43 protein-coding genes and 1 pseudogene (1 of these 44 running past the window's edge) are annotated in these 57,671 nt (G+C 70.0%); 14 read left to right on the top strand and 30 right to left on the bottom strand.

The genetic code is table 11. The annotated features are described in order from the left end of the window. Positions 1-431: 431 nt before the first annotated feature. From ACIBK0_RS39720 to thyX, 3 genes are all read right to left on the bottom strand, one after another. Positions 432-2,117 carry a ribonuclease J gene (locus ACIBK0_RS39720; RefSeq protein WP_399091216.1) on the bottom strand — a complete coding sequence of 562 codons (1,686 nt, stop codon included), beginning with the start codon at positions 2,115-2,117 and terminating at the stop codon, positions 432-434. Positions 2,118-2,255: 138 nt separating this feature from the next. Beyond that, entirely contained in the window at positions 2,256-3,155 is a 900-nt protein-coding gene (gene dapA, locus ACIBK0_RS39725) for a 4-hydroxy-tetrahydrodipicolinate synthase (protein ID WP_399091220.1), read from the bottom strand. A gap of 210 nt (positions 3,156-3,365) precedes the next feature. Continuing rightward, positions 3,366-4,106, bottom strand: coding sequence for an FAD-dependent thymidylate synthase (gene thyX, locus ACIBK0_RS39730; protein WP_399091223.1), 741 nt, complete (start codon positions 4,104-4,106; stop codon positions 3,366-3,368). A gap of 243 nt (positions 4,107-4,349) precedes the next feature. Here thyX and ACIBK0_RS39735 point away from each other — a divergent pair, with 243 nt between their 5' ends. Together ACIBK0_RS39735 and ACIBK0_RS39740 are read left to right on the top strand one after the other, a co-directional pair. Further along, complete coding sequence (locus ACIBK0_RS39735) at positions 4,350-4,589, top strand: hypothetical protein (RefSeq protein WP_399091226.1); 240 nt, start codon at positions 4,350-4,352, stop codon at positions 4,587-4,589. A 122-nt stretch (positions 4,590-4,711) separates the two neighbouring features. Beyond that, on the top strand, positions 4,712-5,269 hold the full coding sequence (locus ACIBK0_RS39740) for a hypothetical protein (RefSeq protein WP_399091229.1): 558 nt from the start codon (positions 4,712-4,714) through the stop codon (positions 5,267-5,269). Between the two features lie 96 nt (positions 5,270-5,365). Here ACIBK0_RS39740 and ACIBK0_RS39745 read toward each other — a convergent pair whose 3' ends face one another. The 5 genes from ACIBK0_RS39745 to rpsO all read right to left on the bottom strand — a co-directional run bounded on the left by ACIBK0_RS39745 (position 5,366) and on the right by rpsO (position 10,891). Continuing rightward, positions 5,366-5,818: a hypothetical protein gene (locus tag ACIBK0_RS39745; protein ID WP_399091232.1), complete on the bottom strand. Its 453-nt coding sequence runs from the start codon at positions 5,816-5,818 to the stop codon at positions 5,366-5,368. A 31-nt stretch (positions 5,819-5,849) separates the two neighbouring features. Beyond that, entirely contained in the window at positions 5,850-6,602 is a 753-nt protein-coding gene (gene dapB, locus ACIBK0_RS39750) for a 4-hydroxy-tetrahydrodipicolinate reductase (protein WP_399091235.1), read from the bottom strand. A 46-nt stretch (positions 6,603-6,648) separates the two neighbouring features. Then, positions 6,649-8,028, bottom strand: coding sequence for a M16 family metallopeptidase (locus tag ACIBK0_RS39755; RefSeq protein WP_399091238.1), 1,380 nt, complete (start codon positions 8,026-8,028; stop codon positions 6,649-6,651). Then, complete coding sequence (locus tag ACIBK0_RS39760) at positions 8,025-10,241, bottom strand: polyribonucleotide nucleotidyltransferase (RefSeq protein ID WP_399091242.1); 2,217 nt, start codon at positions 10,239-10,241, stop codon at positions 8,025-8,027. The genes ACIBK0_RS39755 and ACIBK0_RS39760 overlap by 4 nt, the downstream gene beginning before the upstream one ends. Before the next feature lie 362 nt (positions 10,242-10,603). Continuing rightward, entirely contained in the window at positions 10,604-10,891 is a 288-nt protein-coding gene (gene rpsO, locus ACIBK0_RS39765) for a 30S ribosomal protein S15 (protein ID WP_037741887.1), read from the bottom strand. A 266-nt stretch (positions 10,892-11,157) separates the two neighbouring features. On the opposite strand from rpsO, the gene ACIBK0_RS39770 reads away from it, so the two are divergent. After that, positions 11,158-11,454, top strand: a complete 297-nt coding sequence (locus ACIBK0_RS39770; protein WP_399091245.1) for a DUF397 domain-containing protein — start codon at positions 11,158-11,160, stop codon at positions 11,452-11,454. A 231-nt stretch (positions 11,455-11,685) separates the two neighbouring features. Here the strand turns inward: ACIBK0_RS39770 and ACIBK0_RS39775 are convergent, their stop codons facing one another. Continuing rightward, positions 11,686-13,167 carry a PQQ-binding-like beta-propeller repeat protein gene (locus tag ACIBK0_RS39775; protein WP_399091248.1) on the bottom strand — a complete coding sequence of 494 codons (1,482 nt, stop codon included), beginning with the start codon at positions 13,165-13,167 and terminating at the stop codon, positions 11,686-11,688. 392 nt (positions 13,168-13,559) lie between these two features. On the opposite strand from ACIBK0_RS39775, the gene ACIBK0_RS39780 reads away from it, so the two are divergent. The 6 genes from ACIBK0_RS39780 to ACIBK0_RS39805 all read left to right on the top strand — a co-directional run bounded on the left by ACIBK0_RS39780 (position 13,560) and on the right by ACIBK0_RS39805 (position 23,358). Next, positions 13,560-17,090, top strand: a complete 3,531-nt coding sequence (locus ACIBK0_RS39780) for an SCO5717 family growth-regulating ATPase (RefSeq protein ID WP_399091251.1) — start codon at positions 13,560-13,562, stop codon at positions 17,088-17,090. Positions 17,091-17,405: 315 nt separating this feature from the next. Beyond that, positions 17,406-19,277 carry an ABC transporter substrate-binding protein gene (locus ACIBK0_RS39785; protein WP_399091254.1) on the top strand — a complete coding sequence of 624 codons (1,872 nt, stop codon included), beginning with the start codon at positions 17,406-17,408 and terminating at the stop codon, positions 19,275-19,277. Positions 19,278-19,344: 67 nt separating this feature from the next. Then, entirely contained in the window at positions 19,345-20,412 is a 1,068-nt protein-coding gene (locus tag ACIBK0_RS39790; RefSeq protein ID WP_189189082.1) for an ABC transporter permease, read from the top strand. A 23-nt stretch (positions 20,413-20,435) separates the two neighbouring features. Then, positions 20,436-21,374, top strand: coding sequence for an ABC transporter permease (locus ACIBK0_RS39795; protein WP_399091453.1), 939 nt, complete (start codon positions 20,436-20,438; stop codon positions 21,372-21,374). Then, entirely contained in the window at positions 21,371-22,348 is a 978-nt protein-coding gene (locus ACIBK0_RS39800; protein ID WP_399091258.1) for an ABC transporter ATP-binding protein, read from the top strand. The genes ACIBK0_RS39795 and ACIBK0_RS39800 overlap by 4 nt, the downstream gene beginning before the upstream one ends. Then, positions 22,345-23,358 carry an ABC transporter ATP-binding protein gene (locus ACIBK0_RS39805; RefSeq protein WP_399091262.1) on the top strand — a complete coding sequence of 338 codons (1,014 nt, stop codon included), beginning with the start codon at positions 22,345-22,347 and terminating at the stop codon, positions 23,356-23,358. Before ACIBK0_RS39800 ends, ACIBK0_RS39805 begins: the two co-directional genes overlap by 4 nt. Before the next feature lie 55 nt (positions 23,359-23,413). Here ACIBK0_RS39805 and ACIBK0_RS39810 read toward each other — a convergent pair whose 3' ends face one another. The 9 genes from ACIBK0_RS39810 to rimP all read right to left on the bottom strand — a co-directional run bounded on the left by ACIBK0_RS39810 (position 23,414) and on the right by rimP (position 36,018). Next, positions 23,414-24,367, bottom strand: coding sequence for a bifunctional riboflavin kinase/FAD synthetase (locus ACIBK0_RS39810; RefSeq protein WP_399091265.1), 954 nt, complete (start codon positions 24,365-24,367; stop codon positions 23,414-23,416). Positions 24,368-24,496: 129 nt separating this feature from the next. Then, the gene (locus ACIBK0_RS39815; protein ID WP_399091268.1) at positions 24,497-28,696 is read right to left on the bottom strand and encodes a trypsin-like peptidase domain-containing protein; all 4,200 of its coding nucleotides are present in this window, start codon (positions 28,694-28,696) and stop codon (positions 24,497-24,499) included. A 255-nt stretch (positions 28,697-28,951) separates the two neighbouring features. Further along, positions 28,952-29,857, bottom strand: a complete 906-nt coding sequence (truB, locus tag ACIBK0_RS39820) for a tRNA pseudouridine(55) synthase TruB (protein ID WP_399091271.1) — start codon at positions 29,855-29,857, stop codon at positions 28,952-28,954. After that, positions 29,854-30,303: a 30S ribosome-binding factor RbfA gene (gene rbfA / locus ACIBK0_RS39825; RefSeq protein WP_399091274.1), complete on the bottom strand. Its 450-nt coding sequence runs from the start codon at positions 30,301-30,303 to the stop codon at positions 29,854-29,856. Before rbfA ends, truB begins: the two co-directional genes overlap by 4 nt. A 33-nt stretch (positions 30,304-30,336) precedes the next feature. Beyond that, positions 30,337-30,630 carry a DUF503 domain-containing protein gene (locus tag ACIBK0_RS39830; protein WP_189189075.1) on the bottom strand — a complete coding sequence of 98 codons (294 nt, stop codon included), beginning with the start codon at positions 30,628-30,630 and terminating at the stop codon, positions 30,337-30,339. 247 nt (positions 30,631-30,877) lie between these two features. Next, positions 30,878-33,994, bottom strand: a complete 3,117-nt coding sequence (gene infB / locus ACIBK0_RS39835; protein ID WP_399091278.1) for a translation initiation factor IF-2 — start codon at positions 33,992-33,994, stop codon at positions 30,878-30,880. 147 nt (positions 33,995-34,141) lie between these two features. Beyond that, the gene (locus ACIBK0_RS39840; protein ID WP_399091281.1) at positions 34,142-34,420 is read right to left on the bottom strand and encodes a YlxR family protein; all 279 of its coding nucleotides are present in this window, start codon (positions 34,418-34,420) and stop codon (positions 34,142-34,144) included. 102 nt (positions 34,421-34,522) lie between these two features. Continuing rightward, a complete protein-coding gene (nusA, locus tag ACIBK0_RS39845) occupies positions 34,523-35,509 on the bottom strand; it encodes a transcription termination factor NusA (RefSeq protein ID WP_399091284.1) in 987 nt (328 codons plus the stop codon). A 2-nt stretch (positions 35,510-35,511) separates the two neighbouring features. Beyond that, complete coding sequence (gene rimP / locus ACIBK0_RS39850; RefSeq protein ID WP_399091287.1) at positions 35,512-36,018, bottom strand: ribosome maturation factor RimP; 507 nt, start codon at positions 36,016-36,018, stop codon at positions 35,512-35,514. Between the two features lie 368 nt (positions 36,019-36,386). On the opposite strand from rimP, the gene ACIBK0_RS39855 reads away from it, so the two are divergent. The 3 genes from ACIBK0_RS39855 to ACIBK0_RS39865 all read left to right on the top strand — a co-directional run bounded on the left by ACIBK0_RS39855 (position 36,387) and on the right by ACIBK0_RS39865 (position 38,386). Then, the gene (locus tag ACIBK0_RS39855) at positions 36,387-36,932 is read left to right on the top strand and encodes a hypothetical protein (protein ID WP_399091290.1); all 546 of its coding nucleotides are present in this window, start codon (positions 36,387-36,389) and stop codon (positions 36,930-36,932) included. 74 nt (positions 36,933-37,006) lie between these two features. Then, positions 37,007-37,447: a ferritin-like domain-containing protein gene (locus ACIBK0_RS39860; protein ID WP_399091456.1), complete on the top strand. Its 441-nt coding sequence runs from the start codon at positions 37,007-37,009 to the stop codon at positions 37,445-37,447. Between the two features lie 27 nt (positions 37,448-37,474). Then, positions 37,475-38,386, top strand: a complete 912-nt coding sequence (locus ACIBK0_RS39865) for an aminoglycoside phosphotransferase family protein (RefSeq protein ID WP_399091293.1) — start codon at positions 37,475-37,477, stop codon at positions 38,384-38,386. A 535-nt stretch (positions 38,387-38,921) separates the two neighbouring features. Here the strand turns inward: ACIBK0_RS39865 and ACIBK0_RS39870 are convergent. The 10 genes from ACIBK0_RS39870 to ACIBK0_RS39915 form a co-directional block, all read right to left on the bottom strand. After that, positions 38,922-40,613, bottom strand: a complete 1,692-nt coding sequence (locus ACIBK0_RS39870) for a proline--tRNA ligase (RefSeq protein ID WP_399091296.1) — start codon at positions 40,611-40,613, stop codon at positions 38,922-38,924. A gap of 72 nt (positions 40,614-40,685) precedes the next feature. Next, the gene (locus ACIBK0_RS39875; protein WP_399091299.1) at positions 40,686-41,255 is read right to left on the bottom strand and encodes a GNAT family N-acetyltransferase; all 570 of its coding nucleotides are present in this window, start codon (positions 41,253-41,255) and stop codon (positions 40,686-40,688) included. Between the two features lie 53 nt (positions 41,256-41,308). Next, on the bottom strand, positions 41,309-42,157 hold the full coding sequence (locus tag ACIBK0_RS39880) for a GNAT family N-acetyltransferase (RefSeq protein WP_399091302.1): 849 nt from the start codon (positions 42,155-42,157) through the stop codon (positions 41,309-41,311). A 248-nt stretch (positions 42,158-42,405) separates the two neighbouring features. Next, entirely contained in the window at positions 42,406-43,563 is a 1,158-nt protein-coding gene (gene ispG / locus ACIBK0_RS39885) for a flavodoxin-dependent (E)-4-hydroxy-3-methylbut-2-enyl-diphosphate synthase (protein ID WP_399091305.1), read from the bottom strand. Positions 43,564-43,725: 162 nt separating this feature from the next. Continuing rightward, the gene (locus ACIBK0_RS39890) at positions 43,726-45,030 is read right to left on the bottom strand and encodes a M50 family metallopeptidase (RefSeq protein WP_399091308.1); all 1,305 of its coding nucleotides are present in this window, start codon (positions 45,028-45,030) and stop codon (positions 43,726-43,728) included. Next, positions 45,027-46,283 (bottom strand): 1-deoxy-D-xylulose-5-phosphate reductoisomerase, encoded by a 1,257-nt coding sequence (gene dxr / locus ACIBK0_RS39895; protein ID WP_399091311.1) that lies wholly within the window; start codon positions 46,281-46,283, stop codon positions 45,027-45,029. The genes ACIBK0_RS39890 and dxr overlap by 4 nt, the downstream gene beginning before the upstream one ends. A gap of 92 nt (positions 46,284-46,375) precedes the next feature. Beyond that, positions 46,376-49,138 carry a preprotein translocase subunit SecA gene (secA, locus tag ACIBK0_RS39900; protein ID WP_399091314.1) on the bottom strand — a complete coding sequence of 921 codons (2,763 nt, stop codon included), beginning with the start codon at positions 49,136-49,138 and terminating at the stop codon, positions 46,376-46,378. Positions 49,139-49,165: 27 nt separating this feature from the next. Then, a complete protein-coding gene (locus tag ACIBK0_RS39905; protein ID WP_399091318.1) occupies positions 49,166-49,561 on the bottom strand; it encodes a hypothetical protein in 396 nt (131 codons plus the stop codon). A 214-nt stretch (positions 49,562-49,775) separates the two neighbouring features. Beyond that, on the bottom strand, positions 49,776-51,713 hold the full coding sequence (locus ACIBK0_RS39910; protein WP_399091321.1) for an acyl-CoA dehydrogenase family protein: 1,938 nt from the start codon (positions 51,711-51,713) through the stop codon (positions 49,776-49,778). A gap of 164 nt (positions 51,714-51,877) precedes the next feature. Then, a complete protein-coding gene (locus tag ACIBK0_RS39915) occupies positions 51,878-52,804 on the bottom strand; it encodes an endo-1,4-beta-glucanase (RefSeq protein ID WP_399091324.1) in 927 nt (308 codons plus the stop codon). A gap of 94 nt (positions 52,805-52,898) precedes the next feature. On the opposite strand from ACIBK0_RS39915, the gene ACIBK0_RS39920 reads away from it, so the two are divergent. Continuing rightward, positions 52,899-53,909 (top strand): LacI family DNA-binding transcriptional regulator, encoded by a 1,011-nt coding sequence (locus ACIBK0_RS39920; RefSeq protein ID WP_399091327.1) that lies wholly within the window; start codon positions 52,899-52,901, stop codon positions 53,907-53,909. 216 nt (positions 53,910-54,125) lie between these two features. Beyond that, entirely contained in the window at positions 54,126-56,177 is a 2,052-nt protein-coding gene (locus tag ACIBK0_RS39925) for a TIM-barrel domain-containing protein (RefSeq protein WP_399091330.1), read from the top strand. 49 nt (positions 56,178-56,226) lie between these two features. Here ACIBK0_RS39925 and ACIBK0_RS39930 read toward each other — a convergent pair whose 3' ends face one another. Further along, on the bottom strand, positions 56,227-56,940 hold the full coding sequence (locus ACIBK0_RS39930) for a hypothetical protein (protein ID WP_399091333.1): 714 nt from the start codon (positions 56,938-56,940) through the stop codon (positions 56,227-56,229). A gap of 35 nt (positions 56,941-56,975) precedes the next feature. After that, positions 56,976-57,671 (bottom strand): annotated as a pseudogene (locus ACIBK0_RS39935) (glycosyl hydrolase family 95 catalytic domain-containing protein) (its annotated part continues 729 nt past the right edge of the window); the annotation flags it as partial.

Here is a 57,671-nt window from a genome sequence, read left to right on the forward strand (position 1 = left end):
GGAACGGACGCTTCCTTTGTACTCACCCGAGAGACTCTCTCAGGCTTTCCTCCGGGCGCTTCCCTTCGGTCTTGCGTTTCCGACTCTATCAGATCCTTTTTCCGATCCGATTTCCTCGGTGCTTTCCAGGTTTCCGCTTCAGCGTTTCCCTTTCCGGCGGCTCCGACTTTATCAGAGATTCTGAGTCGGAATTTCCGTCCCTCTCGGAGTGTCCTGGCACGCAGTAGTGCCGGGTTCCCGTTCAGGCGGAGCCGTAAACGTACTGGAGCGGGGGGGGGGGGGGGGGCGGCGGGGGGGGCCGCCCGCGGGGGGGGGGGGGGGGGGGGGGGGGGGGCGGGCGCCGCCCGCGGGGCGGGGGGGGGGGGGGGGGGGGGGGGCCCCCCCCCCCCCCCCCCCCCCCCCCCCCGCTCCGGGTTGGCGCGTACGAGGGGTCAGACCTCGACGACGACCGGGAGGATCATCGGGCGTCGGCGGTAGTTGTCCGACACCCACTTGCCCAGTGTGCGCCGGATGAGTTGCTGCAGCTGGTGGGGCTCGACCACGCCGTCTTGGGCCGAACGCTCCAGGACCTCCGTGATCCTCGGGATGACGTCGGCGAAAGCAGAGTCGTCGATGCCGGAACCACGGGCGTGCATGTGCGGGCCACCCGTGATCTTTCCGGTGCTGGAGTCCACCACGACGAAGACCGAGATGATGCCCTCGTCGCCGAGGATCTTGCGGTCCTTGAGTGCGGGCTCGCCGACATCACCGACCGAGAGGCCGTCGACGTACACATATCCGGCCTGGACCTTGCCGGAGATCTTGGCCTTGCCCTCGACGAGGTCGACGACGACACCGTCCTCGGCGATCACGATGCGATCGTGCGGAACGCCGGTCAGGGCTCCGAGCTCGGCGTTGGCGCGCAGGTGGCGCCATTCGCCGTGGACCGGCATCAGGTTCCGTGGCTTGCAGATGTTGTAGAAGTACAGCAGCTCGCCCGCGGAGGCATGGCCGGAGACGTGCACCTTGGCGTTGCCCTTGTGGACGACGTTGGCACCCCAGCGGCTCAGGCCGTTGATGACGCGGTAGACCGCGTTCTCGTTGCCGGGGATCAGGGACGACGCCAGGATCACCGTGTCGCCCTGGACGATCCGGATCTGGTGGTCCCGGTTGGCCATCCTCGACAGGGCAGCCATCGGCTCACCCTGGGAGCCCGTGCACACGAGCACGATCTCGTGGTCCGGGAGGTCGTCCAGCGTCTTGACGTCAACCACCAGGCCCGGCGGGACCTTCAGGTAGCCGAGATCCCGGGCGATGCCCATGTTGCGGACCATCGAGCGGCCGACGAAGGCGACCCGGCGGCCGTACTCGTGCGCCGCGTCCAGGATCTGCTGAATGCGGTGGACATGGCTGGCGAAGCTCGCCACGATGATCCGCTTGTGGGCGCCGGCGAAGACCTGGCGCAGCACGTTCGAGATGTCACGCTCGGGCGGGACGAAGCCCGGGACCTCGGCGTTCGTGGAGTCGGAGAGAAGGAGGTCGATGCCTTCCTCGCTCAGCCGCGCGAAGGCGTGCAGGTCCGTGAGGCGGCGGTCCAGCGGGAGCTGGTCCATCTTGAAGTCGCCGGTGTGCACCACCATGCCCGCGGGGGTGCGAATGGCGACCGCCAGCGCGTCCGGGATGGAGTGGTTGACCGCGACGAACTCGCAGTCGAAGGGGCCGATGCGCTCGCGGTGACCCTCGGCCACTTCGAGCGTGTACGGACGGATGCGGTGCTCCTGGAGCTTCGCCTCGATGAGGGCGAGGGTCAGCTTGGAGCCGATCAGCGGGATGTCCGGCTTCTCGCGCAGGAGGAAGGGGACGCCGCCGATGTGGTCCTCGTGGCCATGGGTGAGGACGATGCCCTCGATGTCGTCGAGGCGATCTCTGATGGACGTGAAGTCCGGCAGGATCAGGTCGATTCCGGGCTGCTCCTCCTCGGGGAAGAGCACTCCGCAGTCGACGATCAGCAGGCGGCCGCCGTATTCGAAGACCGTCATGTTCCGGCCGATTTCACCGAGGCCGCCGAGCGGGGTGACGCGCAGGCCACCCTCGGGGAGCTTCGGCGGCGGGCCGAGTTCAGGATGCGGATGACTCAAAAGACTCTCCTCACCACGCGCGCCACGTACCTGGCAAGGCACGTGGCGCGCGTGACGTTCGTGCAGTAGCAGTTGTCTGTGTGGGGTGCAGGCCCCATGGCCTGCGTGGTCGTACGTATTCAGTTGTGAAGTCTTTGGTTAGAGCTCTACCCCGCCGGCGGCAAGATCGATCTTGAGCTGGGCGGTCTCCTCGGGCGACAGCTCGACCATCGGAGCGCGCAACGGTCCGGCGGGCAGGCCCTGGAGGTCGAGCGCTGCCTTGGTCGTCATGACGCCCTGGGTGCGGAACATGCCGGTGAAGACGGGAAGCAGCTTCTGGTGGATCTCGGTGGCCTTCTGGACGTCGCCCGAGACATACGCGTCGAGCATGGCGCGCAGCTCCGGAGTGACGACGTGGCCCACGACAGAGACGAAGCCGACCGCGCCCACCGAGAGCAGCGGCAGGTTCAGCATGTCGTCGCCGGAATACCAGGCGAGGCCGGAGCGGGCGATGGCCCAGCTGGCGCGGCCCAGGTCTCCCTTGGCGTCCTTGTTGGCGACGATACGCGGGTGCTCCGCCAGACGCACCAGGGTTTCGGTGTTGATCGGTACGCCACTGCGGCCGGGGATGTCGTAGAGCATCACCGGCAGTTCGGTGGCGTCGGCGATGGCCGTGAAGTGCCGGTACAGGCCCTCCTGCGGGGGCTTGTTGTAGTACGGCGTCACGGTGAGCAGGCCGTGCGCGCCGGTCTTCTCGGCGGCGCGGGCGAGCTCGATGCTGTGGTGGGTGTCGTTCGTGCCGACGCCGGCGACGATGTGGGCGCGGTCGCCGACCGCCTCCAGTACGGCTCGTACGAGATCCGATTTCTCCGCGTCGCTGGTGGTCGGGGACTCGCCGGTGGTGCCATTGATGATCAGGCCGTCGTTGCCTGCGTCCACCAGGTGGGTGGCGAGCCGCTGAGCGCCGTCGAGGTCGAGTGCGCCGTCCGCCGTGAAGGGCGTGACCATGGCGGTGAGGACCCGCCCGAAGGGGGTCTGCGGAGTGGAGGTCGGAGCCATGGGTAACACGCTACTCGCTGCTCAAGGCGGGGTCTGCCCTCGGGGCAGGCGACAAGTCGTGACAAAAGTGGAGCCCGGCACTGCCTGCTCGGGGGTTCAAGCAGTGCCGGGTCCGTTTGATCAGGCTAGATGAACTTCGCGAAATGCCGCAATACGGACACTTCGCTCGGTTGATCCGTACATCTGTGCCGGATGGCGTGCGGAAGCTCGCTACGGCGCCACGCGCCCGTTGGCGTTGAAGGCCGCGTATGTGAGCGGCATCAGCTTGGCCCACTCCGACTCCATCTTCTCCCCGACCATCTCGATCTCGCGCTGTGGGAAGGACGGGACCTTGGCCAGCTCGTGCTGGGTGCGCAGGCCGAGGAAATGCATCAGCGAGCGGGCGTTGCACGTCGCGTACATCGACGAGAAGAGGCCGACCGGGAGCACGGCGCGGGCCACCTCACGGGCTACGCCGGCCGCGAGCATTTCCTGGTACGCCTCGTACGCCTGTCGGTAGGAGTCCTCCATCACACGGCCCGTGAGCTCCTGCTGGGCCTGAGTGCCCTCGACGAAGACGTATTTGCCGGGGCGGCCCTCCTGGACCAGCTTGCGGGACTCGTCCGGGACGTAGAAGACGGGCTGGAGCTCCCTGTACCGGCCCGATTCCTCGTTGTACGACCAGCCCACGCGGTGCCGCATGAACTCGCGGAAGACGAAGATCGGGGCGCTGATGAAGAACGTCATCGAGTTGTGCTCGAAGGGGCTGCCGTGCCGGTCCCGCATCAGGTAGTTGATCAGGCCCTTGGAGCGCTCCGGGTCCTTGTGCAGCTCGTCCAGGGACTGCTCCCCGGCGGTGGAGACACGGGCGGCGAACAGCACATCGGCGTCGGACGCGGTGTGCTTGATCAGCTCGACGGTGACATCGCTGCGGAAGCTGGGCTTGAGGTCGTCGGCGGGGGTGTCGGTCACGGTTCGGAAGGTCCTTCCCATCACAGGCTCGGGCGGCGCCCACTCTACGGCCCGGCACTGACAACGGGGCGTTCGGTACCTTGCCGCGACATTCATCGGCGAACTTCTGCGAATTCGGTGATTCTGGGCACCTCTTGGGGCATTCGCTCGTCTGTACTGGTGACGGCGACCTCGTTCGAGTCGCCGGTCGCCGGGCAGCAGATCCCTGCTCCCCTACGAGTGTCCAGAGGAGAAGCGACCCCCATGTTCCGTCGGCGCGAGCCTGTTCCGTTCGCCTTCATCGCCGAAGCCGACAAGTTCCGCAGCAATGTCACTCCCCCACCCCGCGAGCGCGCGTCCGCCGGACAGATAGCCGGCCGGTTGCTCATAGGCCTCACCGTGGTCGCGGGGATCGCCGGCTCCCTGATACTGGGCATGCCGGCCCTGTCACAGGACCAGTCACCTGCGACGACGCAGCATTCCGAGGCGTCGGACGGCCGCTGATCCTGCCCCACCGCCCACGTGGTGTGGGGGCACCCCCATGGCCCCCCACGGGTGGTGGGCACGCATCCGGCTCGATAACCTCACCGGGCACAGCCCGTGCGTGGATTGAGTGAGGATCAGTCGTGCCCCTGCCCTTCTTGACGGCGGACCGCGCCTTTGACGAGGCGGCGGACGATCTCGCGCTGCCCTACGACAACCGTGACCGCTGGCGGCGTCCCTACCGGCCCGGGCCGTGCCGGGTCGGCGCGGCCGCGCTCGTCCTGCTGCTCGCCTCGTATGTGCTCGTCGCCGCGGTGGTCATCGCGGTCGCCGGGACCCTGAACGCCGGCGCGGCCTGTCTGGGCGGGGCCGCTGTCGCCATATTCTGCGCGCTGCGGCTGCTGCGCGTGGGTGTGTGGGTGAGCGCGCGGGGGCTGCGCCGGGTGGGCTTCTTCCTCACGAGCACGACGCCGTGGGAGCGGGTCGTCACGGTGCGGACGGTGCAGCAGCCGGTGCGCTGGCTCGGGCTGCCGCGCACCGTTCAGGGGCAGGCGCTGGTCCTCGTACGCCAGGATCGTGCGCCCGAGGACGTACCCCCACTGCTGACCACGCACAACGCCGATTTCCTGGGGCGTGCGGAAGCCTTCGACCGCGCGGCGGACGCCATTGAGGTGTGGGCGGACGAGTACCGGCGGGGCTGAGACCCCGTACGCCTGCCACGACGGGACGGGAAGGGCCGGACCGCGGCGTGCGGACCGGCCCTTCCCCTCTGCGTGCCCTGGAGCCGCGTACGGCCCTCAGGCCTCCAGCGTCCTGCCCTCGCGCAGGGCGATGGCCCGCTGCATCGCCTTGCGGGCGCGCGGGGTGTCGCGGGCGTCGTGATAGGCGATCGCAAGACGGAACCAGCTGCGCCAGTCGTCCGGCGCGTCCTCGGTCTCGGCCTTGCGCTTGGCGAAGACCTCGTCGGCCGAATCACGGTCGATGCGGCCACCGGCGGTGCGCCTCAACTCGTCGACGGGCAGGCCGCCTTCGGCGTCCAGTTCGGCGGCGAGGCGGTTGGCCTTCCGGACGAACTGGGTGTTCTTCCAGAGGAACCAGATGCCGATGACCGGCAGGATCAGCACCGCGACGCCGAAGGTGACGGTGATCAGGGTGCCGTTCTGGATGAGCAGCACGCCGCGGCTGCCGACCAGGACGAAGTAGACGACCAGGGCGGCGGCCGTGACGGCGTAGGTGATCTTCGCGCGCATGTCTGTCAGCTATCTGTAGCCGTCCCCCGGCTCAGCCGAGGTCGAGGAAGTTTTCCAGGCCGAAGGTGAGGCCCGGCGTGGTCACCACACGCCGCACGCCGAGCAGGATGCCCGGCATGAAGCTGCTGTGGTGGAGGGAGTCGTGGCGGATGGTGAGCGTCTCGCCCTCGCCGCCGAGCAGCACCTCCTGGTGGGCCAGCAGCCCGCGCAGGCGGACCGAGTGCACCGGGACACCGTCGACGTTCGCGCCGCGGGCGCCGTCCAGGGCGGTCACCGTGGCGTCGGGCTGCGGGGCGCTGCCCGCGCGCTCCCGGGCCGCGGCGATGAGCTGGGCGGTGCGTGTGGCGGTGCCGCTGGGGGCGTCCACCTTGTTCGGGTGGTGCAGTTCGACGACCTCGACGGACTCGAAGTAGGGCGCGGCCACCTCGGCGAACTTCATGGTCAGTACGGCGCCGATGGAGAAGTTCGGAGCGATGAGCACGCCCGTCTCGGGCGACGCGGCCAGCGAGGTGGTGAGCTGCGCGAGGCGCTCGTCGGTCCAGCCCGTCGTACCGACCACGGCGTGGATGCCGTGCCGTACGCAGAAGTCGAGGTTTCCCATGACCGAGTCCGGCGTGGTCAGTTCGACGACGGCCTGGGCGCCGGCCGCGACCAGTGTCTCCAGCGTGTCGCCCCGGCCGAGCGCGGCCACCAGCTCCATGTCATCGGCGGCCTCGACGGCTCGTACCGCCTCGGATCCGATCCGGCCCTTGGCACCGAGGACCGCCACGCGCAGCTTGCTCATTGCTTCGTTCCTTACAGAGACCTTGCAGAGACCTTGCAGACAGGACTTACGCGACCGCGTCGTGCAGACGGGACGCCTGCTTGTCCTTGAGGGGGCCGATGACCGACAGCGAGGGCCGCTGTCCCAGGATGTCGCGGGCGACCGAGCGGACCTCGTCCGGGGTGACCGACGCTATCCGGGCCAGCATGTCGTCGACGGACATCTGCTCACCCCAGCACAGCTCACTCTTGCCGATACGGTTCATGAGCGCGCCGGTGTCCTCCAGGCCGAGAACGGTGGAGCCCTGCAGCTGGCCGATGGCGCGCCCGATCTCGTCATCCGACAAACCGTGCTCGGCGACCTGGTCGAGCTCGTCGCGGCAGAGCTTGAGCACGTCGTGGACCTGGCTCGGCCGGCAGCCCGCGTACACGCCGAAGAGGCCGCAGTCGGCGAAGCCCGAGGTGTACGAGTACACGCTGTAGGCCAGACCGCGCTTCTCGCGGACCTCCTGGAAGAGGCGGGAGGACATGCCGCCGCCGAGGGCGGTGTTCAGGACGCCCAGGGCCCAGCGGCGGTCGTCGGTGCGGGCCAGGCCCGGCATACCGAGGACGATGTGGGCCTGCTCGGTCTTGCGGCCGAGGAGCTCGACGCGGCCCGCGGTGCGGATGCCGCGCCGCCCGTCGCGCGGAGCGAGCGGGATGGCATCGGGACCGCGTAGGGCGCCCGCCTTCTCGAAGGCGGCGCGGACCTGGCGTACGACCTTGTTGTGGTCGACGTTGCCCGCACAGGCCACGACCAGGTGCGTCGGGTCGTAGTGCTTCCTGTAGAAGCGGCGGATGCGGTCCGCGGTGAGGGCGTTGACGGTGTCGACCGTCCCGAGGACCGGGCGGCCGAGCGGGGTGTCACCGAGCATCGTGTGCGCGAACAGGTCGTGCACACAGTCGCCCGGGTCGTCCTCGGTCATCGCAATCTCTTCGAGGATCGCGCCACGCTCGACGTTCACGTCGTCTTCGAGGATGAGCGAGCCGGTCAGCATGTCGCAGACGACGTCGATGGCCAGCGGCAGATCGGTGTCGAGCACGCGCGCGTAGTAGCACGTGTACTCCTTCGCCGTGAACGCGTTCATCTCGCCGCCGACCGCGTCGATCGCCGAGGAGATGTCCAGCGCGCTACGACGCGACGTGCCCTTGAAGAGCAGGTGCTCCAGGTAGTGCGTGGCGCCGTTCAGCGTCGGCGTCTCGTCGCGGGAGCCGACGTGCGCCCAGATGCCGAAGGTGGCGGAGCGCACGGAGGGCAGGGTCTCGGTGACGATGCGCAGGCCGCCGGGGAGGGTGGTCTTACGGACCGTACCGATGCCGTTCTGGCCCTTGATGAGGGTTTGGGTACGGGCGACGGCCCGCGCCTCCGAGGAGGTGCGGGCCGTCGCCGTGGAGCTACTAGACGTCACTTGTCGGTGTCGTCCTTCTTCTCGTCGTTCTCTTCACCCTCGATGACCGGGATCAGGGAGAGCTTGCCGCGGGAGTCGATCTCGGCGATCTCGACCTGGACCTTCTGGCCCACGCCGACGACGTCCTCGACGTTCTCCACGCGCTTGCCGCCGGCGAGCTTGCGGATCTGCGAGATGTGCAGCAGACCGTCCTTGCCCGGGAGCAGCGACACGAACGCGCCGAAGGTCGTCGTCTTCACGACGGTGCCCAGGTAGCGCTCGCCGACCTCCGGCATGGTCGGGTTGGCGATGCCGTTGATCGTGGCGCGGGCGGCCTCGGCGGCCGGGCCGTCGGCGGCACCGATGTAGATGGTGCCGTCGTCCTCGATCGTGATCTCGGCGCCGGTGTCCTCCTGGATCTGGTTGATCATCTTGCCCTTGGGGCCGATGACCTCACCGATCTTGTCCACGGGGATCTTGACGGTGATGATCCGCGGGGCGTTCGGGGACATCTCGTCCGGCGTGTCGATCGCTTCCATCATCACGTCGAGGATGTGGAGGCGGGCGTCGCGGGCCTGCTTGAGAGCCGCGGCCAGGACGGAGGCCGGGATGCCGTCCAGCTTGGTGTCGAGCTGGAGGGCGGTCACGAACTCCTTGGTGCCGGCGACCTTGAAGTCCATGTCGCCGAAGGCGTCCTCCGCACCGAGGATGTCGGTGAGGGCGACGTAGTGCGTCTGGCCGTCGATCTCCTGGGAGATCAGACCCATGGCGATACCGGCGACGGGGGCCTTCAGCGGCACACCGGCGTTCAGCAGCGACATGGTGGAGGCGCAGACCGAGCCCATGGACGTCGAACCGTTGGAGCCGAGGGCCTCGGACACCTGACGGATCGCGTAGGGGAACTCCTCGCGGGTCGGCAGAACCGGCACGATCGCGCGCTCGGCGAGCGCACCGTGGCCGATCTCGCGGCGCTTCGGGGAGCCGACGCGGCCGGTCTCGCCGACGGAGTAGGGCGGGAAGTTGTAGTTGTGCATGTAGCGCTTGCGGGTCACCGGGGAGAGGGTGTCCAGCTGCTGCTCCATGCGGAGCATGTTGAGGGTGGTGACGCCCAGGATCTGGGTCTCGCCACGCTCGAACAGCGCCGAGCCGTGCACGCGCGGGATGGCCTCGACCTCGGCGGCGAGCGTACGGATGTCCGTGACGCCGCGGCCGTCGATGCGGACCTTGTCCTTGATGACGCGCTCGCGGACCAGCTTCTTGGTCAGCGCACGGTATGCGGCGGAGATCTCCTTCTCGCGGCCCTCGAACTGCGGAAGCAGCTTCTCGGCGGCGATCTCCTTGACGCGGTCCAGCTCGGCCTCGCGGTCCTGCTTGCCGGCGATGGTGAGCGCCTGGGCGAGCTCGCTCTTGACCGCGGCGGTGAGGGCCTCGAGAACGTCGTCCTGGTAGTCGAGGAAGATCGGGAACTCGGCGGTCGGCTTGGCGGCCTTCGCGGCGAGGTCCGACTGCGCCTTGCACAGGACCTTGATGAAGGGCTTCGCGGCGTCGAGGCCGGAGGCGACGACCTCCTCGGTCGGCGCCTCGGCGCCGCCCTTGACCAGCTGGATGGTCTTGTCGGTGGCCTCGGCCTCGACCATCATGATCGCGACATCGCCGTCCTCCAGGACGCGACCGGCGACGACCATGTCGAAGACGGCGTCCTCGAGCTCGGTGTGCGTCGGGAACGCGACCCACTGGCCGTTGATCAGCGCGACGCGGACGCCGCCGACCGGGCCGGAGAAGGGCAGACCGGCCAGCTGCGTGGACGCGGAGGCGGCGTTGATCGCCACGACGTCGTACAGGTGGTCGGGGTTGAGGGCCATGATCGTGGCGACGACCTGGATCTCGTTGCGCAGGCCCTTCTTGAAGGACGGGCGCAGCGGGCGGTCGATCAGACGACAGGTGAGGACGGCATCCTCGGAGGGACGGCCCTCGCGGCGGAAGAAGCTGCCGGGGATCTTGCCGGCGGCGTACATCCGCTCCTCGACGTCCACCGTGAGGGGGAAGAAGTCGAGCTGGTCCTTGGGCTTCTTGGAAGCGCTGGTGGCCGACAGCACCATGGTGTCGTCGTCCAGGTACGCCACGGCGGAGCCGGCGGCCTGCTTGGCCAGGCGGCCCGTCTCGAAGCGGATGGTGCGGGTGCCGAAGGATCCGTTGTCGATAACGGCCTCGGCGTAGTGGGTCTCGTTCTCCACTAGCGATATCTCCTCGTCTTCGTCCCGTCCTGCCCGTGTGGCAGGGGGACGGTGGCGGAGAGCGCTCCTTCTGGTGCGGGCCGGTCTTCGATCGAAGCACCCGGGGCTCGCATTCCCCCGGGGGCCACTACCGAGGACCGGCGGCGGCGAGGTGCGCCTCTCCTCGTTCATTGACGTGATGGGCCCTACCCGGCGGGTACGGCGCCATCACGCTGTGTCGTACGTGCTGTGTCCTGCGTATTGCGTTGTGCTACCACACTACAAAGCGTCAGTGACACTCCGCACGTACAGAGACGTACAGCAGCACGTACAGCAAAAGGAGCGGCTCCCAAAGAAGTGGGAACCGCTCCCTTCACGGCGTCTTACTTGGCGCCCGCCGCACCGCGGCGGATGCCCAGGCGGTCGACCAGCGCACGGAAGCGCTGGATGTCCTTCTTGGCCAGGTACTGCAGCAGGCGGCGACGCTGACCGACCAGGATCAGCAGACCACGACGGGAGTGGTGGTCGTGCTTGTGGGTCTTGAGGTGCTCGGTCAGGTCCGAGATCCGGCGCGAGAGCATGGCGACCTGGACCTCGGGGGAGCCGGTGTCGCCCTCCTTCTGACCGAACTCGCTGATGATCTGCTTCTTCGTAGCGGCGTCGAGCGACACGCGTACTCCTCGTAGTCTCTGAGTAGCCACCGAGTGCCCCTGGTCCACATCTCAGGGGAGCTTCCGTTACTCGGGAGGCGGGGATCCGCTGGGCGCGGCCTCCAGAGCGGTGAGCTCCGGGGGTGCGTACACAAACGGCCGTCACACAGGGTACCAGCCTGGGAGGACGCGTCCGTCCGGGTCCCCGAACCTGCCGAACGGCGCGGACCAGGCCACTAGGGTGACCGCACAGGTCATTCGCACCGTGGGGAAGGGGCCGCCGGAACATGGCCGAGGAAGCGGACAAGGACGTCAAGGCGCGCAAGGAGCGGGAGAAGGACGAGCTCTACGCCCTCGACATCTCGGGCGTCGAATGGCACAGCGCGCCGGGCACGGAGCAGCACGAGGAGCGGGTCGAGATCGCGTACCTGCCCCAGGGCGCGGTGGCCATGCGTTCTTCCCTCGATCCGGACACGGTCCTCAGGTACACGGAGGCCGAGTGGCGGGCCTTCGTGCTCGGGGCCCGGGACGGGGAGTTCGATCTGGAGCCGGCGCCCCACAAGGGCGGGCTCGCGGCGGAGTAGCGCCAGAGCGGGAACGACAGGGGCCGACGCGGACATGTCCACGTCGGCCCTCAGCGTCTCGGCGCACGGGGGGCCATGCGTCTCAGTGCGCGGGCGCGATACGCCTCAGTGCGCGGGCGTGATGCGCCTCACTGCACATGGACGTCTCGGCGCACCAGGGCGATGCGTCCCAGTGCACGCGGACATCTCGGCCCATCTGGACGATGCGTCTCACTGAAAAACGCGGACGCCTCAGTGCACGGGGGCGATGCCCACCGCGGCCGTCACCGGATCGTGGGGGGCCGAGGCCGGTGCCGAGAGCTGCCGGGGAGAGAAGAACGCCCGGCCGTGTTCGACGAGGATGTCGGACCACTCGGGGGTTTCCATGCGTGAGGCGTCGTCCGGCAGGTTGAAGAAGAGGAACGGCGTCTCCTTGCCGGTGGCGGGGTCGATGCTCACGATGGCGGCGGGGCCGATGTTGTCGGAACTCGGCCGGTAGACCAGGAGCTTGTCCCCGCTCATCTTCACGGGCCACAGCGGCTGCAGCGGCCGTCCGTCGAACTTCCGCAGGGTCTTGCCCGTCTTGGCGTCGAAACCCACGATCCAGTTCTCCGCCTGGTCGACGTCGCCGTCCGCCTTGCTCGCGACGAAGATCTGGCCGTTCCCCACGACCATCGCGTAGCAGTTCTCCATCACTCCGAAGTACTGCGTTCCGTCGAACGAGTCACCGCACATGGGGTCGAAGCGCCCGCCCCGCATGGAGATCGTGGCGCTGTGCCGGCCCTGGTCGTCGAGGGTGATCAGGTCGGTCACGCCGTAGTCCCCCGCGCCCACGGCCAGTACCGGCGGGTCGGAGGAGGGCATGTAGACGCCCGAGATGCCGTCCTTGAGCTTGTACGTCCACTGCGGCTTGCCGGTGCGCGGGTCGATCTTCTGCACCCGGTACGCATGGGTGGACTCCTCTCCGCACCGGAGCAGGACGAGCAGGTTGTGGCCGCCGGCGAAGCCGACGTCCTCACACGTGGAGACGTCGGTGCTCTTCCAGAGCTGCTTGCCATGGGTCATGTCGTAGGCCACGGAGCCGTTGCCCCATGCCACCGCGACCGTGCCGCGCGCCATGCTCAGGTTCGTGTTCGTCACATACGCGGTCTTCGCGTCGGGCATCGTCGCGGTCCACAGCTTCTTGCCGGTGTCGAGGTCGAAGAACACCACCTCGTCGCAGATGCCCGCATCCTTGGTGCCCTTGCGCTTGTACGGCTGGACGACGACGGCGGTCCGGCCGTCGGCGGTGACGTGCTTGGTCGTCGCGCAGATGTGGCCGTCCAGCTTGATGCTCCAAGCCGCCTCGTCCACACCGAACTTGAACCCCGTGATGGTGTTCTTGATGCCCTTGGCGAAGATCTTGTCGGTCGCCCAGGTGCCGGGCGCGTACCGGGTCTCGTCGTCCTTGAACTTCTCCTCGTCGAAGTCGATGACGAGTTCACCCTCGGGTGTGCTCGGCAGCTTCTCGGCCGTCTCCCTGATCTCGTCCGGGGCCTGCGGGGCGGCAGCCGCCTTGTTGTTCGCCGGGGTTTCGTCACCGGTGGCGTACATCAGAAGCCACCCGCCCGCGCACAGCACCACGACGAGTACGGCGGCCACAACGCCGAACAGCTTCGTGCGGCGCTTTTTCCGCTCGCTGTCCGCCGCCAACGCGGATTGGGTGTACGGGGATGGGGGTGGGCCGAAGCTCACGCGCTCGGGTCCTTTCGGTGAAAGCCGGTCGGTCTCGGAGGGGCCCTCTACTATGCATGGCCCTTGATCGTGTACATGCAGGGGGCAACGCGACTGTCTCGATGGTTTTGTTTGTCCGGTTTGGGGCTCAATAGTGAGCGTGCGTACGCCACTTCTGGGCAGGGTGTGACGTAGCGGGCAGCCGCGGCGGGGTGGACAGGCCTGCCGTTGTGACAGTCATGGTGATTAGGCTGGGGCCGGGCGCGACGCCAGAACCCGGGAACGGGCCGCCCGCGTCCCAGGGGGAGCCGGGTCAATTCGGACGACTTCGGACGACTACGGGCGTCTACGGACGACAAGAAAACGGTCGCCCCGGCACGGCTTGAGGGTGCTCGACCACACCAGGAGGAATTGTGAACAGCGATCGGGACGGGATCCGCGGGGGCTGGGCCACACCCGGCGATGACCAGTCCGACGCGGAGTCCGCCGTCGAGACGACGGGCGAGTTCACCATCGACTACGCACCGCCGGCCTGGTACACGCAGAACGCGTCGGGGAGTTCGGGCGATGCGGACTCGGACTCCGGGGCCGTTTCGGGGACTTCGGAGGCCCCGACAGCTTCGGAGCCGTCCGAAGCCTCCGAGCCTCCTGGAGCTGCGGCTGCGGAGGCATCTGCCGCGCCTTCGGTGGGGAGTCCTGTTGCGGTGCCCAAGCTGCCGGTCGGCAGCGGTTTCGAGCCGGAGGCCGCGAAGCCGGAGGCTCTGGCCACGCCTGTCGCGGACGCAGGAAGCCCGACGGCTGTGCCGAACTTTCCCGTGGGTGGGTTTCAGGCCCAGTGGACTCCTCCCGCCCCTCCGGCCGCGCCCGTCGCCGCCGCTGACGAGACGGAGCCGGGGAACGGGGACTTGGAGAGCGGCGCGACCATGCGGATCTCCTCTGTCGCGCTGAAGCGTGAGATCGCGCAGCGGGCGGCTGCGTCGTCGGAGGAGGCGAAGGCGGTCGCGGAGACATCAGCGGAGGCCGAAGGCGAGTCCGCGCGCGGGGCCGAAGCCGAGTCCGCGCGCGGGGCCGAAGCCAAGGCGGAACCCGGAGACCCGGTCGAGCCCCAGGCCGTGGCCGCACCTGATCCCGTGGCCGCACCTGATCCCGTGGCCGCGCCTGATCCCGTGGCCCTGTACCAGTCCCTGGAGGCTTCTTCGCAGGGCGACGACGTGGACGTCGAGGAGGAAGCGGCCGTGGCCGAGGCCGAGGTGGCCTCCTCCGGTGCGGATTTTGCTGATGAGCCGAGCGATGCCTCCGACGAGGAACGCGTCGCCGATGTCGTGGAGTTGCGGCGCGCGGACGACGGCGGTGCTGCGGATGCCGTGGATGCGGCGGATGCGGCGGATGCGGGCGACGAGCTCGGCGAGGTCGGCGACTCCGAGCCGCAGGACGACTACGTCAGCGATGCGGTGCCACCGCAGGCCGAATCCAGCCATGCGGTGGCTTCGCCGACCGCCGAGCCGGAGGATGCCGAACCCGGGGGCAGCGAGCCTCAGGACGCGGTGCCCCAGAATGCGGCGCCCCAGGAGGGCGAGCCCCGGGACGCCGTGCCCGTGGCCGGTCCGGACGCACCGGAGGCCATACAGGACACGCCCCCGGCCTGGGCTCCGCCGCCGCTGCCGCAGGGTGGACTGCCGCCGTTGCCGCCCGCGTATCAGCCCGCGTCGCCCGCTCCCGCGGCCCAGTGGCCCGCGTCCACGGAGCCGGTGGCGGCCGAGCCCGCGCCGGCGCAGGTGCCGGCGCAGGCTCAGCCGCCCGCACCGGCACCGGGCCGGCCGGCGGCACCGCAGCCCGGCCAGCCCTTCCAACCGCCCGCGCCCCAGCCCGGCCAGCCCTTCCAACCGCCCGCGCCCCAGCCGACGGCTCAGCCTCCCGCTCCGGCGTGGCCCGCCTCTCCCAGCGCGCCCGTCTCTACGGGTCCGGCTCAGGGGCCCGTGCCGGTCCCGCCCGCCGCCGAGAACCCCGTTCCGACCCCGCCGCAGGCTCCGCACGCGGCACCTCCGGCGCCTGCGCAGCAGGGGAGTTACGGGTTCCCGCAACCGGGCACCCCGACGCCCAACCCCGCCCCGCAAGGCAGCTACGGATTCCCGCAGCCCGGCACCCCTGCCCCCGCTCCGACGGCCGCCCAGGCTCCGGCTCCGGCTCCGGCTCCGGCTGCCCAGGCTCCGGCCCCCGCACCGCAAGGCAGCTACGGCTTCCCCCAGCCCAGCACCCCGACGCCCAACCCCACGCCGCAAGGCAGCTACGGATTCCCGCAGCCCGGCGCCCCGGCTCCGGCCAACCCGCCCGCCCAGGGCCCGGGTTACGGATTCCCCCAGCCGACGACGCCCCCGGCGCACCCCGTGGCTCCGCAGGCCCCCGCCCCGCAGCAGGGGTACGGATTCCCGCTTCCGGCGCCGCAGGCGCCCAACGCCCCCGTGCCGCAGCCTGGTTACGACCTCCCCCAGCCACCCCCGGCTCCCACGCAGTCGGCGGCGCCCACCCCGACGCAGCCGCCGCCTCCCTCGGCGCAGGTGGCCCCGCCGTACCCGCAGCAGCCGCAGCCCGGGCAGCAGCCGGCCGCGCCCGTCGACCCCCGCGCGGGCGCCGCCTGGCCGCAGCCCGTGCAGCACGACCAGCGGCAGCCCACCAACCCCGGTGCCGCACCGCTCGGCTACACCGCCGCGGTGGAGCTCTCCTCCGACCGGCTGCTCAACAACAAGAGGCAGAAGGCCAAGAGCGGTCGCCCGGCAGCCGCGTCGTCGCGGTTCAAGCTCGGCGGGAAGAAGGAGGAGGCCGAGCGGCAGCGGAAGCTGGAGCTGATCCGGACGCCGGTGCTGTCGTGCTACCGGATCGCCGTGATCAGCCTCAAGGGCGGCGTGGGCAAGACGACCACGACCACCGCGCTCGGCGCGACGCTCGCCAGTGAGCGGCAGGACAAGATCCTCGCGATCGACGCCAACCCGGACGCGGGCACGCTCGGTCGCCGGGTGCGCCGCGAGACCGGGGCCACCATCCGTGACCTCGTCCAGGCGATCCCGTACCTCAACTCGTACATGGACATCAGGCGGTTCACCTCCCAGGCCCCGTCCGGGCTGGAGATCATCGCCAATGACGTCGATCCGGCGGTGTCCACGACCTTCAACGACGAGGACTACCGGCGCGCGATCGACGTCCTGGGCAACCAGTACCCGATCATCCTGACCGACTCGGGTACGGGTCTGCTGTACAGCGCGATGCGCGGGGTGCTCGACCTCGCCGACCAGCTCATCATCATCTCGACACCGTCGGTCGACGGTGCGAGCAGCGCCAGTACGACGCTGGACTGGCTGTCGGCGCACGGGTACGCGGATCTGGTCTCGCGCTCCATCACCGTCATCTCCGGAGTGCGCGAGACCGGCAAGATGATCAAGGTGGAGGACATCGTCAGCCACTTCGAGACGCGCTGCCGCGGTGTTGTGGTCGTGCCGTTCGACGAGCACCTGGCGGCCGGCGCCGAGGTCGACCTCGACATGATGCGGCCCAAGGTGCGGGAGGCATACTTCAACCTCTCCGCGATGGTGGCCGAGGACATCGCACGGCACCAGCAGTCGCACGGGCTCTGGACGAACGACGGCAACCCGCCGCCGGTGGCCGCCCCGCCGATGCCGGGTCAGTACGTTCCCGGACAGCCGGTCCCCGGGCAGCCCGTTCCGGGGCAGGCCCCGCAGCAGCCGCAGCCCGGGCAGCCGTACGCCCAGCCCGGACAGCCCTACCCCCAGCCGGGCCAGCCCTACCCGCAGCCCGGGCAGGCATACCCCCAGCAGCCGCAGGCGCAGCCCCAGCCCGGACAGCCGTTCCAGCCGGGCCAGCCGGCACCGGGGCAGCCCTATCAGCCGAACCAGGGCCAGACCCCGCCCCCGCCGACGCCCCCTCAGCAGTAACCCGATCGGCCCCTTCCGGGAGGCCGATTACCGCCCGGGCCCGCACCGTCTCCGTACGGTGCGGGCCCTTGGCGTATCCATGGGCGTTTCGAGCCGTCAGGCCATTACCTGGAGGGCTTCACCGGTCTGAACCAATGAGCGAAAAATCCGCGTCAACTCGTTATTTCCGCAGGCCACATGGGGTTCACGCGCCGTTGACGCGTGCAGACCGCCGCTGATAGACACACAGATCAATCCCGCCGGCGTCACCAGTCACCCGATCAAGTAGTTCAACAAGCCATCCCCGTGCGAGCGATGACGCGAGGTCACCGACCCATGAACACACAAGATCAACACGCCAGAAGGCGCCCGCGCCCCCGTCTCAGGAACGGGACCCGGCTCCCCCGGCTGATTGCCGCCGCCGGCGCCGCCGCGCTCACCCTCACCGCCGGTCTCGCGACCCCGCTCAACCCGGCACCGCAGCAGGCGCAGGCCAAGGAGGGCAAGAAGGTCCTCACCGTCGCGGTCGCGCAGAGTGTCGACTCGCTGAGTCCGTTCCTGGCGTCACGGCTGGTCAGTACGAGCATTCACCGGCTCATGTACGAGTACCTGACCAACTACGACCCGGCGGACAACCACGCGATCCCGGGCCTCGCCACCAAGTGGGAGCCCTCCGCCGACAAGCTGACCTGGACTTACACGATCCGCTCCAACTCCAAGTGGTCGGACGGCCAGCAGGCCACCGCCGAGGACGCGGCGTGGACGTTCAACAAGATGATGACCGACGAGGGTGCCGCCACCGCCAACGGCAGCTTCGTCGCCAACTTCAAGAAGGTCACGGCCCCCAGCGCCACCAAGCTCGTCATCGAGCTGAAGAAGCCGCAGGCCACCATGGCGGCGCTCGACGTGCCGATCGTGCCCAAGCACGTCTGGGAGAAGGTCGGGGACTTCTCGAAGTTCAACAACGACAAGAACTTCCCCATCGTCGGCAACGGTCCGTTCATCCTGACCGACTACAAGGCCGACAGTTACGTACGCCTGAAGCCCAACAACAGCTTCTGGCGGGGTGCTCCCAAGTTCGACGAGCTGGTCTTCAAGTACTACAAGGACGGTGACGCGGCGGTCGCGGCCCTGCAGAAGGGCGAAGTGTCCTTCGTCTCCGGCCTGACGCCCGCTCAGTCGGCCGCTCTCAAGAGCCAGCAGAACATCAAGGTCAACGACGCCCCCGGCCGCCGCTTCTACGCCCTGGCCACCAACCCCGGTGCCCAGGCCAAGGACGGCAAGCACTTCGGGGACGGAGCCGAGTCGCTGCTCGACCAGAAGGTGCGCCAGGCACTCTTCATGGCGATCGACCGCGGGACCCTGATCGACAAGGTCTTCCAGGGGCACGCCGTCGAGGGCGAGGGCTACATCCCGCCGCGCTTCTCGACGTACTTCTGGAAGCCGTCGGCGAGCCAGCAACTGTCGTACGACCCTGCCAAGGCCGCCCAACTCCTCGACCAAGCGGGCTACAAGAAGAACGGCGACGGCAAGCGCGTCGAGAAGAACGGCAAGCCGATCAACTACCGGATCCTGTGCCACGCCACCGACCCGAACGACAAGGCGGTCGGACAGTACCTGAAGGAGTGGTTCGGCAAGCTCGGCATCGGTGTCACCCTCAACTGCCTGGACAACGTGACCGACCCGTGGCTGGCGGGCAAGTACGACCTCGCGTTCGACGGGTGGTCCGTCAACCCGGACCCTGACTTCGTCCTGTCCATCCACACCTGCGCGGCGCTGCCCGCCACCGCCAAGGACACCGGGGCGACCGACAACTTCATCTGCGACAAGAAGTACGACGAGCTGTACGACCAGCAGCTGGCCGAGTACGACACCGCCAAGCGTGCGGACATCGTCAAGCAGATGGAGTCGCGCCTGTACGACACCGGGTACATGAACGTCATGGCGTACCCGAACGCGGTCGAGGCCTATCGCACCGACCAGATCAAGTCGATCGAGACGATGCCGAAGGCCGCGGGCAACATCTACGGCCAGGACGGGTACTGGAGCTGGTGGTCGGCGGTTCCGGCGGGGTCCTCCGGTGAGTCCTCCGACAGTTCGAGCTCGACGGGCGTCATCATCGGCATCGTCGCGGGCGTCGTCGTCCTCGCGGGCGTCGGGGTGTTCTTCGCGATGCGCCGCCGCTCGACGGCCGAGGACCGTGAGTAGCGCACGCATCGGCCCCGAGCCCGAAGGTCAGGGGCACCCCATGAACGTACGAGCGAATGAGTAGTTCATGACCGCTGAGGCAACACCCTCGCTGGTCGAGGCGACCGGCGGTCCGGCGGAGGCCGGGCCGTCGGTCCGCGGGCCACGGGCGCGCACCCGGACCGCGTATCTGCGGTACGTGGCGGGCAAGTTGGGCGGCGCTGCCGTCTCTCTGCTCGCCGTCCTCGTCACCAGCTTCTTCCTCTTCCGTCTCATCCCCGGCGACCCGGTCAAGTACATGACGGGCGGCCGTCAGGTGTCCGCCGAACAACTCGCCAACTACCGCAAGGAGTTCGGGCTGGACCTGCCGATGTGGGAGCAGTTCACGGACTACTGCGGCAAGGCGCTCACCGGCGACCTCGGCACCTCGTACCAGTTCCGCGCCCCCGTCATCGACAAGATCACCGAGGCCCTGCCGAACACGCTTCTCCTCACCGGCACGGCGTTCGTCCTCTACACCGCGCTCGGCATCTTCATCGGCACGCGCTCCGCGTGGCGCAACGGCGGGCTGAGCGACCGGCTCAACACCGGTCTGGCGCTGACCCTTTACTCGATTCCGTCGTTCTGGCTCGGGCTGCTGCTCATCATCGTCTTCTCGGTGGGCATGGGGCCGATCCCCGGGCTCTTCCCGACCGGCGGCATGGAGTCGGGGGGCAAGGAGGGCTTCGCCTACGTCGTCGATGTCGCCCACCATCTCGTCCTGCCGGTGGTCACACTGGTCGCGGTCGAGTACGGGCAGACACTGCTCGTCACGCGCTCGGCGCTGCTCGACGAGATGGGCAGCGACTATCTGACGACGGCCCGGGCGAAGGGCCTGCGGGACGATCTCGTACGCCGTCGGCATGCCGTGCCGAACGCGCTGCTGCCGACGGTCACGCTGATCTTCATCAACCTCGGCCGGACGGTCGCCGGGGTGATCCTCGTCGAGACCGTCTTCTCCTGGCCGGGCCTCGGCGGGCTCTTCTACCAGGCGCTGAGCGTGCCCGATCTGCCGCTGGTGCAGGGGCTGTTCTTCGTCTTCGCGGCGGCGGTGATCGTGATGAACACGCTGGCCGATCTGATCTATCCGCTGCTGGACCCCCGGGTGGGCCGATGACCACGACCGAGTCGGACGGGCCGATGACAACCGAATCCACGGCGGCCGAGCAGGCCGCACCGGCGACGGCGAAGAGCCCCCGTGCTCTCGCCCGGCAGCGCCGCCGCCACTCCGCCGCCCGCTTCTGGAAGCAGTACCGCACCCACCGGGCCGGCGTCTTCGGGCTCGCCGCCCTCGGCCTCTTCGCGCTCATCGCGCTGACCGCGCCACTGACCGTCGGCTCCGACGTGCAGAGCGTGACCAATGCGCCGGGTGATCCCATGGAGAGCCCGAGCACCGCATTCCCGTTGGGCACCGACCAGTTCGGGCGCAATCTGCTCGGACTCGTGGTGTGGGGTGCTCGGGTCTCGCTGCTGGTCGGACTGCTCGCGGCCGTGCTCTCCGTCGCGATCGGCGCGCTCATCGGGATCACCGCCGGGCATTTCCGCGGCTGGTACGCGACCGTGATGATGCGGATCACGGACTGGTTCCTGGTCATGCCGACCCTGGTCCTCGCGATCGCGCTGGCGACCGTGATGACCCGCTCGCTCGGCACGATCATCCTGGCGATCGGCGTCACGACCTGGCCGACGACGGCCCGGCTGGTGCGGGCGCAGACCCTCGCGGTCGAGTCGCGACCCTACATCGAGCGGGCCAAGGCGCTCGGCGGCGGGCACTGGCACATCATGTCCCGCCACGTCCTGCCCAACGTCATGCCGCTGGTGCTGGCCCAGACGACCCTGATCATCTCCTCCGCGATCCTCGCCGAGGCGACGCTCGCGTTCCTCGGGCTCGGCGACCCGACGGTGGTGTCATGGGGCGGGCTGCTCCAGGACGCGCGGGAGGCGGGCGCGGTCAGCGCGGGCAAGTGGTGGTACCTGGTGCCGCCCGGAGTCGCGATCGCGGTGGTCGCGCTGGCGTTCACGCTGTGCGGGCGCGCGGTCGAGTCGGTTCTCAACCCGAAGCTGGGGGTGGAACGTTGACGCTCCTGGAAGTCAGGAACCTCGAAGTGACATACGCGGGCGGGGCAGCCGCCGTTCGCGGTGTGGACCTCTCGCTGGACGCGGGCCAGAAGCTCGGCATCGCCGGCGAGTCCGGCTGCGGCAAGTCCACGCTGGCGCTCGCGCTGCTGCGGCTGCTGCCCTCGGGCGCGCGCACGAGCGGGGAGATCCTGCTCGACGGCGAGGACGTGCTCACGATGAAGTGGGGACGCGTCCGGGCGGTGCGCTGGGCCGGCGCCTCGATCGTCTTCCAGGGCGCGATGCACTCACTGAACGCCGTACACCGTATCGGCGACCAGATCGCCGAGCCGATCCTGCTGCACCGGAAGGCGACCCCGGCGGGCGCCAAGAAGAAGACCGGCGAGCTGCTCGAACACGTCGGCCTGCCCGCCGCCCGCGCGAACGCCTACCCGCACGAGCTCTCCGGCGGACAGCGTCAACGCGTCATGATCGCCATGGCGCTGGCCTGCGACCCGCGGCTGGTCATCGCCGACGAGCCGACCACGGCGCTCGACGTGATGATCCAGGCGCAGATCCTCCGGCTGATCGAACAGCTCGTCTCCGAGCAGGAGCTGGGCCTGATCATGATCAGCCACGATCTCGCGGTGCTGGCCGACACCTGCGACCGGCTCGCCGTGATGTACGCCGGCCGCGTCGTCGAGGAGGGTCCCGCCCAACAGGTGTACGAGGATGCCCAACACCCTTACGGCAAGGCACTGTCGGCCGCCTTCCCGCGCATCGGCGACACGGCGTCGCGGTTCGCGCCGCGCGGGCTGCCGGGCGACCCGCCGGATCCGTCGGCGCTGCCGTCCGGCTGTACGTTCCACCCCCGGTGTGCGGTGGCGCTGGAGTCGTGTGTGACCGAGGACCAGTCGCTGCGGGACGCGGGAGCGCAGCGGTGGGCGGCCTGTGTGCACGTAGGGGCCCCGGTCCCGGACGCGAGGAGCACCGTATGACGACACCACCGCTCCGCGGCGCCGAAGGGACACCGCCGCTCCTGAGCGCCGAGGGACTGCACATCACCTTCCCCGGACGCCACGGCGCCGCCCGGGCCCGTGCCGTCGACGGCGTCGACCTCGACATCCGGCCCGGCGAGATCGTCGCGCTGGTCGGCGAGTCGGGCTGCGGCAAGACGACGCTCGCCCGCTCCCTCCTCGGACTCGTCCCGCCGACCGGCGGCCGTGTCACCTTCGACGGCAAGCCGCTCGACTACTCCTCACGCGCACTGAAGGCGTACCGCAAGCGCGTCCAGCTGGTCCTGCAGGACCCCAGTGGCTCACTCAACCCCCGGCACACGGTGTACGACGCGGTCGCCGAGGGCCTGCGCATCCACGGGTACGGCGGCGACGAGCGGGCGGCGGTGGCGGAGGCCTTGTCCCGGGCCGGCCTGCGCCCTCCGGAGCGTTTCTTCCTCCGTTATCCGCATGAGCTGTCCGGAGGCCAGCGCCAGCGCGTCGTCATCGCGGGCGCCCTGGTCCTGGAGCCCGAACTCATCGTCGCCGACGAGCCGGTGGCCTCCCTCGACGCCTCGGTACGTGGCGAGATCCTCGCCCTGCTCCTGAGGCTGCGCACCGAACTCGGCCTGTCCGCCCTGGTGGTGACCCACGACCTGGGGTTGGCCTGGAACATCGCCGACCGTGTCGCGGTGATGTACCTCGGCCGGATCGTGGAGACGGGCGAGGTGGAACAGGTCCTGACGGCGCCCCGACACCCGTACACCCAGGCCCTGTTGTCCGTGCTCCCCGAGGCCCTGGGCGATCCGGTCGTCCTGGCCGGCGAGCCCCCGGACCCGTCCCGCATCCCGGCCGGCTGCCGTTTCCATGCCCGCTGCCAGATCCTCGCGAGCGGGGAGGCGGAGCGGGCGGGCGTCGCGGACGCGTGCCGGAGCCAGGACCTGGAGGTGCTCGGCGGGGGCGGCGGGACGCAGGTGGCGTGCCACTGGGCGCGGGCGCGGGTCACCATGTGAGAGAGGCGCCCGATGCTGTCACCAGCACCGGGCGCCCCCGTCCGCGTACCGAGGACTACTCCCCGTCGTACGCCTCGATCAGCTCGCGCGAGCGCTTCACGTCGTCCGCGATGGCCTCCAGCAGCGCCTCGATGGACTCGAACTTGGCCATGCCCCGGACGTAGGCGAGGAAGTCGACGGCGACGTGCAGGCCGTACAGGTCGAGGCCGACACGGTCGATGGCGTACGCCTCGACGGTGCGCTCGGTGCCGTCGAACTGCGGGTTCGTGCCGACGGAGATCGCGGCGGGCATGGCCTCGCCCTCGACATGCAGCCAGCCGGCGTAGACGCCGTCCGCGGGGATGGCGGTGTGCGGGAGGGTCTCGACGTTCGCCGTCGGGAAGCCGAGTTCGCGGCCGCGCTGGGCGCCACGCACCACGATGCCCTCGACGCGGTGCGGGCGCCCGAGGATCTCGCGCGCGCCCTCGACGTCGCCCTCGGCGACGAGCCGCCGGGTGAGGGTCGAGGAGAAGGGCTCGCCGCCACCCGCCGCACCCGTCACATACAGATCGACGACCTCGACCTCGAAGTCGTACGTCTCGCCCTGCTCGCGCAGGAAGTCGACATTGCCCGCGGCCTTGTGACCGAAGCGGAAGTTGGGGCCTTCGACCACGGCCTTGGCGTGCAGCTTGTCGACGAGGACCTTGACCACGAAGTCGGCGGGCGACAGCTTCGAGAACTCGGTGGTGAAGGGGAGGATGAGCAGCGCGTCCACGCCCAGTTCGGCCATCAGTTCGGCGCGGCGGTGGTGCGGGGCGAGCAGCGGGGGGTGACTGCCGGGACGCACGACCTCGCTGGGGTGCGGGTCGAAGGTGACGACCACGGAGGGCACGCCCAGCTCGCGGGCGCGATCCACGGCATGCCGGATGATCAGCTGGTGCCCGCGGTGCACCCCGTCGTAGGAACCGATGGTGACGACGCTGCGCCCCCAGTCCTCAGGGATGTCCTCCAAGCCACGCCAGCGCTGCACTGTGACCGCTCCTTGTCGAACCTGTGTCCGTGATTGCCTCATTCGCAGCTCTAAGGGTGCCATGCCGCGTGCGCTCGGCTTGCATCGGCATCGAGCTGTGACGCATCCCGCAGAGGCCGAGGGCCGGAGTCAGGCGGGCACCCGCACCCCGGCCAGGTTCTCGATCATGCGCCGGGCACTCGGACCCACCACTGAGGCCCACTCCTCGGGAGCGCCGGTCAGCCAGCGGGCCACCAGGGTGGCGAAGCCAGGGACATGGCGGGCCAACTCGACGAGACCGCGGTCGAAGCCGCTGGCCCCGGCCGGGGTGCGGACGAGCAGGAGGCCCGTGCGGTGCACCAGCTCGCGGGTCGGCTCCTCACCCCTGCCCACCGCGCCGTCCGCGGCGGCCCTGAGGAGGGTGTCCAGGACGGCCGGGTCCCGCTCGTGCACGAGCAGCAGATCCAGCAGCTCGCGCCGCAGCGGGCGCGACGCGCGGCTGCCCGGCGCCGCCAGAACGGCCGCGAGCGCCGCCCGCACCGGTGCGGCACAGCCCTCCAGCAGTTCGCTGACCAACGGAAAGAGCACCGCGCGTGCGGTGGGGCCGTATTCGAGGCGGCGATCCACATACGCGGCCACGTGCGCGGCGGCCTCGGGGCGCAGCTCCACGACTTCTCTCACCATCGCGGCGACGTGGCGGGCGAGAGCGGGCGTGGTGACATCCGCGAGGGTGCGCAGCACCTGGTTCGTGTCCGGGCCGGGCTGCCTCAGCCGGGTCCGGAAGGCGGCCAGTACCGGGTCCGGGTGAGTGGTGAGCGCGGCGACCAGAGCGCTCGGAGGCAGCTGCGGGTCACCGGACGTGAAGCGCTCCAGAGCCTGCGGCAGGTAGCGGGCTCGCGTCCACGGATCCCGTACGAGCAGACCGAGCGCTCCGCCGTGCAGCGTACAGTCGGCGGGGCGGGCCAGCAGGGCGAGCGCCGCGTAACGCAGCAGCTCGCGGTCGGCCCCGGTCCGCACGAACGGTGCCGCCCGCAACCCGTACGCCACCGCCGCCACCCGCCGCGCGGGCCGCTCGTCGTGCGCCCACCGGTCGACCGCCCGGCACACGGCCGACGGCTCCTCCTCGGCGAGCACGGCGAGCAGTTCGTCGCCGCGCCGGTGCGCACTGCCGACCAGCGCCTCGGCCAGGTCGTCGAGCGCCCGCCGCCGATGCGCGTACAGCAAGGCCTGCGCGGCCGTCGCCACGGTCGCGTGCGGGGTCGCGGGGAGGGGACGCTCGTCGTCGAACCAGCGGGTGAGGTGGAGCTGTACGGCCGCGGGGTCGGCGATGAGAAGACGCGCCACAGCGTCCAGATAGCGGGGCGCGGAGGGGGTGTCGGCGGCGCGTTCTTCGGTACGGAGGTGGTCTTTTGCTCCGGCACGGAGGCGGTCTTCTGCACCGGCACGGAGCGGGTCCGCCGCTGCCGTACGGAGCGGGACACTGGCTCCGGCACGGAGCGGGGCCGAGGCTCCGGCAGGGACGTCGTCTTTTGCTCCGCTGCGGAGCTGGTCCGCGGCTCCGTATGGGAGTGGATCCGTCGCTCCGGCACGGAGCGGGTCCGAGCCTGCCGTACGGAGCGGGTCAGTAGCTTCGGCACGGAGTGGATCCGCCGCTGCGGTACGGAGCGGGACACTGGCGCCGGCACGGAGCGGGGCCGTCGCCCCGTGCCCAAGCACGTCCGCGCCCGAGGTCGCAGACCCGTCAGGCATACGGGGCTCGGGGACCCGGGGTGAACCGGCGCCGCCGCGCCGCTCGCCCCCCACGTGCGTCGCACGCCGCGCCTCGTCCGCGATCACCAGGCGCCTCAGCAGGTCGAGCCGTTCGCTCTCCGGCAGGGGCAGCGCCTCCCAGAAGGAGGGCCCCAACTCCCCCGGTACGGCCCTGCCTTGCTCTCGCCACCTCACAATCCGCTCGGCGAGCAGCCGCAGCACCCCGATGTAGGGCGTCGCGTCGGGCACGCGCCGCAGGACGTCCACGCAGAGGTGGGTGGCCCACCAGGCGGCGTCGCTGAGCGGGCCCGGCGCCTCCGGCAACAGGTCGTCCACGGCATCGGCCAAGTCCTCCAGACGGAGGGCCAGCTCCGCAGTGCCCTGTTGACGGGCCAGAAGCAGCAGGGTCTCGACCACGGGTCCGATGCGATGCCGGGGAACGGCGAGGGTGTGGGCCGGGTTGGTCGTGGACGCGGAACGGGACCGCCGACGACGCGAGGCGACCGGGCCCGGGGCCGCCCCGCCCGATGCCGGCGAGGGCGCGCCTCCCGCACCCGTGAACGGTGGCCCGGCGGCGGCCCGCGGCCGGGCCGACGCCCCTCGGGCCGGCCCCTGCCCCGGGGCGGCCGCCCGCCCCCGGGGGACCAAGACGTGCAGTGCCGCGTCCAGGTCGAGGTGGGTGCCCTGGATCCAGTCGGCGAGTTCCTCGTGGGCGAAGCGGTAGCCGTTGCCGGCGGGGACGAGAAGGCCCTCGGCGAGGACGGCGGGGGCCCAGCCGCTGGTGCCTGAGAGGCGGCGTCGCGGGGCGCGGCCCCACGGGAAGACCGCTTCGAAGGACGCGCGGTCCAGCTCGCCCTGCCCGGGGCCCAGACAGCGCCGCGCGGCCTCGTGCACCTGGCCGGAGACCTGGGCGGCGAGCCGCCGTACGGCAGTGCCCCGCAGCCCGTTCGCCGCGGCGAGCCGGACCGCGATGCGCAGGCACATCAGGTCCAGGTACGCGGCGAAGACGTCGTCCCGGTCGAGCCGCCCGGCGGGGGCGTCCGGCAGCGCGGCCCGCACCTCACGGAGCAGCCGCAGTGTCAGGGGGTGCCGCGCGTCGGCCGCCACCAGCACGTCCTCGGGGATCCCGGCGCGCGACCGCGCCCGCCGCGCATCCTCCTCGGTGAGGTCCCCGAGCCACACGCATGGCGGAGTCAGCGGGTCCCGGTCGGCCGCGGCCCGGTGCAGCATGTCCCCCGGAAACTCGGCGCCCGCCTGCTCCCAGTACTCGGCCCGGCACCCGACGACGAGCCGCGCCCCGGTCTCCCGCAGCCATGCGGCCGTCTCGGCTGTCCACTCGGGCAGCCGGTGGGCGAGGGCCGGCGGCATCTCCTCGGGTCCGTCGAGGAGCAGCAGCAACGGCCGTCCCGCGTCGCGTGCCGACCGGGCCAGGCGCTCAGGCCCGATGTCGCCCAGTTCACCGTCGTACCTGCCCGGCGGCAGCACATCGCAGGGCACGGCCCCTGCGGCCCGTCCCTCCCGCACGGCGGCGCCCGAATCCCGTGAGGCCGCCACGATCCGTCCCGCCCGCTCCAGCGCCCGCGTCGCCGCGTCCGCCACCGAGGTGTCCGTGGCGAGGAGGTCGGCGCCGCGCAGCCACAGGGTGGGTGCCGGCTGCGCGCCCCGGGTGCGGCGGGCGGCGAGGGCCGCCAGTTCCGTCGTACGGCCGCTGCCGGGCGGTCCGACCAGCGCGAGGACGGCGGCCGGGCCCGCCTCGAAGGCGGCGAACTCCCGGACGCAGTCGGCCCGTTCGACCGGTCCGCAGGGCGCGCCGCCGGCCCCTGGTGACGTCGCCTCTCCCGGTCCGTCCGACCCCACCGAGGTCGCGGTGAGCTCCAGTACGCCCGCCGGATTGAGATCGGCCCCGTACGCGGGCACGGTCGCCGCGTTGCGGGCCAGCAGCTCGGCGAGTGGCCCCGGCACGCCTCTCAGGGGGACGGCAAACCCCGCTGCCCGGTGTCGAACGAGGGGCTCCCCCGCTCCGTCGCGGCCGAGAGCCTGAGGGAGCAGCGCGGTGCCGAGGACCCCGAGCACCGCCCCGGTGGAGGCGTCGAGGACCGGCCCCCCGGCCGCGCCGCCGCCCAGCCGGAGGGCATCCGCGCCCGCGGTGCCGATCGCCAACTCCATGGCGTCGCGCAGGAGATGGATGCGGTCGGTGGCGGTGTACGTCACGGCGGACGTGCCGAGCACGCGCGCCTCGCGCCAGCCGCCCGCGGCGATCCGGACGTACGTACCGGTCGCGATACGGTCTCGCACGGTGACGGGGAGCGGGTCGAGACCGAGACCTTCGGTACGTACGAGAGCCAGATCGGCGTCCGGCAGCGGCGTGACGGCGTCGGCGGTCACCTCACAGGTGCGGTCACCGGGAGCATGCAGGACCAGACGGGCCAGACCGTCGACGGCCTCGTGGCTGGTGATCACCGTGCCGTGGTGGTCGGCGACGAAACCCGTGCCGCGCGGGCGCCCCGCCAGGTCGTAAATGCGTACCAGGTCCTCGTCCCGGGTGTCCCGGGTATCGTCGGTCGCCTGTCGGCCCCCGGTCCGCGGGCCCCGTCCCGCCATACTCGAACCTCCCCGCCGTACGCCTGCTTTCGACGGTAGGCGCGAGGTGATCAGCGGGACAGATCGCGTCGCGAACGCGCCCCCTTCCGCTCCCTCGGTTCACTCCGAGCGCCTGCCCGAAGGGGTGAATAGGCGAGGGCGGATGGATACACCCTTGGGTGGGGGGAACCGAGGGGGGACCGTGGAGCGGCGGGCACGAGACCCCGTGATCGCCGCTCCACGGGCGGCACGCTGCGAAATCGGAGGCGGTCGGCGTCAGCCGAACACCGCCAGACTCTTCGCCTTGCCCTTCTGCTCCTCCACCAGCGCCAGGAACCGCCCCTCGGCGTCGAAGACCGCCACGGCACCCTTGCCCGCGTACTCCTCGGGCATCTCCAGGCGTACGCCGTTGAGCAGCAACCGGGCGCGCCTGGCCTCCACGTCCCAGCGCGGGAACGCGGCCTCGGCGGCCTCCGCGATCGGCATCACGGTCAGCTCCTCCTGGAGCTGGTCGAGCGTGCGCGCGGAGTCGAGCTTGTACGGGCCGACGCGGGTACGGCGCAGCGCGGTGAGATGACCACCGACGCCGAGGTCCGCGCCCAGGTCCCGGGCGAGCGCCCGGATGTACGTCCCGGAGGAACAGACCACGGAGACGACCAGGTCGAGTACCGGTGTGCCGTCCTCGGCCACGGCGTCACGGATGTCGTACACCGCGAACGACGAGATGGTCACCGGACGGGCCGGGATCTCGAAGTCCTCGCCCTCGCGCGCCCGCTTGTACGAGCGCACGCCGTCGATCTTGATGGCGCTGACCTTGGACGGCACCTGCATGATGGTGCCGGTCAGCTTGGCGATCCCGGCATCGATGGCGTCGCGCTTGACGCCGGACGCGTCCGTGGACGACGTGGTGTCGCCCTCGGCATCGTCGGTCAGCGTGTTCTGCCCGAGCCTGATGGTCCCCAGGTACTCCTTCTCGGTGAGCGCGAGGTGCCCGAGGAGCTTGGTCGCCTTCTCGACGCCGAGGACGAGCACGCCCGTCGCCATGGGGTCGAGGGTGCCGGCGTGTCCGACGCGGCGGGTCCTGGCGATCCCGCGCATCTTGGCGACCACGTCGTGCGAAGTGAAGCCCGACGGCTTGTCGACAATGACAAGCCCGTCGGGCGTCGTGTGCTTCTGGGTCATTCCGCGGCGTCGTCCTCGTCGTCCTCGCCCGGCTTCTTGTACGGGTCCGCATCACCGGCGAAGGTGGCGCCCGCCGAGACCTCGCGCACCTTGGCGTCGGAGGCCCGCGCCTTGTCGAGCAGGTCGTCGATGGTCTTGGCGGTGTCGGGCAGGGCGTCCGCGACGAAGGTGAGCGTCGGCGTGAACTTCACGCCCGCCGCCGCGCCGACCGCCGAGCGGAGCACGCCCTTGGCGCTCTCCAGGCCCGCGGCCGCCGCCGCGCGCTCCTCGTCGTCCCCGTACACCGTGTAGAAGACGGTCGCCTCCCGGAGGTCCCCGGTGACCCGGGTGTCCGTGATGGTGACGTGGGTGCCGAGCCGCGGGTCCTTGATCCCGCGCAGCAGCTTCTGGGCCACCACCTCTCGGATGAGGTCCGCCAGCCTCTTAGCCCGCGCGTTGTCGGCCACTGGTCCGTCTCCTTCTTCGCCTTGCTTGTTTCGTCAATCTTCGTCTGTGTGGAGTCTGCGCCGTACCGAGAGCAGCTCCACCTCCGGTCGCGCCGCGACGAGCCGCTCGCACCGGTCCAGTACATCGGTGAGGTGCTCGGTGTCTCCGGAGACCACCGCGAGGCCGATCTCGACCCTGCGGTGAAGATCCTGGTTGCCCGTCTCCGCCACGCTCACCGCGTACTTCCGCTGAAGTTCGGCGACGATCGGCCGGACGAGAGAGCGTTTCTCCTTGAGCGAGCGAACGTCGCCGAGGAGCAGGTCGAAGGACAGTGTCCCCACATACATGTGTAACCGGATGTCCCGCCGGTACGGGATAGATGGCCTGCCAATGCACTTGGCAGGGACATCAGAACCGTACAACGAACAGGTAGGGGCGCTCGACGGATATTCGCCGCCCCGGTTGAGCGCCCGGTCAGGGGCGCGGGGAGGTGCGCGACCGGCCCCCACCCAGCCGCGGCCACGGGACCTCCCGGGGCAGACGGCAAGCTGGCCGGCGGGGAGAAGTCCCCGCCGGCCAGCTCAAGCCACTGCGTTACGCCCGCGGCTTCTCGCGCATCTCGTACGTCGCGATGACGTCGTCGACCTTGATGTCGTTGAAGTTTCCGAGGTTGATACCACCCTCGAAGCCTTCACGGATCTCGGTGACGTCGTCCTTGAAGCGACGCAGACCGGAGATGGTGAGGTTCTCCGCGATGACCTTGCCGTCGCGGACGAGGCGCGCCTTGGTGTTGCGCTTGACCTCGCCCGAGCGGACCAGGACACCGGCGATGTTGCCCAGCTTGGACGACTTGAAGACCTCGCGGATCTCCGCCGTGCCGAGCTCGACCTCCTCGTACTCCGGCTTGAGCATGCCCTTGAGGGCCGCCTCGATCTCCTCGATGGCCTGGTAGATCACCGAGTAGTACCGGACGTCGACGCCCTCGCGCTCCGCCATCTGCGCCGCGCGGCCCGCAGCGCGGACGTTGAAGCCGATGACGATCGCGTCGGAGCCGGTCGCCAGGTCGATGTCCGACTCGGTGACCGCACCCACGCCGCGGTGCAGGACACGGATGTCGACCTCGTCGCCGACGTCGAGCTGGAGCAGCGAGGACTCGAGAGCCTCCACCGAACCGGACGCGTCGCCCTTGATGATGAGGTTGAGTTCCTGCACCAGACCGGCCTTGAGGGCCTCGTCCAGGTTCTCCAGGGAGAACCGGACACCCCGGCGGGCGAAGTTGGCGTTGCGCTCGCGCGCCGCGCGCTTCTCGGCGATCTGACGCGCCGTGCGGTCCTCGTCGACAACCAGGAAGTTGTCGCCGGCGCCCGGGACGTTGGTGAGACCGAGGACGAGGACGGGGGTCGAGGGACCCGCTTCCTCGACGTTGTTGCCGTTGTCGTCGAGCATCGCGCGGACACGGCCGTACGCGTCGCCGACGACCATCGTGTCACCGATGCGCAGCGTGCCGCGCTGGACGAGGACGGTCGACACGGCACCGCGGCCGCGGTCGAGGTGGGACTCGATCGCAATACCCTGCGCGTCCTGCTCCGGGTTGGCCCGCAGGTCGAGCGAGGCGTCCGCGGTCAGGACCACGGCCTCGAGCAGCTGGTCGATGTTCAGACCCTGCTTGGCGGAGATGTCGACGAACATCGTGTCGCCGCCGTACTCCTCGGCCACCAGACCGAACTCGGTGAGCTGACCGCGCACCTTCGTCGGGTCGGCGCCCTCGACGTCGATCTTGTTGACCGCGACCACGATCGGCACGTCGGCCGCCTTGGCGTGGTTCAGCGCCTCGATCGTCTGGGGCATCACACCGTCGTTGGCCGCCACCACCAGGATCGCGATGTCGGTCGACTTCGCACCACGGGCACGCATGGCGGTGAACGCCTCGTGACCCGGGGTGTCGATGAAGGTGATGCGACGCTCTTCGTCGTTGACCTCGGTCGCGACCTGGTACGCACCGATGTGCTGCGTAATACCGCCGGCCTCGCCCGCGACGACGTTCGTCTTGCGGATGGTGTCGAGGAGGCGGGTCTTACCGTGGTCGACGTGACCCATGACGGTCACGACCGGCGGACGCGCGACGAGGAACTCCTCGCCACCCTCGTCCTCGCCGAACTCGATGTCGAAGGACTCGAGCAGCTCGCGGTCCTCCTCCTCCGGGCTGACGATCTCGACGACGTAGTTCATCTCGCCGGCGAGCAGCTGGAGGGTCTCGTCGGAGACGGACTGCGTGGCAGTGACCATCTCGCCGAGGTTCATCATCACGGCGACGAGCGACGCCGGGTTGGCGTTGATCTTCTCCGCGAAGTCGGTGAGGGACGCACCGCGCGACAGGCGGACGCTCTGTCCGTTGCCGCGAGGCAGCATCACGCCGCCGACCGACGGGGCCTGCATGGCCTCGTACTCCTGGCGCCTCTGCCGCTTCGACTTGCGACCACGACGCGCGGGACCGCCGGGACGACCGAAGGCGCCCTGCGTGCCACCACGGCCACCGGGACCACCCGGACGACCACCGAAGCCGGGACGGCCACCGCCGCCGCCACCCGGACCACCCGGACGGCCGGCGAAACCGCCACCACCGCCACCGGGACCACCGGGACGACCGGCGAAACCGCCACCGCCGCCGCCACCGGGACGACCGGCGAAGCCGCCGCCGCCACCCGGACGACCGCCGCCACCGGGACCACCGGGACGACCGCCGCCACCGGGACCGCGGCCACCGGGGCCACCGCCGCCGGGACGCGGGCCGGCAGCGGGACGCTGCGGCATCATGCCCGGGTTCGGACGGTTACCGCCGGGGGCGCCGCCGGGACGCGGAGCCTGCGGACGGGGCATGCCGCCCGGAGTGGGACGGGCACCGCCCGGACCGCCCTGGGGACGCGGAGCGCCACCGGGACCGCCCTGCGGACGGGGACCACCCTGACCCGCGCCCTGCGGACGCGGACCGCCCGGGGCGCCTGCGCCACCGTGGCCGCCGGGGCCAGGACGTGCGCCGCCCGGACGGGGCGCCTGCGGGCGCGCCATGCCGGTGGAGCCACCAGAGGTGAACGGGTTGTTGCCCGGACGCGGGCCGGCCGGACGAGCGCCGGGACGCGGGGCCTGGCCGCCGGGACGCGGGGCGCCCTGACGGTCGCCGCGCTCGGGACGGTCGCCACGGCCCTGGCCGGGACCGGCCGGACGGGAACCGGGACGCGGGGCCTGGCCACCGGGACGCGGGGCGCCCGGACGGGGACCTGCGGCGGGAGCCGCGGGAGCCGACGGGGGCGCGGTGAACTCGGCCGCGACCGGAGCCGGAGCCGCCGGAGCGGGCTTCGGAGCGGGCTTGGGACCCGGGGTCGGGCGCGGGCCCGGAGCAGCCGGGGTGACCGGCGCAGCCGCGGGCTTCTCGGCCGCGGCCGGCTTCGGGGCCGGCGGGCGCGGGGCAGCCGGACGGGCGGCCTGCGCGGGAGACGGGGCTGCCGGCTTGGCCGGGGCAGCCTTGCGACCGGGGGCGGGCTTGCCGCCTCCGTTGCCCTGCTGGAGGGCATCAGTCAGTTTGCGTACAACGGGCGCCTCGATCGTCGAGGACGCCGAACGGACGAATTCACCGAGCTCTTGGAGCTTGGCCATGACGACCTTGCTCTCAACCCCGAACTCCTTGGCGAGTTCGTATACCCGGACCTTAGCCACTTCGCTCCTTTTAGGTCCGGGTTGCGTCCGGACCGTCGCTACTTCATGGGCGTACTCATCGCGTGCTCATCGAGTGCTCATCGCAATCTCGACCTACTTCCAACTCGCGGGGTACCAGGGCCGCACGGGGGTTCCGTACGACGCGTCTTACGGTGTTGCCTGCTCGACGTAGTGGCGCAACGCCTTTGTGTCGAGCGTCCCCGGGGCACGCAGCGCCCGCAAGAACGCCCGGCGGCGAACCGCCAGGTCGAAACAGACCAGGGCGGGGTGCACATACGCGCCCCGGCCGGGCAGCGTACCGCGATGATCGGGGACACATTCACCCTCGACCGCCACGATGCGCAGCAGATCCTTCTTGGCCGCTCGCTCCCGGCACCCCACACAGGTGCGTTCAGGGCATGCGCGGGCTCGCGTCCGGCCAGACACTCTTAAGTCTACCTCCCCGTACCGACCTCACCCCTTTGGGGCATGAATCGAACGGTTGTTGTCGTGATCTAAGCCACCTGCGGCTTGGATCTATTCCCCGGCCTACTCGGCAGGCTGTTCGGTGTCCGGACGGATGTCGATCCGCCAGCCGGTCAGCCGGGCCGCGAGACGGGCGTTCTGCCCCTCTTTCCCGATCGCCAGCGACAGCTGGTAGTCGGGGACCGTCACCCGCGCGGAGCGGGCCGAGAGGTCGACCACCTCGACCTTGGAGACACGGGCCGGGGAAAGCGCGTTCGCCACCATCTCGGCCGGGTCGTCCGACCAGTCGACGATGTCGATCTTCTCGCCGTTCAGCTCGGCCATCACGTTGCGCACGCGGCCACCCATGGGGCCGATGCAGGCGCCCTTGGCGTTCAGGCCGGAGCGCGTGGACCGGACAGCGATCTTCGTGCGGTGACCGGCCTCGCGGGCGATGGCGGCGATCTCGACGGACCCGTCGGCGATCTCCGGCACTTCGAGCGCGAAGAGCTTCTTCACCAGATTGGGGTGCGTACGGGAGAGCGTCACGGACGGACCGCGAACACCCTTCGCCACCCGAACGACGTACGAACGCAGTCGCAGACCGTGCTCGTAGTTCTCACCGGGGACCTGCTCCTGCACCGGCAGGATCGCCTCCAGCTTGCCGATGTCGACCAGCACGTTCTTCGGGTCGCGGCCCTGCTGGACCACACCGGTGACGATGTCGCCCTCGCGCCCGGCGTACTCGCCGAGCGTCGCGTCGTCCTCGGCGTCCCGCAGACGCTGCAGGATCACCTGCTTGGCGGTGGTCGCGGCGATGCGTCCGAACCCGGACGGGGTGTCGTCGAACTCGCGCGCCTCCTGCCCCTCCTCCAGGTCCTCGGGATCCTCCTTCGCCCACACGGTCACATGGCCGGTCTCCCGGTTGAGCTCCACGCGCGCGTGACGGCGGCTTCCCTCGGTGCGGTGGTAGGCGATGAGGAGGGCCGACTCGATCGCCTCGACCAGCAGGTCGAAGGAGATCTCCTTCTCCCGTACCAAGCCCCGCAGGGCACTCATGTCGATGTCCACGGCTACGCCTCCTCTGCGTTCTCTTCGTTCTTGTTCTTACGGCTGAACTCGACCTGGACCCGCGCCTTGGTGATGTCCTCGAAGGCGAGCCGCTTGGCGGTGAGCTTGCGTCCCTTCACACCCGGCACTTCGACGTCGATGCCGTCGTCTTCGACCGTCAGGATGCGGGCCACGAGCTCGCCGCCCTCCGCCAGTTGGAACTTCACCAGGCGGTCGGTGGCGCGTACGTAGTGACGGTGCTCCTTGAGCTCACGCTCGGCACCGGGGGTTCCGACCTCGAGGGTGTACTCGCCCTCGCCCATCGCGTCCGTCTCGTCGAGCTTCGCCGAGAGCGCGCGGCTCACATCGGCGATCGCGTCCAGATCGGCACCTTCGTCGGAGTCGACGACCACGCGGAGCACACGCTTGCGTCCGACCGAGTCCACTTCGACCTCTTCGAGGTCGAGTCCCTGAGAGCTGACGAGCGGTTCCAGCAGTTCTCGCAGCCTCTCGCTCTGGGTGGTGCTCATCCGGGTGACTCCTCGGCCGCGTGTGCTGTTGTGGGTAGGTCGCGTGTCAGGTCAAAGGGTATCCGGTCGCGGGGGGTGTTGCCGTCCATCGGAGCGGGGTGGGGGTGGGGCGGGTTTCTCGCCCCCTCCACCCCTACCGACCCAACCCCCCTTTCGACTGCGGGCCGGTGGGGGCTTGTCGCGCAGTTCCCCGCGCTCCTTCGGGGGCGCAGCCTCCCGGCACGGGACGGGTAGGGGCGGAGGGGGCGAAAAGGCTCGGAGAACGCCCTCGTGAGAGAGCCGCTGGCGAGTGATCGGCCGGTGCGCGGGTACCGTGATCACGGGCGTCTCGCCCTCCCTTTCGTACGAGCCCTACGAGGTCGTCTGTCGTGCCGTTCACCCTGCCGTCGCGCACCCCGTCGGGACCGCGCAGAAGGACCCTGCTCGCCTCGGCCGCGGGCACCCTCGTGCTCGCGGGGTGCTCCACCCCCGAGTCGTCCGGCGACACGACGGGCGGCAGCCCCTCGGCCGCGGACCGGGCACGCGCGCGTGCGGCCCGCGACAGCGAGACGCTGGCCGGCCACTACGCCGCCGTGATCGCCGCGCATCCGGCACTGGCGGAGCGGCTGCGCCCGCTGCGCGCGGAGGTCGTACGGCACGCACAGGCATTCGGGGGTGCCGACGGCCGACCCGGGGCGTCCTCCTCGGCCTCGGCCTCGGCTTCCGCGTCCGCGTCGGCGCTCCCGAGCGCCTCCCCCGCCGTACCGGCGAAGCAGAAGGACGCCCTCGGCGACCTCGCCTCCGCCGAGCGCGCCCTCGCGGACGAGCGCACGAAGGCCCTGCTGGAGGTCCCGGGAGAGCTGGCCAGGCTGCTGGCCTCGGTGGCGGCGGCCGGTGCCGCGCACGCGTTTTTGCTGACGGAGGGGGCGAAGTGAGCGGGATCGAAGACACCAAGGGCACCAAGCACACCAAGCGGTCCGATGACGCCACGGCGGCCAAGGCAGCCGAGCTGAAGGCGCTGCAGGCCGCGCTGGGGGCCGAACACGCCGTCGTCTACGGGTACGGCGTCGTCGGCGGCAAGATCGGCGACAGCCGGCGGAGCGAGGCGCGTGCGGCGTACGACGCCCACCGGGCACGCCGCGACGAGCTGGTGCGCGCGGTACGGGACCTGGGCGGCAAGCCCGAGGCCTCGGCGGCTGCGTACGCGCTGCCGTTCGCCGTGAAGGACTCCGCCACGGCCGTGCGACTCGCGGCCGAGCTGGAGGAACGGGTGGCCGGGGTCTACTCCGACCTCGTGCGCGCCTCCACCCGCGACCAGCGGCGCACGGCCGCCCAGGCGCTGCGGGAGGCGGCGGTGCGGGCGGTGCGCTGGCGTGGCGAGAGCGTAGCCTTCCCTGGGCTCGCCGAGCGGGCGGCCACCCCGTCCGCGTCGGCACCCTCGCCGACGTAACGCGACTTGGAAGGGAACAACTCGCGCATGGCTTTCGAACCGCCGCCGCGCCTCGTGCGGGCGCTCGGCGAGACGCAGCACAACGGGGACGGCGGAGCCGGTGACTGGCTGGACAAGCTGCCCGAGCTGGCCCAACAGGCCGTGGTTCTACGCGAGTTGACGGTGGAGCGGGTGCAGGCGCCGGGTGGGCGCAGCAGCCTGGTGGTGCTGGTGCGGCAGATCGACGGGACGCCCGCGGTGCTGAAGCTGGCGCCCCAGCGGGCCCGTCCGGAGAGCGAGCGGGCCGCGCTCGCCCACTGGGACGGACGCGGCGCGGTCCGGCTCCTCAATCCCGGCGACACGCACGGCGTGCTGCTGCTGGAGCGGTTGCATCCGGACATGTCCGTGCGGTCGCTGCCCGAGGCGAAGGCCCTCCTGGAGGCGGCGGGAACGCTGCGGAGGCTGTGGGTCGAGCCGCCCGCCGCCCATGTCTTCGAGACCGTGGCCGAGCGGACCGGTCGGCAGGCCGAGGCGATGCGAGCGACGGCGAGCGCCGACGCGGAGATCGGCCCCCTGGTCGACGCTGCGCTCGCGGCCCGCGAGGAGCTGCTCGCCGAGCCGCCGGCGGAGCGGCTGCTGCACGGCACCTTCCGGCAGAGCAAGGTGCTCGCCGGTGAGCGTATGCCCTGGCTGGCCGTGGGTCCCGACCCGGTGGTCGGCGAGTGCGCCTTCGACCTTGCCCGGCTGGTCCGCGACCGGGTGGAGGACCTGATCGCGTCTCCTTCGGGGGCGTCGATCACCCGCCGACGCGTCAAGCGGCTCGCCGAGTCCCTGGACGTGGACCAGGAGCGGCTGCGGGGCTGGACCCTGTTCCGGGCGGTGGAGTCGGGTGTCCGGGCGCGCCGGGTCGGGCGTCCGCGGGACGCGGAGCTGCTGTTGGAGTTCGCGGCCTGGCTCTGACTCCCGCGCGCCGTGGTGAGTTTGAGGGCCAGGACCGGGCAGTCGGCTGCCGCTCTGCGGGTGCGTTTCAGAGTCGTACGCGGGAGGGGGCCCTGGTCGGGCAACAGGTAGCCCCAGTCGTCGCCTGCCCAACAGGTCGGCGGCCATGCTGGACACCAGATCCACGGCCCAGCCAACCCGCTCCGCCGGCACAGCGGTGGGCAGGACTTCGCCCGTCTTCTCCTCCGCGCCCGTACGCAGCAGGCCATCGGCACAGGCGGTGCGGGCAGTCTCGCCCTCGCGGAGCAGAAGTTGCCGGCTCACCCGTGCCCCCCTGCGCCCGTGATGCCGCTATCTGATGAACGACACGCCCCACGGAAGGTCACGCATTCGATGCTCGCACTCGCATACGGCGTCGGCACCGGCCACAGGGCGTGACGCCGAGAGACAGCGAATCACTGCGGATACCCGATGAAGTCCATCAGCCTGAGAAATGCCTGTGAGGCGCCCATGCTCTCGAGATGAACTTCTTGAGCGCCTCCTGGCTGTCGTGCGGTTATGCCGTCAGGCGGGCGATCGCCTCGTCGACGGTCAGCTCCTCGCGCTCGCCGGTCCGGCGGTCCTTGAGCTCCAGGACGCCCTCGGCCGAGCGGCGGCCGGCTACCAGGATCTTCGGTACGCCGATGAGCTCTGCGTCGGTGAACTTCACACCCGGGGAGACGCCGGCGCGGTCGTCCACCAGGACGCGTACGCCCACGGCGCCCAGCTTCTGCGACACGTCGAGCGCCAGCTCGGTCTGCAGGGCCTTGCCCGCGGCGACCACGTGGACGTCGGCGGGGGCGATCTCCTTGGGCCAGCACAGGCCCTGCTCGTCCGCCGACTGCTCGGCCAGCGCCGCCACCGCGCGGGAGACGCCGATGCCGTACGAGCCCATGGTCACGCGGACCGGCTTGCCCTGCTGGCCGAGGACGTCGAGCTGGAAGGTGTCGGCGTACTTGCGGCCGAGCTGGAAGATGTGGCCGATCTCGATGGCGCGGTCCAGCTTGAGGCCCGTGCCGCACAGGGGGCAGGGGTCGCCCTCTTGCACCACGACGACGTCCAGGTAGTCGTCGACCTCGAAGTCGCGGCCGGCGACGACGTTCTTCGCGTGCGTGTTGATCTTGTTGGCGCCGGTGATCCAGGCCGTGCCGGGGGCCACCCGCGGGTCGGCGATGTAGCGGACCTTCTCCATGCCCTGCGGGCCCACATACCCGCGTACGAGGTCGTCACGGCCCTCGAAGTCCTCGGCGGTGACGAGTTCGACGACGGCCGGAGCGAGGTGCTCGCCCAGCTTGCCGAGGTCGACCTCGCGGTCGCCCGGGACGCCGACGGCGACGATCTCGCCGTCGACCTTGACGAGGAGGTTCTTGAGGGTGGCGGAGGCCGGGACGCCGAGGTGCTCGGCGAGGGTCTCGATGGTCGGGGTGTCGGGGGTGTCGAGCTCCTCGACGGGGCCGTGCTCCGCTTCCACGGGCGTCAGCTTGAAGGTGACGGCCTCCGTGTTGGCCGCGTAGTCGCAGGCCGGGCAGTCCACGAAGGTGTCCTCACCGGCGGCGGCGGGGGCGAGGAACTCCTCGGAGGCCGAGCCGCCCATCGCGCCGGAGACCGCCGACACGATGCGGTAGTCCAGCCCCAGGCGGGCGAAGATCTTCTGGTAGGCCTCGCGGTGCAGACGGTAGGACTCGGCGAGGCCCTCGTCCGTGGTGTCGAAGGAGTACGAGTCCTTCATCTGGAACTCGCGGCCGCGCAACACGCCGGAGCGCGGGCGGGCCTCGTCGCGGTACTTCGTCTGGATCTGGTAGAGCATGACCGGCAGGTCCTTGTAGGACGTCACCTGGTCCTTCACGACAAGCGTGAAGATCTCCTCGTGGGTGGGGCCGAGCAGGTACTCGCCGCCCTTGCGGTCCTTGAGGCGGAAGAGGAGGTCGCCGTACTCCTCCCAGCGGGCCGACGCCTCGTACGGCTCCTTGGGCAGCAGGGCCGGGAGCAGGACTTCCTGCGCCCCGATGGCGTCCATCTCCTCGCGTACGACCCGGGAGATGTTGTCGAGGACCTTCTTGCCCAGCGGCAGCCAGGTCCAGATGCCCGCGGAGTTCCGGCGCACGTAGCCGGCACGGACGAGCAGCTTGTGGCTGAGCGTCTCGGCGTCTGCCGGGTCGTCACGCAGTGTCTTGACCATCAAACGGGACATGCGCTGGACCTGGGCCATGATTCTCGACTCCTGCTGCGTAAGGGTGATGGAAGCGAGGTTAGCCGGGCGGTCCATCCCGGTGGAAATCGGTTAACGCCTGCGGAGGGGCAGCGGGGCACCCATCACGGCGTACGGCTTGGGCGCGCTGGGGAAGAGAACCTGCCGTGCGAGGTCCTCGTAGCCCAGCGAGCGGTACAGGCCGCGGGCCGGGCTGTCGGTGTCGATCGCGGAGAGGATCGAGCGGGGTTCCGCGGCGCTGTCCGTGATGCCGGTGATCAGGCGGCGGCCGATGCCGTGGTTCTGGTAGCGCGGATGGACATGCAGTTCGGTGATCACGAAGGAGTTGTCGAGCCAGTCGTCGTAGCCGTGGCTGCGCAGATAGGGCTCGACGACGGTGGACCACCAGTGCGTACGGTCGTTGGGCATGCCGTAGACGAACCCGACGAGCCGTCCGTCGCGCGTCGTCGCGCCGAGCGCGCGGGCTCCGGGGTACGTGAGGTGGCGCAGCACGATCTGACGTCGTACGGCGATCTCCTCGGCGCCCAGCCCGAAGGCGAGGGCCTGTACGGCGAGCGCCTCGTCGACGCGCGCGGCGAGATCCAGCGGGCCGATGACCACGTCGTCGGGGTTGCGGTGGCCCTGACCGGGAAAGCGCAGCATGCGGGGAGACTACAGGTCACGTACGAGCGTCAGAACGGCACTTCGAAGGGGGGCTAGAACAGCACGCTCATGAACGCGCCGACCTCCTGGAAGCCCACGCGGCGGTACGTGGCCCGGGCGGCCGTGTTGAAGTCGTTGACGTACAGGCTGACGACCGGGGCGACATCGGTGAGGGCGTACCGCATCACGGCGGCCATGCCGGGGGCCGCCAGGCCCTGCCCTCGGTACTCGGGCGCGACCCAGACCCCCTGGATCTGGCAGGCCTGCCCGGTCGCGGCGCCGATCTCCGCCTTGAAGACGACCTTGCCGTTCTGGTCGAGGCGGGCGAACGACCGGCCGGAGCCGACGAGTTCGGCGACGCGCGCCTGGTAGAGCAGCCCACCGTCACCGGCGAGCGGCGAGACGCCGACCTCCTCGGTGAACATCGCCACGCACGCCGGCATGATCGTCTCCATTTCGTCCTTGCGGATGCGACGGACGTACGGATCCGGAGCGATGTCGGTAGGGAGCCGGTCGGCGACCATCAGGGGCTGGTGGGCGCGAACGTCGCGGGCGGGCCCCCAGCTCGGTTCGAGCAGCCGCCACAGCTGGGCGGTCGGCTCGGCGGGGCCGACGATCGAGGAGCAGCGGCGGCCGGCCCTTCTCGCGCGGTCGGCGAAGCCGCGGACGGCTCGTGGGGTGGCGCCGATCGGTACCAGGTTGGCGCCCGCGTAGCACAGGGACTGCAGCATGCCGTCCTCGTACCAGCCCCACATCTCGCCGCCGAGCCGCCATGGGTCGAGGCCTGCGACCTGCACCCGGGAGGCGACGAAAGCGTTCGCGACCGGCTCGCGGTCGAGGACGGCGAGCGCGGCGTCCAGGTCACTCGGTTCGAGGACCCTGGTGGTGGTCTGGGTCAACAACGGGGCGGCTCCATCACTCCTTGCGGGCAACGACAGCCCATCGAACACCCTGCTAGCGTCGGCGTGTGCTCGTTCGCGAGCACCGGTCAGGGCTTGACTGTCGCGTCACTGCGAGAAGCCCCTCGGGGTGGAGTCACACGGTCTGCTGATCTCCGTACTCTAACCGGAGATGCCGAGCGGCACCGCACGCAAGGAACTCGGGCGCCACCTCGGGAACGGCACCCTGGTCCCTTGCGTCACAAGGCGGGTCAGCCGGCGACCGACACCGACGGCTCGCCGGAGGCGATGCCTTCCGCCTCCATCAGCTCGGCGAGCTTCATGGCCTCCTCGATGAGGGTCTCCACGATCTTCGATTCGGGCACGGTCTTGATGACCTCGCCCTTGACGAAGATCTGCCCCTTCCCGTTGCCGGAGGCGACACCGAGGTCGGCCTCGCGGGCCTCGCCGGGACCGTTCACCACGCAGCCCATGACGGCGACGCGCAGCGGCACCTCCATGCCGGTCAGACCTGCGGTGACTTCCTCGGCCAGCTTGTAGACGTCGACCTGGGCGCGCCCGCAGGACGGGCAGGACACGATCTCCAGACCGCGCTGCTTGAGGTTGAGGGACTCCAGGATCTGGAGGCCGACCTTGACCTCCTCGGCGGGGGGCGCCGACAGCGAGACCCGGATCGTGTCGCCGATGCCCTCGGAGAGCAGCGCACCGAAGGCCACCGCCGACTTGATCGTGCCCTGGAAGGCGGGCCCCGCCTCGGTGACGCCGAGGTGCAGCGGGTAGTCGCACGCGGCCGCCAGCTGCCGGTACGCGTTGACCATGACCACCGGGTCGTTGTGCTTCACGGAGATCTTGATGTCCCGGAAGTCGTGCTCCTCGAAGAGGGACGCCTCCCACAGCGCGGATTCGACCAGCGCCTCGGGCGTCGCCTTGCCGTACTTCTGGAGCAGCCGCTTGTCGAGGGAGCCCGCGTTGACGCCGATCCGGATCGGGGTCCCCGTGTCCTTCGCGGCCCGCGCGATCTCCTTGACCTGGTCGTCGAACTGCTTGATGTTGCCGGGGTTGACGCGGACGGCGGCGCAACCGGCCTCGATCGCCGCGAAGACGTACTTCGGCTGGAAGTGGATGTCCGCGATGACGGGGATCTGGGACTTGCGGGCGATCGTCGCGAGCGCGTCCGCGTCGTCCTGCGTGGGGCAGGCGACCCGCACGATCTGGCAGCCGGACGCGGTCAACTCGGCGATCTGCTGGAGCGTGGCGCCGATGTCCGACGTACGCGTCGTCGTCATCGACTGCACCGACACCGGTGCGTCTCCACCCACGGCCACGGTTCCGACCTGGATCTGGCGGCTCTTGCGGCGCTCGGCCAGCTTGGTCGGAACGGACGGCATGCCGAGAGAAATCGCAGTCATCTGCTGTGCAACCCCAAGTTGTGGATCAAGGTCCCGGAATCGTGGGCTCCAGGCTTCGAGATTACGGCACGGGCTCACGCCCGAGCACATCACGCCCCCAAACCCACCCAATGGAGGGCGGCCGGACACCCATGGTGTCCGGCCGCCCCAAACAGCGCCTTACTAGGAGATTTTCACCGGGTTAACCACGTCCGCGATGAGCACCAGAATCGTGAAGCAGACGAAGATTCCGGCCACCACGTACGCGACGGGCATCAGCTTCGCCACGTCGAACGGGCCCGGGTCGGGCCGCCTCAGGACCTTGGCCGTGTTGCGCCGCAGCGACTCCCACAGCGCGCCCGCGATGTGCCCGCCGTCGAGCGGGAGCAGCGGGAGCATGTTGAACAGGAACAGGGAGAGGTTGAAGCCGGCGACCAGCAGCAGCATCATCGCGACCTGCTGCGACGGCGGGATGTCGAGGGTGAAGACCTCGCCGCCGACCCGGGCCGCGCCGACCACACCCATCGGGGAGTCGGCCTTGCGCGGACCGTCACCGAAGGCCGCGTTCCACAGGTCGGGGATCTTGCCAGGCAGCGAGACCAGCGACTCGACGCCGTTCTGCATCATGTCGCCCATGCGGTTCACGGACTGCCCGAACGACTGCTGGACGATGCCGGAGGCGGGCGTGAAGCCGAGGAAGCCGGCGTACACGTACTTGCCCTCGACATAGCCGCCGTTGCCGTCGGTCTTGCTGACCTGGTTCTTGATCAGGTGGGCGGTGAGGTCGACCTGCTGCCCCTTGCGCACCACCGTGATCGTGACGTCCTTGCCGGGGTTGGCGCGGATGTCGGACTGGAGGGTGGACCAGTCGTCGACCGCCTTGCCGTTGAAGGCGACGATCTTGTCGCCGCCCTTGAGCCCGGCGGCCTTGGCCGGCGCGGACTGGTCGCCGCTCTCGCACTTGGTCCGGTTTTCGCTCTGCTGGATGACGCAGTCCGAGACCTTGCCGACGGTGGTGGTCTGGGTCTGTACGCCGAACGTCATCATCACGCCGAGGAAGATCACCACAGCCAGGATGAGGTTCATGAAGGGGCCCGCGAACATCACGATCACGCGCTTCCACGGCTTGCGCGTGTAGAAGAGGCGGGTCTCGTCGCCGGGCTTGAGTTCCTCGAAGGCAGCCGACCTGGCGTCCTCGATCATGCCGCGGAAGGGGGAGGTCGAGCGTGCCTCGATCTTGCCGTCCGGACCCGGCGGGAACATCCCGATCATGCGGATGTAGCCGCCGAGCGGGACCGCCTTCACCCCGTACTCGGTGTCGCCCTTCTTCCGCGACCACATGGTCGGGCCGAAGCCGACCATGTACTGCGGCACGCGGATGCCGAAGAGCTTGGCCGTCGACAGATGTCCCAGCTCGTGCCACGCGATCGAGATGAGCAGGCCGACCACGAAGACGACTATGCCGAGGATCATCATCAGGGTCGTCATGCACGAGCCTCCGCGGTTGTCGTCTGTGCCGTCAGTTCACGGGCCCGGGCGCGCGCCCAGGTCTCCGCTTCGAGGACGTCCGCGACGGTCAGAGAAGTTCCCGTATCCGGCGTGCCGTGTTCCTCGACCACCCGTGTGACAGTCTCCATGATCCCGTTGAACGGCAAGGTGCCCTTCAGGAACGCGTCCACGCACTCCTCGTTGGCCGCATTGAACACCGCCGGGGCCGTACCCGCGAGCTGCCCGACATGCCGGGCGAGTCCGACCGAGGGGAAGGCGTCGGTGTCGAGCGGGAAGAACTCCCAGCTCGACGCCTTGGTCCAGTCGAAAGCGGGCGCGGCGTCCGGCACCCGCTCGGGCCAGCCGAGCCCGATGGCGATCGGGCCGCGCATGTCGGGGGGCGTCGCCTGGGCGATCGTCGATCCGTCCGTGAATTCCACCATCGAGTGGACATACGACTGAGGGTGCACCACCACCTCAATGCGATCGAAGGGAATGTCGTAGAGGAGGTGCGCCTCGATGACTTCGAGACCCTTGTTGACCAGGGTCGCGGAGTTGATGGTGATGACCGGGCCCATGGCCCAGGTGGGGTGGGCCAGGGCGTCCTCGGGGGTGACGTCCGCCAGCTCGGCCTTCGTACGTCCCCGGAAGGGGCCTCCGGAAGCGGTCACGACGAGTTTGCGTACGTCGGCACGGGTGCCCGAGGCGAGGGACTGGAACAGCGCCGCGTGCTCGGAGTCGACCGGGATGATCTGGCCCGGCTTGGCCAGCGCCTTCACCAGCGGGCCGCCGACGATGAGCGACTCCTTGTTGGCGAGCGCGAGGGTGCGGCCCGCCTCCAGGGCGGCGAGGGTGGGCGCGAGGCCGATGGAGCCGGTGATGCCGTTGAGCACGGTGTGGCAGTCGGCCGCGGCGACTTGGGTGGCGGCGTCCGCGCCCGCGAGGATCTCGGGGAGCGACTCCCCCGATCCGTACTGCGCCGTGAGCGCTTCACGCAGCGCCGGTACGACGTCCTCGCGTGCGACGGCGACCGTCCGTACGCGCAGCCGGTGGGCCTGCTCCGCGAGCAGTCCGACCCTCCCGCCGGCGGCGGAGAGCGCGGTGACCCGGAACCGGTCGGGGTTGCGCAGCACGAGGTCGATGGCCTGGGTGCCGATCGATCCGGTGGAGCCGAGGATCACGACATCCCGGACTCCGTCCACGGGGTCGAAGACAAGATGCGGATCAGCGAGGGGGGCTGGACTGTCGCTCATCCCTCCATTGTGGCCGCAACGCGTCCCCGGCAGGACAGGGCGCCCCTTTTCTCGTCGCTTTACGCGACAAGTACCGCCGACGACACCTGCCGCTAACGCCTGCGCCGACGCTGTTTGCGGGTCCTGGTGCGCGCGCGAGGTGAGACGGAGGCGTCGCGTGGCTCCGGCCCGGGCCGGTCCGGAGGCGACGCGGCCGGGGTGGCGTCGGTCGGGGCGAACTCGCCCTCGACCACGCCCTCCGCCGTGTCCAGCGTCGGCGCGGTGAAGTACAGGCCGTCGGTGGGCCCGCGCCCGGTACCGGCGCCCGGAGCCTCGGCGTCGAGGTTGAAGACGTAGCCGACGGACTCCTCCTTGATGGCGTCGGTCATCGCGCCGTACATGTCGAAGCCCTCGCGCTCGTACTCGACGATCGGCTCCCGGCCCAGGGTCCAGCGCAGGCCGATGCCGTCGCGGAGGTAGTCCATCTCGTAGAGGTGCTCGCGCCATTTGCGGTCGAGGACGGAGAGGACGACGAGGCGTTCCAGGTCGCGCAGTGCCTCGGCGCCGAGTTCGGCCTCGCGCTCCTCGTACCGGGCGTGGATGTCGCCCGTCATCGCGTCGATCAGGTCGCCCGCGGTGAGGTTCGCGCGGTCACCGGCCTCCTCCTCCAGCTCCTCGATGGTGATCCCCACGGGGTACAGCTGCTTGAGCGCGACCCACAGCCGCTCCAGGTCCCACTCCTCGGCGAAACCCTCGCCGGTCTCCTGCTCGATGTACGCGCCGACGGTGTCGTCCATGAAGTGCAGGATCTGTTCGCGCAGGTCCTCGCCCGCGAGGACGCGGCGGCGTTCGGCGTAGATGAGGGTGCGCTGCCGGTTGAGGACCTCGTCGAACTTCAGGACGTCCTTGCGGGACTCGAAGTGCTGCTGCTCCAGCTGAGCCTGGGCGGAGGCGATGGCGCGGGTGACCATCTTGTTCTCTATGGGTACGTCGTCGGGGACGTTCGCCATGGACATCACCCGGTCGACCACGTTGGCGCGAAACAGTCGCATCAGGTCGTCCTGGAGCGAGAGGTAGAAGCGGGAGGCGCCGGGGTCGCCCTGGCGGCCGGAGCGGCCGCGCAGCTGGTTGTCGATGCGGCGTGACTCGTGCCGCTCGGTGCCAAGGACGTAGAGGCCGCCGAGTTCCTTGACCGCGTCGTGCTCGGCCGCGACCGCGGAGGTGACGCGATCGAGCACCTCCTGACGCGCCTCGGGATCAGCGTCCTCTCCGGCCTCGGCGAGTGCCATCGCCTCCGGGTTGCCGCCGAGCATGATGTCGGTGCCGCGGCCCGCCATGTTCGTGGCCACGGTGACCGCGCCCTTGCGCCCGGCCTGGGCGACGATCTGGGCCTCGCGCTGGTGGTTCTTGGCGTTGAGGACCTCGTGCCGGATGCCCCGCTTCCGCAGCCGTGCGGAGAGCACCTCGGACTTCTCGACGGAGGTGGTGCCCACCAGGATCGGCTGGCCCTGCTCGTGCTTCTCGACGATGTCGGCGAGGATCGCGGCGTACTTCGCCTCCTCGGTACGGTAGATCTGGTCGGGGTCGTCGCGGCGGACCATCGGCCGGTTGGTGGGGATCGGGACGACGTGCAGCTTGTAGATCTGGTGGAACTCGGCCGCCTCGGTCATGGCGGTGCCGGTCATGCCGGCGAGCTTCTCGTAGAGGCGGAAGAAGTTCTGCAGCGTGATCGTGGCGAGCGTCTGGTTCTCGTCCTTGATCGTCACGCCTTCCTTGGCCTCGATCGCCTGGTGCAGACCCTCGTTGTAGCGGCGGCCCGCGAGGATGCGGCCGGTGTGCTCGTCGACGATGAGCACCTCACCGTCCACGACGACGTAGTCCTTGTCCAGCTTGAAGTGCTCCTTGGCCTTCAGCGCGTTGTTCAGATGGCCGATGAGCGGGGTGTGGTCGGACTCGTAGAGGCTGTCGATGCCGAGCTGGTCCTGGAGGAACTCCACTCCGGAGTCCAGGATCGCCACCGTGCGCTTCTTGGGGTCGTACTCGTAGTCGTACCGGGTCCGCAGCTCGGCGAGGCGGTCCTTGTCCGCCTGCGTGGTGAACTGCTCCTCCTGCACGAGGACACCCTTCATCCGCAGCGCGAACGCGGCGAAGGCCTCGTACCAGTGCGTGGGCTGATCGGCGGGACCGGAGATGATCAGCGGGGTGCGCGCCTCGTCGATGAGGATCGAGTCGGCCTCGTCGACGATGGCGAAGTGGTGGCCGCGTTGCACCAGTTCGTCCTGGGACCACGCCATGTTGTCGCGCAGATAGTCGAAGCCGAACTCGGTGTTGGTGCCGTAGGTGATGTCGCAGGAGTACTGCGCCCGCCGCTCGGCAGGGGTCGACTGCGTCTTGATCACGCCGACGGTCAGCCCCATGAACCGGTAGGCGCGCCCCATCCACTCGGCGTCCCGCTCGGCCAGGTAGTCGTTGACCGTGACCAGGTGAACTCCCTTGCCGGTCAGGGCGTTCAGATACACCGGAAGCGTGCCGACCAGGGTCTTTCCCTCGCCGGTCTGCATCTCGGCGATGTTGCCTGAGTGCAGCGCCGCGCCCCCCATGATCTGTACGTCGAAGTGGCGCATGCCCAGGGTGCGCCGGGCCGCCTCGCGCATCGCGGCGAAAGCCTCCGGCAGCAGGTCGTCCAGGCTCTCGCCGCCCGCGTACCGCTCCTTGAACTCCGGGGTGAGCGCCTGGAGTTCCTCGTCGGTCAGCGACCTGAACTCCTCCTCCAGGGAGCCCACCTGTTCGGCGATGCGCTCGAGGCGGCGCAGCATCCTGCCCTCGCCGGCCCGCATGATCCTGCCGGTGATGGCGTCCAGACCTTTACCTGCCATGGGAAATTCCCCCAGAACTGAGCACAACTAAACGGCGTCCACGAGCATCCGTATCCAGCGATTGGCCCGCTGGAGAATGAGGACGCCCTGTTGATTCGCTTTGATCACTTCGCGCAGTACGGGGTCCTCGACCACGTCGAGCGCGGCGCTGAAGAGCTGCTGAATGACGGGCCGTTCACCCGGCCGTCCGGAATCCAGCAGACCGTCGATGTCGCGGAGGTCGATTCTCCGAATGCGGAGGGCGTCGAACGAGGCCACGGGCGGCCGCGGCGCCTCGTCGACCAAGGCCAGCGCGCAGTCGTTCAGGAGGACCGCGAACGCGTCACGGTGCCCGTCGAAGGTCTCCGGCGCGGCCTCGCGCAGCTTCTGCGCCAGCGGCTGCACCTCATTGCGCACGGTGCGCAGCGCCCGTACGAGATCCATCTCATTCAGCTGCTGCCATGCCTCCCCGCGGGCACGCGTCAGCTGTACGGAAATGCCGTGACTGTATTCTTCCCCGACTCCTTGGCGCATCTGCCGTCCCCGTTCGCCATTCCTTTCATTGTTGACGCACAACTTCGGTGCGGCAAGCAGCGGAATGGCGAACGGGGCTGGTGTGCATTCCAGTGGAAAAGGTTGCCGAATGGGTCGGTCGAGTTCAGCGAATGGGGCGGTGGACGTTCTCCTTCTTCGACGGCCCCGGCGTCGCGTCCGCGATCCAGGGACCTTCACCGGAGGGGTCGACGATGCCCTGCTCCAGCCATTCGTACGTGCCCGACAGGACGCCCTTGACCACCTTGCGGTCGAGGTCGTCGGTGTTGGTCCACAGGCGGGCGAAGAGCTCCTCGACGCGGATGCGGGACTGGCGGCAGAAGGCGTCGGCGAGTTGGTAGGCCTCGCGGCCGTGCTCCCCGGTGGTGCGCAGGAGTTCGGCGCGCACGCAGGCCGCGCTCATCGCGAAGAGTTCGGCGCCGATATCGACGATCCGACCCAGGAAGCCCTGCTTGGTCTCCATGCGGCCCTGCCAGCGGGACATGGCGTAGAAGGTGGAGCGGGCGAGCTTGCGCGCACTGCGTTCCACGTATCGCAGGTGCGGGGACAGATCCACCTGCTGGTTGAACTCGTGGTACGAGCGGGGCAGTTGGCCGGGACCCGCCACCAGCTTCGGCAGCCACTTGGCGTAGAAGACACCGGCGTTCGCGCCCGCCTTCGCCTTGTCCGAGAGGGACTTGTCGGGGTCGATGAGATCGCCCGCGACGGACAGGTGGGCGTCGACGGCCTCACGGGCGATCAGCAGATGCATGATCTCCGTGGAGCCCTCGAAGATACGGTTGATGCGCAGGTCGCGCAGGATCTGCTCGGCGGGAACCGCCCGCTCCCCGCGCGCGGCGAGCGACTCGGCGGTCTCGAAGCCGCGGCCGCCGCGGATCTGGACCAGTTCGTCGGCCATCAGGCAGGCCATCTCGGAGCCGTACAGCTTGGCGAGAGCGGCCTCGATGCGGATGTCATTGCGGTCCTCGTCGGCCATCTGCGAGGACAGGTCGAGGACGGCCTCCAGCGCGAACGTCGTCGCCGCGATGAAGGAGATCTTCGCGCCGACCGCCTCGTGGAAGGCCACCGGCTTGCCCCACTGCTCGCGCGCCGCCGACCACTCGCGAGCGATCTTCAGACACCACTTGCCCGCGCCCACGCACATGGCCGGCAGGGAAAGACGGCCGGTGTTGAGAGTGGTCAGGGCGATCTTGAGGCCCGCACCCTCGGGGCCGATCCGGTTCGCGGCCGGGACGCGGACCTGGTGGAAGCGGGTGACGCCGTTCTCCAGGCCGCGCAGGCCCATGAAGGAGTTGCGGTTCTCGACGGTGACGCCCTCGGAGCCGGCCTCCACCACGAACGCCGTGATGCCGCCCTTGTGGCCCTCGGACTTCGGTACGCGTGCCATGACGACCAGGAGATCCGCGACGACGCCGTTGGTCGTCCAGAGTTTCACTCCGTCGAGGACGTAGTCCTCGCCGTCCGGTACGGCCGACGTCGCGAGGCGGGCCGGGTCGGAGCCGACGTCCGGCTCGGTCAGCAGGAAGGCCGTGATGTCGGTGCGGGCGCAGCGCGGCAGGAAGGTGTCCTTCTGCTCCTGGGTGCCGAAAAGTTTCAGCGGCTGCGGTACTCCAATCGACTGATGCGCGGAGAGCAGGGCGCCGATCGCGGGGCTCGCGGAGCCGACCAGGGCGAGCGCCTTGTTGTAGTACACCTGGGTGAGACCGAGGCCGCCGTACTTGGTGTCGATCTTCATACCGAGGGCGCCGATCTCCTTGAGGCCGTCGATGACCTCGTCGGGGATCTGCGCCTCGCGCTCGATGCGGGCCGAGTCGATCTTCGTCTCGCAGAAGTCGCGCAGCTTGGCGAGGAACTCCTCGCCGCGCTGCGCCTGCTCGTCGGCGGGCAGGGGGTGCGGGTGGATCAGGTCGAGCCGGAAGCGGCCGAGGAACAGCTCCTTGGCGAAGCTGGGCTTGCGCCAGTCCTGTTCGCGCGCGGCCTCGGCGACCTGTCGGGCCTCACGTTCGGTGACTGTGGGCTGGTGGGGCTGGGGTGTTGCGGACATGAGGCTCACCTCGCCGCGAATAGGGATCTTGGGCTCGTACAGCGTTGTTCGGCACGATCGTTACCGACCGGTGCTACTCGATCGTATGTACCCGATTCAGGGTGTGCCCACCAGTCCTCGCGCAGTGTTCGGCCCAATGCGCGCCCCCCAGGTATCAGCCGATGTCAACCGAGTACGACTTCGTGTCGAGCCGCCCGGAGCCGTGGAAGACCTCGCTGCCCGACTCGATGCCGGAGAGGTATTTGTGTGTTGCTCAACAGTTTGCGACGGACCAGCGCCTGGGTGAAGTCGTCCAGATCGAGGTCGGCCCCGGTGGTGTTCGTACGGCGGACGAAGGAGTACACCTTCCAGCCGATGTCGCCCTGGTAGATGTCCCACATGGCGCCGCCGAGGCTGACGCTGCCGTACTTGGCGCCGAGGGGCCCCGCGCCGCCCTGCCGGTTGGGCCAGACCATGACTTCGTCGGTGGGCCGGTCCTGCCAGTCCGCGTTGTTCTTGGCGTGCAGCCACAGGTCGTACGCGACGTTCATGGTGCCGGGGCTGGAGCTGACCGAGAACTGCCAACTGGTCCTGATCGGTTTGCGGTCGCCGACCCGGACGGGCAGCTCGGTGGCCGCCCTGTCCACCTTCCAGCCCCAGTGCCAGCCGAGCACGGTACTGGCGTACGACTTCACGGCGTTTTCCTTGCCGGCCCAGGTGTAGCTCGTGCCCCAGCCGATGGTGTCGCCGCTGCGCGAGGTGTCCCAGACGCACTGGGTACCCCGTGCCGTCGTCCTGCCCCCAGAGGTTGTTGTTGACGTAGTACTTGCCCATCGTGACGGTGTCGAAGGCGCCGCACTCCTTGCCGTCCTCCCCCGCCTGGGCGACAGTGACGCCGGCGGCGGCCGCGAGTGCCACGGAGCTCGCGAGGAGCGTCTTCGCCTTCTTGGACAGGCGCGGTCGACGGTGTTGCATCGGGGGTCCTTCCGGGGGACGGTCTGTGTACGCCCCTCAGTGGCCGCCGCGTGGTCAAAGGGTTGCCGTGGCGTAGGCGATGGCCATGCCGCACTCAAGAATTTAGTTGTCGAAGCGCTTCGACAACCTATGGACACGTCTTCTTCACCGAGCTACTGTCGAGTCCACCCTCACTCGCCCTATCCGTAATACGCGCAATGTCGAAGCGCTTCACAAAGCTTGGAGAGCTGGATGGTCACCCTCGCCGAGGTCGCCCAGCACGCCGGAGTCTCGGCGAGCACGGTGAGCTATGTCCTCAGCGGCAAGCGGTCCATCTCCGCGAGCACCCGGCAGCGGGTCGAGCGGAGCATCCAGGAGCTCGGCTACCACCCGAACGCGGGCGCCCGGGCCCTGGCGAGCAGCCGGTCCAACATCATCGCGCTGATGATTCCGCTCCGTACCGACATGTACGTACCCGTGATGATGGAGATCGCCATCGCGGTGGCGACCAACGCCCGCACCCATGGGTACGACGTGCTGCTGCTCACCGGCGAGGAGGGTCCCGACGCGGTACGCCGGGTCACCGGCAGCGGGCTCGCCGACGCGATGATTTTGATGGACGTCGAACTCGACGACGAGCGGCTGCCGTTGCTGCGCGAGACGGATCAGCCGTCCGTACTCATCGGGCTGCCCGCGGACACCTCCGGACTGACCTGTGTGGACCTCGACTTCGGCGCGACGGGGGCACTGTGTGCCGAGCATCTGGCGATCCTCGGCCACCGTGACATCGCTGTCATCGGCGAGGCGCCCGCGGTCTACGAACGGCACACCGGCTTCGCTGAGCGCACCCTCGACGGACTCCGTTCCCGCTCCCGGGAGTTGGGCCTGCGCGTGCTGCACCGTCCCTGCGAGGGCGGGTACGACGCGATGGCCGTGACCCTCGCCCGGATCCTCGACGAGCGCCCGGGTACCACGGGCTTCGTCGTGCAGAACGAGTCCGCGGTCGAGCCGCTGCTCGCGCTGCTGCGTCAGCAGGGCCGCGCCGTGCCCGAGGACGTGTCGGTGATCGCGATCTGCCCGGACCAGGTCGCCACGCAGGCTTCGGTGCGGCTGACCTCGGTCGCCATCCCCGCGCAGGAGATGGGCCGGTACGCCGTGGAGCATCTGATCGCCAAGCTCGAAGGGCACGGCAAGGACGAAGTCGTGCTGATCGCACCCGCGTTGACGGTACGGGCGAGCACGGGCCCGGCGCCGACCGCCTGACACACCGCGCCCTGACCGGGCCCTGCCGCGATGCCTGCCGTGGGGCATCGCACACCGACCGTACGCCCCGCCGTGAGGCGCCCTACACCGAGCCGTACGCCCTCCCGGAGGCCCGGCGCGGACCAGTCACGCCCTCGTGTGAGGGCACCGCCCCGTCCCGGCCCACCAGAGCCGCGCCGGGTCACTTCACCACTCCTTCTCCCAGGAGCACCCCACGTGAATCAGCCTGCCGAAAACCAGCCCCCGCAAGGCACCGTCAGCCTCGCGCAGTCCTCCCCGACCGTCGGCACGTTCCGTGAGCGGGACGGCGCGCTGGAGTGGAGCGGCCGCACGGAGACCGTACGCATCGAAGCCTGGGGTCCGGACGCGGTCCGCGTCCGGGCCCGGCTCGGCGGCCCGGTCCTGGAGAACCTCCCGGGCGCGCTGCTCGACGAGCCGCCGGCCGCCGAGAGCACCGTCAAGATCGAGGGCGGAGAAGGCCGGCTGACGGTCGGCGCGCTGACCGTCGCGGTGACCGCCGAGGGGCTCGTGCGCTTCGTCCGCACCGCCGACGGCGGCGAACTCCTCGCCGAGGAGCGCGCCCACTTCTGGTGGCCCGGCCCGCGCCTGTACACCCCGACCGGCAACGGGCACCACCGCCTGGAGCAGCGGTTCGCCGCGTACGAGGACGAGAAACTGTACGGCCTCGGGCAGCACCAGCACGGGCTGCTCGACCAGAAGGGGGCGGTCCTGGACCTGATCCAGCGCAACGCCGAGGTGACCGTCCCGGTGCTCGTCTCCAGCCGCGGCTACACCCTCCTGTGGAACAACCCGGCCATCGGCCGTGTGGAACTCGCGGGCAACGGCACCCGCTGGGTCGCCGACTCGGCCCGCCAGATCGACTACTGGATCACCGCGGGCGCCTCGGCCGACGCCCAGCGCCGCTACAGCGCCGCCACCGGCCGTACGCCGATGCTGCCCGAGTGGGCGGCCGGCTTCTGGCAGTGCAAGCTGCGCTATCGCACCCAGGACGAACTCCTGGCGGTGGCCCGTGAGTACAAGCGCCGGGGCCTGCCCCTGTCCGTCATCGTCTGCGACTTCTTCCACTGGACCCATCTGGGCGAGTGGAAGTTCGACCCGGCGGAGTGGCCGGACCCGGCGGCGATGCAGCGGGAGCTCGGCGAACTCGGCGTCAAGCTGGTCGTGTCCGTCTGGCCGTCGGTCTCGCCGCTCTCCGAGAACCATCAGCTCATGGAGCAGCGCGGCTACTTCATCGGCACCGAGTACGGTCCGACGGCGCACGCCGACTGGCCCGACAAGGAGGTCGCGTCCACGGTCCAGGTGGCTTTCTACGACGCGACGAACCCCGAGGCGCGCGAATTCCTCTGGTCGCGTGTGAAGGACAACTACCTGGATCCGTACGGGATCGACGCCTTCTGGCTGGACGCCTGCGAGCCCGAGCTGAAGCCGGGCTTCTCGGAGAACCTGCGCTACTACGCGGGCCCGGGCCTGGAGGTGGGCAACCTCTACCCCCGCGAGAACGCCCGCACCTTCTACGAGGGCATGCTGGCCGCCGGTGAGACCGAGGTCGTCACCCTCAACCGTTCGGCGTGGGCGGGCAGCCAGCGCTACGGCGCCGCCCTGTGGTCCGGCGACATCGGCACCGACTTCGCGACCCTGCGCCGCCAGATCGCCGCCGGCCTCAACACGGCGCTCTCCGGCATCCCCTGGTGGAACACCGACATCGGCGGCTTCCACGGCGGCGATCCGGACGACCCGGCGTACCGCGAGGTCATGGTCCGCTGGTTCCAGTTCGGGGCGCTGTCCCCGCTGATGCGCCTGCACGGCTTCCGCGACCCGGGCATGGCGCTCGGCCCCGACATGACGGGCGGCCCGAACGAGGTCTGGTCGTACGGCGAGGAGGCCGGCGCCATCCTGGAGAAGTACCTGCGGCTGCGTGAGCGCCTGAAGCCCTACGTGCTGAAGGTGATGCGGGAGGCCCACGAGGAGGGTCTGCCGGTGATGCGCCCGCTGTTCCTTGAGTTTCCGGACGACCCGGCGACCTGGTCCGTGGACGACTCGTATCTCTTCGGCCCCGACCTGCTGGTCGCGCCGGTGCTCACGGCGGGCGCGACGGCCCGTACGGCGTACCTCCCGGCGGGCGCGTACTGGACGGACGCGTGGACCGGTGAGACGTACGAAGGGGGCGCGGCCGTGACCGTCGACGCCCCGCTGGACCGCATCCCGCTGTTCCTGCGGGACGGGGCACGGCTGCCCGTGGCCGAATAGCGCAGTGCGGCCGGTCCCCCGCGGGGACCGGCCGCACGCTCATCCTGGGTCAACTGCTGCTGACCGTCAGGTTGTTGGTGGTGAAGTCGAGGCCGCCCGAGGACGAGGTGATCTCGAAGCCGAACTGCACGTCGCCGATGGTCTCGTTGCCGAACCAGCCCTTGGTGTCCTTGATCCACTTCAGGATCGGCAGCACGTTCACCGTGCCGGAGCTGGAGTTCGAGGTGCGCACGAACGAGAAGACGTCGTTCGCGCCGTTGTTGCCCTTGTAGACGGTCCAGGTGTGACCGCCCAGCGTCACGTTGCCCTGCGAGGTGCCGAGGGGTCCGACGGCTCCGGTCTTGTTGACCCAGAGCATGATCTCGTAGTCGTAGTCGGTGTCCCAGATGTCGTACGACGTGTTGTACGCGCCGGACGACGGGACCGTGACGTTGTAGCTGCTGGAGAGCGAGCCGAGCGAGGTGATCGATTTGTTGATCACCTTCTTGGAGTCGGGGTAGGACTTGATGCCCCCGGTGTTCGGGTGGTTCGCCCATACGCCCCAATTGGTACCGGAGTTGGCCCAGATGCACTGGCTGCCGGCGCCCGAGCCCCAGATGTTGTTGTAGAGCGTGTAGCCGTTCAGGGTGGTGTTGCCCCATTGGTCGCAGGAGTTCCAGACGGCGGCCTGGGCGGGGGCGGAGGCGAGGCCGACGGTGGCGCCCAGCGCGAGGGCGGGGGCCAGCATCGCCTTGGCGATCCTGCTCAGCGTGCGTGTTGCCATGGTGTCCCTTCCATGGGTGGGGGGAGTTGCGGGGGTTACCACGCCCGCAGGGTGAGGACGTGGTCTTCTCCGGCGACGAGGTCGAGCGGTTCGGCGCCGAGGGAAGTCCGGACTTCGATGCGGCGGGTACGGGTGGGGCGGATGACCGCGATGGCTTCTTCCGGGCTCCAGGTGAGGTCGAGCTCCGCCCCGAACCGCGTGCGGATGCCGCGTAGTCGACCCGTCGGGTACGCCGCCGCGGGCGCGGGCAGCAGGACCAGCCGGTCGGGCGTCGACTGGACGAGCGTCTCGATCAGCACGGCGGGCAGCGTGTGGGCGGCGTCCGCGTTGTAGACGTGCCGGTTCGGGTAGTGCCCGCTCATCAGGGAGACGTGGAAGAAGTTCCCGGCCAGAACGTTGTCCAGGGCCGCCGCCACCCGTTCCCCGTCCCGCAGCCGGGCCGCCACCAGGGCGTGGTGGAGGTGGCCGTGCGCGGAGTCGTTCTCGGCGCCGCGCAGTTCGAGCGCGCGATGGGCCGCCGTGGCGAGATCCGGCGTGTCGTACGGGTTGATCTCGTCGAGCGGCCAGACACCGTAGAGGTGGCTGAGATGGCGGTGGTCGTAGGTGTCGTCGAGACCGGGCCAGGCCCACTCGGCCAGCGCGCCCTCGGCGTTGACCCGGTGCGGCGGCAGTCGGTCGGCGAGCGCGCGCCAGCGCTCGGCGGCGGGTCCTGGGTGATAGTCGGCCGCCGT

Origin of the sequence: Streptomyces sp. NPDC050564, from assembly GCF_044457265.1 — a bacterium.
GTDB lineage: Bacteria > Actinomycetota > Actinomycetes > Streptomycetales > Streptomycetaceae > Streptomyces.

Coding starts and splice junctions, on each gene's coding strand:
- ACIBK0_RS39830 (WP_189189075.1), bottom strand. CDS start 30,630: ATGTATGTGGGGACACTGTCCTTCGACCTGCTCCTCGGCGACGTTCGC.
- ACIBK0_RS39865 (WP_399091293.1), top strand. CDS start 37,475: ATGGCTTTCGAACCGCCGCCGCGCCTCGTGCGGGCGCTCGGCGAGACG.
- ACIBK0_RS39890 (WP_399091308.1), bottom strand. CDS start 45,030: ATGACGACCCTGATGATGATCCTCGGCATAGTCGTCTTCGTGGTCGGC.
- rimP (WP_399091287.1), bottom strand. CDS start 36,018: ATGAGCACCACCCAGAGCGAGAGGCTGCGAGAACTGCTGGAACCGCTC.
- ACIBK0_RS39735 (WP_399091226.1), top strand. CDS start 4,350: ATGTTCCGTCGGCGCGAGCCTGTTCCGTTCGCCTTCATCGCCGAAGCC.
- dapA (WP_399091220.1), bottom strand. CDS start 3,155: ATGGCTCCGACCTCCACTCCGCAGACCCCCTTCGGGCGGGTCCTCACC.
- ACIBK0_RS39910 (WP_399091321.1), bottom strand. CDS start 51,713: ATGTCCGCAACACCCCAGCCCCACCAGCCCACAGTCACCGAACGTGAG.
- ACIBK0_RS39875 (WP_399091299.1), bottom strand. CDS start 41,255: ATGCTGCGCTTTCCCGGTCAGGGCCACCGCAACCCCGACGACGTGGTC.
- ACIBK0_RS39745 (WP_399091232.1), bottom strand. CDS start 5,818: ATGCGCGCGAAGATCACCTACGCCGTCACGGCCGCCGCCCTGGTCGTC.
- ACIBK0_RS39790 (WP_189189082.1), top strand. CDS start 19,345: ATGACCGCTGAGGCAACACCCTCGCTGGTCGAGGCGACCGGCGGTCCG.
- ACIBK0_RS39930 (WP_399091333.1), bottom strand. CDS start 56,940: ATGGCAACACGCACGCTGAGCAGGATCGCCAAGGCGATGCTGGCCCCC.
- ACIBK0_RS39905 (WP_399091318.1), bottom strand. CDS start 49,561: ATGGATCTCGTACGGGCGCTGCGCACCGTGCGCAATGAGGTGCAGCCG.
- truB (WP_399091271.1), bottom strand. CDS start 29,857: ATGACCCAGAAGCACACGACGCCCGACGGGCTTGTCATTGTCGACAAG.
- ACIBK0_RS39920 (WP_399091327.1), top strand. CDS start 52,899: ATGGTCACCCTCGCCGAGGTCGCCCAGCACGCCGGAGTCTCGGCGAGC.
- dxr (WP_399091311.1), bottom strand. CDS start 46,283: ATGAGCGACAGTCCAGCCCCCCTCGCTGATCCGCATCTTGTCTTCGAC.
- dapB (WP_399091235.1), bottom strand. CDS start 6,602: ATGAGCAAGCTGCGCGTGGCGGTCCTCGGTGCCAAGGGCCGGATCGGA.
- ACIBK0_RS39795 (WP_399091453.1), top strand. CDS start 20,436: ATGACAACCGAATCCACGGCGGCCGAGCAGGCCGCACCGGCGACGGCG.
- ACIBK0_RS39785 (WP_399091254.1), top strand. CDS start 17,406: ATGAACACACAAGATCAACACGCCAGAAGGCGCCCGCGCCCCCGTCTC.
- ispG (WP_399091305.1), bottom strand. CDS start 43,563: ATGACTGCGATTTCTCTCGGCATGCCGTCCGTTCCGACCAAGCTGGCC.
- secA (WP_399091314.1), bottom strand. CDS start 49,138: ATGGCAGGTAAAGGTCTGGACGCCATCACCGGCAGGATCATGCGGGCC.
- ACIBK0_RS39815 (WP_399091268.1), bottom strand. CDS start 28,696: ATGGCGGGACGGGGCCCGCGGACCGGGGGCCGACAGGCGACCGACGAT.
- ACIBK0_RS39870 (WP_399091296.1), bottom strand. CDS start 40,613: ATGGCCCAGGTCCAGCGCATGTCCCGTTTGATGGTCAAGACACTGCGT.
- ACIBK0_RS39770 (WP_399091245.1), top strand. CDS start 11,158: ATGGCCGAGGAAGCGGACAAGGACGTCAAGGCGCGCAAGGAGCGGGAG.
- ACIBK0_RS39805 (WP_399091262.1), top strand. CDS start 22,345: ATGACGACACCACCGCTCCGCGGCGCCGAAGGGACACCGCCGCTCCTG.